Origin of the sequence: Oribacterium sp. WCC10 (assembly GCF_900113415.1) — a bacterium.
Lineage (GTDB): Bacteria > Bacillota > Clostridia > Lachnospirales > Lachnospiraceae > Oribacterium.
In genome coordinates, this window is record NZ_FOPH01000012.1 from 1 (window position 1) to 57,671 (window position 57,671).

General features: G+C 41.4%; 43 protein-coding genes and 1 rRNA gene (1 of these 44 running past the window's edge). 40 read left to right on the top strand and 4 right to left on the bottom strand.

Annotated features, from left to right (window positions below):
- From BM294_RS09540 to BM294_RS09595, 12 genes are all read left to right on the top strand, one after another.
- Window positions 1-247, top strand: a 23S ribosomal RNA gene (locus tag BM294_RS09540); the annotation flags it as partial.
- A gap of 335 nt (window positions 248-582) precedes the next feature.
- Entirely contained in the window at window positions 583-1,533 is a 951-nt protein-coding gene (locus tag BM294_RS09545) for a LysR family transcriptional regulator (protein ID WP_091207452.1), read from the top strand.
- A 264-nt stretch (window positions 1,534-1,797) separates the two neighbouring features.
- Window positions 1,798-4,095, top strand: a complete 2,298-nt coding sequence (locus tag BM294_RS09550; RefSeq protein ID WP_091207457.1) for a hydratase — start codon at window positions 1,798-1,800, stop codon at window positions 4,093-4,095.
- A gap of 174 nt (window positions 4,096-4,269) precedes the next feature.
- Window positions 4,270-5,001 (top strand): ABC transporter ATP-binding protein, encoded by a 732-nt coding sequence (locus BM294_RS09555; protein WP_091207684.1) that lies wholly within the window; start codon window positions 4,270-4,272, stop codon window positions 4,999-5,001.
- Window positions 5,002-5,007: 6 nt separating this feature from the next.
- Complete coding sequence (locus BM294_RS09560; RefSeq protein WP_091207460.1) at window positions 5,008-7,341, top strand: ABC transporter permease; 2,334 nt, start codon at window positions 5,008-5,010, stop codon at window positions 7,339-7,341.
- A complete protein-coding gene (locus BM294_RS09565) occupies window positions 7,341-8,849 on the top strand; it encodes an HlyD family efflux transporter periplasmic adaptor subunit (RefSeq protein WP_091207462.1) in 1,509 nt (502 codons plus the stop codon). Before BM294_RS09560 ends, BM294_RS09565 begins: the two co-directional genes overlap by 1 nt.
- A gap of 434 nt (window positions 8,850-9,283) precedes the next feature.
- Window positions 9,284-10,327 carry an isocitrate/isopropylmalate dehydrogenase family protein gene (locus tag BM294_RS09570; RefSeq protein WP_091207464.1) on the top strand — a complete coding sequence of 348 codons (1,044 nt, stop codon included), beginning with the start codon at window positions 9,284-9,286 and terminating at the stop codon, window positions 10,325-10,327.
- Window positions 10,328-10,555: 228 nt separating this feature from the next.
- Window positions 10,556-12,748, top strand: a complete 2,193-nt coding sequence (locus BM294_RS09575; RefSeq protein ID WP_091207467.1) for an ATP-binding protein — start codon at window positions 10,556-10,558, stop codon at window positions 12,746-12,748.
- Window positions 12,749-12,943: 195 nt separating this feature from the next.
- Window positions 12,944-13,969 carry a tripartite tricarboxylate transporter substrate binding protein gene (locus BM294_RS09580; RefSeq protein WP_091207469.1) on the top strand — a complete coding sequence of 342 codons (1,026 nt, stop codon included), beginning with the start codon at window positions 12,944-12,946 and terminating at the stop codon, window positions 13,967-13,969.
- A 71-nt stretch (window positions 13,970-14,040) separates the two neighbouring features.
- Entirely contained in the window at window positions 14,041-14,544 is a 504-nt protein-coding gene (locus tag BM294_RS09585) for a tripartite tricarboxylate transporter TctB family protein (protein WP_242944500.1), read from the top strand.
- Between the two features lie 15 nt (window positions 14,545-14,559).
- Entirely contained in the window at window positions 14,560-16,059 is a 1,500-nt protein-coding gene (locus BM294_RS09590) for a tripartite tricarboxylate transporter permease (protein WP_091207472.1), read from the top strand.
- A 105-nt stretch (window positions 16,060-16,164) separates the two neighbouring features.
- Complete coding sequence (locus tag BM294_RS09595) at window positions 16,165-16,866, top strand: response regulator transcription factor (RefSeq protein ID WP_091207475.1); 702 nt, start codon at window positions 16,165-16,167, stop codon at window positions 16,864-16,866.
- Window positions 16,867-16,881: 15 nt separating this feature from the next.
- Here BM294_RS09595 and BM294_RS09600 read toward each other — a convergent pair whose 3' ends face one another.
- Window positions 16,882-17,796 carry a LysR family transcriptional regulator gene (locus tag BM294_RS09600; RefSeq protein WP_091207477.1) on the bottom strand — a complete coding sequence of 305 codons (915 nt, stop codon included), beginning with the start codon at window positions 17,794-17,796 and terminating at the stop codon, window positions 16,882-16,884.
- 378 nt (window positions 17,797-18,174) lie between these two features.
- On the opposite strand from BM294_RS09600, the gene BM294_RS09605 reads away from it, so the two are divergent.
- From BM294_RS09605 to yfcE, 15 genes are all read left to right on the top strand, one after another.
- Window positions 18,175-19,338, top strand: a complete 1,164-nt coding sequence (locus tag BM294_RS09605) for a 2-methylaconitate cis-trans isomerase PrpF family protein (protein WP_091207480.1) — start codon at window positions 18,175-18,177, stop codon at window positions 19,336-19,338.
- Between the two features lie 190 nt (window positions 19,339-19,528).
- Entirely contained in the window at window positions 19,529-20,794 is a 1,266-nt protein-coding gene (locus BM294_RS09610) for an ArsB/NhaD family transporter (RefSeq protein ID WP_091207483.1), read from the top strand.
- 362 nt (window positions 20,795-21,156) lie between these two features.
- Window positions 21,157-23,460, top strand: coding sequence for a hydratase (locus BM294_RS09615; RefSeq protein ID WP_091207486.1), 2,304 nt, complete (start codon window positions 21,157-21,159; stop codon window positions 23,458-23,460).
- Window positions 23,461-23,912: 452 nt separating this feature from the next.
- On the top strand, window positions 23,913-24,212 hold the full coding sequence (gene citD, locus BM294_RS09620; protein WP_091207488.1) for a citrate lyase acyl carrier protein: 300 nt from the start codon (window positions 23,913-23,915) through the stop codon (window positions 24,210-24,212).
- On the top strand, window positions 24,212-25,114 hold the full coding sequence (locus BM294_RS09625; RefSeq protein ID WP_091207689.1) for an aldolase/citrate lyase family protein: 903 nt from the start codon (window positions 24,212-24,214) through the stop codon (window positions 25,112-25,114). Before citD ends, BM294_RS09625 begins: the two co-directional genes overlap by 1 nt.
- Before the next feature lie 2 nt (window positions 25,115-25,116).
- The gene (gene citF, locus BM294_RS09630; RefSeq protein ID WP_091207491.1) at window positions 25,117-26,679 is read left to right on the top strand and encodes a citrate lyase subunit alpha; all 1,563 of its coding nucleotides are present in this window, start codon (window positions 25,117-25,119) and stop codon (window positions 26,677-26,679) included.
- A 163-nt stretch (window positions 26,680-26,842) separates the two neighbouring features.
- A complete protein-coding gene (locus tag BM294_RS09635) occupies window positions 26,843-27,526 on the top strand; it encodes a nucleotidyl transferase family protein (RefSeq protein ID WP_091207495.1) in 684 nt (227 codons plus the stop codon).
- Window positions 27,527-27,622: 96 nt separating this feature from the next.
- Complete coding sequence (gene citX / locus BM294_RS09640) at window positions 27,623-28,165, top strand: citrate lyase holo-[acyl-carrier protein] synthase (RefSeq protein ID WP_091207497.1); 543 nt, start codon at window positions 27,623-27,625, stop codon at window positions 28,163-28,165.
- Between the two features lie 96 nt (window positions 28,166-28,261).
- Window positions 28,262-29,464, top strand: coding sequence for a triphosphoribosyl-dephospho-CoA synthase (locus tag BM294_RS09645; RefSeq protein ID WP_091207500.1), 1,203 nt, complete (start codon window positions 28,262-28,264; stop codon window positions 29,462-29,464).
- Window positions 29,457-31,130: a TFIIB-type zinc ribbon-containing protein gene (locus BM294_RS09650; protein WP_091207503.1), complete on the top strand. Its 1,674-nt coding sequence runs from the start codon at window positions 29,457-29,459 to the stop codon at window positions 31,128-31,130. The genes BM294_RS09645 and BM294_RS09650 overlap by 8 nt, the downstream gene beginning before the upstream one ends.
- Complete coding sequence (locus BM294_RS09655) at window positions 31,123-32,163, top strand: TPM domain-containing protein (protein WP_091207506.1); 1,041 nt, start codon at window positions 31,123-31,125, stop codon at window positions 32,161-32,163. The genes BM294_RS09650 and BM294_RS09655 overlap by 8 nt, the downstream gene beginning before the upstream one ends.
- A 192-nt stretch (window positions 32,164-32,355) precedes the next feature.
- A complete protein-coding gene (locus tag BM294_RS09660; RefSeq protein ID WP_442950779.1) occupies window positions 32,356-33,510 on the top strand; it encodes a [citrate (pro-3S)-lyase] ligase in 1,155 nt (384 codons plus the stop codon).
- Between the two features lie 224 nt (window positions 33,511-33,734).
- Window positions 33,735-34,292 (top strand): elongation factor P, encoded by a 558-nt coding sequence (efp, locus tag BM294_RS09665; protein WP_091207508.1) that lies wholly within the window; start codon window positions 33,735-33,737, stop codon window positions 34,290-34,292.
- A gap of 88 nt (window positions 34,293-34,380) precedes the next feature.
- Complete coding sequence (gene argS, locus BM294_RS09670; RefSeq protein WP_091207511.1) at window positions 34,381-36,186, top strand: arginine--tRNA ligase; 1,806 nt, start codon at window positions 34,381-34,383, stop codon at window positions 36,184-36,186.
- Window positions 36,187-36,494: 308 nt separating this feature from the next.
- A complete protein-coding gene (yfcE, locus tag BM294_RS09680) occupies window positions 36,495-37,052 on the top strand; it encodes a phosphodiesterase (protein ID WP_091207517.1) in 558 nt (185 codons plus the stop codon).
- Between the two features lie 120 nt (window positions 37,053-37,172).
- Here the strand turns inward: yfcE and fucO are convergent, their stop codons facing one another.
- Window positions 37,173-38,324: a lactaldehyde reductase gene (fucO, locus tag BM294_RS09685; RefSeq protein ID WP_091207520.1), complete on the bottom strand. Its 1,152-nt coding sequence runs from the start codon at window positions 38,322-38,324 to the stop codon at window positions 37,173-37,175.
- Between the two features lie 383 nt (window positions 38,325-38,707).
- Between fucO and BM294_RS09690 the strand changes: the two genes are divergently transcribed.
- The 13 genes from BM294_RS09690 to fsa all read left to right on the top strand — a co-directional run bounded on the left by BM294_RS09690 (window position 38,708) and on the right by fsa (window position 56,113).
- Window positions 38,708-40,039 (top strand): aspartate kinase, encoded by a 1,332-nt coding sequence (locus BM294_RS09690; RefSeq protein WP_091207523.1) that lies wholly within the window; start codon window positions 38,708-38,710, stop codon window positions 40,037-40,039.
- 231 nt (window positions 40,040-40,270) lie between these two features.
- Entirely contained in the window at window positions 40,271-40,714 is a 444-nt protein-coding gene (locus BM294_RS09695; RefSeq protein WP_091207526.1) for an ATP-binding protein, read from the top strand.
- A gap of 600 nt (window positions 40,715-41,314) precedes the next feature.
- On the top strand, window positions 41,315-43,894 hold the full coding sequence (locus BM294_RS09700) for a heavy metal translocating P-type ATPase (RefSeq protein ID WP_091207528.1): 2,580 nt from the start codon (window positions 41,315-41,317) through the stop codon (window positions 43,892-43,894).
- A 3-nt stretch (window positions 43,895-43,897) separates the two neighbouring features.
- Window positions 43,898-44,212 carry a metal-sensing transcriptional repressor gene (locus BM294_RS09705; RefSeq protein WP_091207531.1) on the top strand — a complete coding sequence of 105 codons (315 nt, stop codon included), beginning with the start codon at window positions 43,898-43,900 and terminating at the stop codon, window positions 44,210-44,212.
- Window positions 44,213-44,478: 266 nt separating this feature from the next.
- Complete coding sequence (ftsH, locus tag BM294_RS09710) at window positions 44,479-46,491, top strand: ATP-dependent zinc metalloprotease FtsH (RefSeq protein WP_091207694.1); 2,013 nt, start codon at window positions 44,479-44,481, stop codon at window positions 46,489-46,491.
- Between the two features lie 424 nt (window positions 46,492-46,915).
- Complete coding sequence (locus tag BM294_RS09715) at window positions 46,916-48,877, top strand: fructose-1,6-bisphosphatase (RefSeq protein WP_091207532.1); 1,962 nt, start codon at window positions 46,916-46,918, stop codon at window positions 48,875-48,877.
- 580 nt (window positions 48,878-49,457) lie between these two features.
- Window positions 49,458-50,258, top strand: a complete 801-nt coding sequence (locus tag BM294_RS09720) for a transketolase (RefSeq protein WP_091207535.1) — start codon at window positions 49,458-49,460, stop codon at window positions 50,256-50,258.
- Window positions 50,259-50,262: 4 nt separating this feature from the next.
- Window positions 50,263-51,195, top strand: a complete 933-nt coding sequence (locus tag BM294_RS09725) for a transketolase family protein (protein ID WP_091207538.1) — start codon at window positions 50,263-50,265, stop codon at window positions 51,193-51,195.
- Between the two features lie 275 nt (window positions 51,196-51,470).
- Complete coding sequence (locus BM294_RS09730; RefSeq protein ID WP_091207541.1) at window positions 51,471-52,595, top strand: TRAP transporter substrate-binding protein; 1,125 nt, start codon at window positions 51,471-51,473, stop codon at window positions 52,593-52,595.
- A gap of 159 nt (window positions 52,596-52,754) precedes the next feature.
- Window positions 52,755-53,249, top strand: a complete 495-nt coding sequence (locus BM294_RS09735; protein WP_091207544.1) for a TRAP transporter small permease — start codon at window positions 52,755-52,757, stop codon at window positions 53,247-53,249.
- A gap of 4 nt (window positions 53,250-53,253) precedes the next feature.
- Window positions 53,254-54,525, top strand: coding sequence for a TRAP transporter large permease (locus BM294_RS09740; protein WP_091207547.1), 1,272 nt, complete (start codon window positions 53,254-53,256; stop codon window positions 54,523-54,525).
- Between the two features lie 100 nt (window positions 54,526-54,625).
- Window positions 54,626-55,312, top strand: coding sequence for a FadR/GntR family transcriptional regulator (locus BM294_RS09745; protein WP_091207550.1), 687 nt, complete (start codon window positions 54,626-54,628; stop codon window positions 55,310-55,312).
- 144 nt (window positions 55,313-55,456) lie between these two features.
- Complete coding sequence (fsa, locus tag BM294_RS09750) at window positions 55,457-56,113, top strand: fructose-6-phosphate aldolase (protein ID WP_091207552.1); 657 nt, start codon at window positions 55,457-55,459, stop codon at window positions 56,111-56,113.
- Window positions 56,114-56,211: 98 nt separating this feature from the next.
- On the opposite strand, the gene BM294_RS09755 is transcribed toward fsa, so the two are convergent.
- A complete protein-coding gene (locus tag BM294_RS09755) occupies window positions 56,212-57,435 on the bottom strand; it encodes a 6-phosphofructokinase (protein WP_091207555.1) in 1,224 nt (407 codons plus the stop codon).
- Window positions 57,436-57,572: 137 nt separating this feature from the next.
- Window positions 57,573-57,671, bottom strand: partial view of a pectinesterase family protein gene (locus tag BM294_RS09760; protein WP_091207558.1) — the 3' end only. Its footprint extends 1,122 nt past the window's final position; 99 of the gene's 1,221 nt are visible here — the last part of the coding sequence; the start codon falls outside the window, past its right edge — the gene reads right to left on this strand; it ends in the stop codon at window positions 57,573-57,575.

Consider the following 57,671-nt stretch of genomic DNA (forward strand, 5'->3'; position numbering starts at 1 on the left):
GTCCTTAGTACGAGAGGACCGGGATGGACTGACCTCTGTTGGACCTGTTGGAGATCAACTCCAGTGCAGGGTAGGCATGTCGGGACTGGATAAACGCTGAAGGCATCTAAGCGTGAAGCCACCCTCAAGATGAGATATCCCATCGCAAGAGTAAGACCCCTTGAAGACTACGAGGTAGATAGGGCTAAGCTGTAAGTGCTGTAAAGCATTCAGGTGATAGTTACTAATAGGTCGAGGGTTTGACCAATGTGGTTTGGTTGCTGGATAACAGATGGATTACTGAGAATAAGTTATTTGCATTCGGTACGCAGTTTTCAAGTGACGATTTATAATGTTTTTAAGTCGTGTGGGTTTAACCTACACGACTTTTTTGATTAAAAATCAAACTTGAAATAGAAATTATCTATAAGGTGAATTATATTATAAGTGTATTGACTTTCATTAGGATGCATTAGTTCTTTCTGCCTATCTTTGGGTAGTGGGGAATGATACTAACAAACAGGGCGGGTTATACCGTGAGCTGATTTTAATCTTTTCAAATGGGTACAATCTAAAAAGTTCCGTTGAAGAATTGGAGACTGTATGGATTTTAGAGAATTAACATATATAACGGCGGTAGCAGATAACCGTTCTGTTACAGAAGCAGCGAGACAGTTGTATATTTCACAGCCTTCTTTAAGCTACATTATCTCTAAGGTTGAGGAAGATCTGGGAGTTAAGCTTTTTGACAGGAGAACCAATCCGATAAGTCTCACATATGCCGGTGAAAGATATGTGAAAACGGCAAAAGAGATACTTGTTATGAAGGATAACCTACGAAGAGAACTATCTGATATCGGGCATGGACAGAAAGGGAGAATAAATATTGGCATTCCTACTGAAAGAGCCGGGTATATGCTTCCGAAAGTCATAGGAGAGTTTAAAAAAAGCTATCCTAATATTAAAATCTATCTTCAGGAATCAAAGTCTGAGGAAATAATAAACAATCTTATAAATGATAAGATTGCTTTCTGTATACTTCCGGGGGGAAAGGAAAGTCTGCCGCCCGGAGTTAAAACCGAGTATATTTATTCTGAAAAACTATATCTTGTTGCAGCAAAGGGGATGGTAAGCAGAGATATGATCATAGATAATAGTATAGATGACGGAATACCTGTTGCTGATCTGAAGTTGCTGAATATTTATCCTTTTATTATGATGAAGCGTGGACAATACATAAGGCATAAGGTAGACGATATTTTCAGAAGATTCGATTATATTCCAAAGGAGGTTATGGAGGTTTCAAGCTGTATATCAGCAACACAGCTTGCGGGTGCAGGTCTTGGAATAACCATAGTCCCGGAAAGAGCTATTGAACCGCTGAAGAATGCCGGGTTCGAAGTTTTTAATTACAGCGAAGAAAGTGACAGCTGGGATGTAAACATTGTTTATAAAGAAGGCGTGTATCTGGATGAAGCGGAGAGGGCACTGATACGAACAATGCGGGAAGTATTTGCAAGATATCAGGGAATAAAGCCTGAAACCATGAAATGACATAAGTGTATCTCTCAATTGTGCTCGCACAAGAGTGGGAGACAGACATCATGACACTCCCATAATATATAATTAATCCTATTCTATAGAAAATATGTAATGTTAAATATACATTTCAATATATTGTACAGATGAATGCAGGGTCCCTATAATCAAATTATGATTATAGGGCCTTTTTTGTACAGGATTTATCAGATAGCCGATTAGACCTGCAACTACGTGTCTGAAATATACAGCTAAACATGCATTTAGATAGGAGAATATATGGTTAAACTTATTGATCACGGAGTTTTTGTAAATGAAAAGTTTGAGATTATCTGTGATGCATATGAAAATACTGAGGGTACTGCTATTGAATCCGGGGATCTTAAAATCGAGGAAGGTCGTAAGAAAACAATGGCCTACAGGATTATCTCAAAGCATAATCACAGTGAAGACATGAAAAATCTCAAGATAAAATTTGACTCCATGGTGTCTCCGGATAATAATTACGTGAATATCTTACAGACAGCAAGAGCTGCAGGATTAAAGGAGTTTAAGCTGCCCTATGTTCTTTCCAATTGTCACAATACACTTTGTGCCGTAGGCGGAACCATTCTTGAGGACGATCATGCTTTCGGTCTTTCCGGTGTCAAAAAATACGGCGGTATCTTTCTTCCACCATACCGTGGAGTACTTCATCAGTACATGCGCGAAATGATGGCCGGGGGAGAAAAAATGATACTTGGTTCAGATTCCCATACCCGTTACGGAGCGCTGGGTACAATGGGGATAGGTGAAGGTGGCGGAGAGCTGGTTAAACAGCTGGTGGGAAAAACCTATGATATTCCTTATCCCAAGATCATAGGGATAAAACTTACAGGTGCACCAAAACCTTTCGTAGGTTCTATGGATGTGGCTCTGTCGCTTATTTCCAAGACCTTTATAAATGGATTCAGCAAAAATTGTGTTCTTGAATTTATAGGTTCGGGGATCCGGAATCTTTCCATGGAATATAGAATGGGGATTGATGTAATGACCACAGAGTCAGCTGCCCTCAGTTCTATCTGGTGTACCGATGAATTTACAGAAGAATATCTGAGGGAGCATGGCAGGGCAAATGACTACATCAGCCTAAAGCCTGAGGATGGAGCATATTACGACAGGTTTATTGAGATAGATCTTGACAGCGTAGAACCTATGATAGCTCTGCCTTTCCACCCCTCCAATGCAGTGACCATACGTGAATTTAAATCGGATATGGACAGATTTGTGAAAGAGATTGAAGAACGGGGCAATGAGATAAAAGGCGGCAGAGGAGAAGCATTCTCTTTGAATGCAAATATAAAAGACGGATGTTTTTATCCGGATCAGGCACTTGTATCAGGCTGTGCAGGAGGTCTTTTTGAAAACATTGTGGCTATGGCAGATATCCTTAAAAGTGGGAATGAAAGTATCTACGGTATTTCTGGAAACGGACTGAACCTCCATGTAAATCCGGCATCTCTTCCCATCATGGAAGATCTTATGAAAACAGGCATAGGCTCAGAGCTTGCAATTCAAGGAGTGACTATGAGACCCTGCATATGCGGCCCTTGTTTCGGAGTCACGGATGCTCCTGCCAACAACCAGATTTCCATACGTCATGTAACGAGAAACTATTCGAATCGCGAAGGAAGTAAACCTGATCAGGGTCAGATGTCGGCAGTGTGTCTTATGGATGCAAGATCCATCGCAGCCACAGTAAGAAATGGGGGAAAGCTGACAGGAGCCGATGAACTTAGTGACGTGGTTTACCGAAACCTGAGGCATCATTTCGATGAAAGAATATATAGAGCCCAGGTTTATGATAATTTTGGTCACGGAGATGAAAAGCATGAGCTTGTCAGAGGTCCCGGAATCGCAGACTGGCCGGATATGGCTCCAATTAAGGAAAATTTACTGCTTAAAGTCGTGGGTTCCTACCGGGGGTCTGTCACAACAGATGATCTTATTCCATCAGGAGAGGCCAGTTCCTACAGATCAAATCCCGAGAAGCTGTCGGGGTTTACCATGATTTCCAAGGATCCGGATTATGTTCCGCAGTCCATGTCAGTACGAAAAATAAGTGCATCTGTAAATCTTGATAAAGATGCTAATGCTGTAACCTTCGGTTCTGTCATAGTATCTGATCAGATAGGAGACGGTTCAAGTCGAGAGCAGGCGGCGTCCTGCCAGAAGGTACTGGGTGGATTTGCAAACCTCAGTAATGAGTATTCAACCAAACGTTACAGAAGCAATCTTATCAATTGGGGCCTTCTGCCGCTTAGAACTGAAGAAAAACCTGAAATTCTTCGCGGAACCTATCTATATATTCCGGGGATAAAGAAAATCCTGAAAAGCGGCGAAAGTGCTGTAGAAATATTTGTTCTCGATAGGGATATAAGAATAGAGAGTGAAGAAGATCTAAAGGGCCTAAGACATGAAGAAATCATAAAGCACAGTATCAAAAGTATAAAAGCTACATTAGACAGCCTTACTAATGAAGAAAGAAACATACTCCTTTCAGGATGTCTGATAAATAATTATAAAAAAATACAGTAGTACATATTCCCCCTTTTTCCCAGGACTGAGAAAAAGGGGATTTTCATTTGGTTCATAAGGATTTAAAACCTATTGTGAAACATGATGCTAATAATTAATAATTAATAATTAATAATTATAAGTCCGATATATAATAAGAAATAAATAAGTATAAAAAAACTGAGTATGGATGAAATGGAAAACAGTACTAAGGTCGAAAATAAGAAGGTTCTTATAAAACTTGAGAAAGTAGGGAAAATATATAAAACCGGTCAGATCGTATATGAAGCTCTGCATGATATAGATCTCGAAGTAACAGAAGGTGAATTGGTTGTTATTCTAGGACCCAGCGGTTCAGGAAAAAGTACACTCCTTAATGTTATAGGCGGGCTTGATAATGCAACCAGTGGCAAGATATATTTTGGAGATGATGAAATAACCGCATTTAACGACACACGCCTTGGAAAGTTCAGAGCCAGGGATGTGGGTATCATTTTTCAGTTTTATAATCTTGTTCCTTCACTTACAGCCTATGAAAATGTGGATCTCATGAGGGATCTTGGTATCGATATAATTGATCCCACAGAGGCATTGGGACTTGTCGGATTAGCTGATAAAAGTACGAACTTTCCATCACAGATGTCAGGCGGACAGCAGCAAAGAGTGGCAATAGCCCGTGCTATTGCAAAAAAACCAAGACTTCTCCTGTGCGATGAACCTACAGGTGCACTTGATACCAATACGGGAAGAGAGGTTCTGAAACTTTTGCAGGATCAGAGCAGAATAGATAAAAGAACAGTAGTTATGGTTACACATAATGCTTTGTTTGCAGAGATTGCAGATAAGGTTATCATGGTGAAAAACGGAACCATAGATGAAATAGTTATAAATGATAATCCAAAGGATGCATTTGATCTGGAGTGGTAATGAAATATGACTAAAAACCTTGTAATAAAGCTCATTAGAGATCTGAGAGAGAATTTTGTTCAGTTTCTCGCTATTTTTCTGATGTGCTTTTTTGCAATGTTCATCATGGAAGCATTCGATGCTGTGGTAACAGGACTTGGTAATTCAGTGGATGAATACTATAAAGAGACAAATTTTATGGATATAAAGATCTCTTCAGAAGGATTTTCCAGGGAGGATCTTTCTCTCATCATGAATTTACCGGCTGTTAAAAATGCTGAACTACGGTATACAACAAACGGGAAAGTAAAGCATAAGGGTAAGGAAAAAAAGCTGGAGTTCAATTTTATCGAAGAAAACGAAGTTTCAAAAATGCTTATTTGGAAGGGAACTCCATATGAAAAAGACCAGAGCGGGATCTGGATTGACAGATATTTTGCTGAAAAACAGGGAATAGATGTCGGAGATGAACTTCAGCTTATATGTGACGGAGTTGAATTTGATGAATCGGTAAGAGGTATAGTGGAAAATCCCGATCATTCATATTTTGTCATCGACAACACATATACCATACCGAGTATCGGAGACTATGGTTATGCTTTTCTCGACTCAGGAGATTACCCGGGAGAGTATGTACAATTTGACAGCATTTATATTGATCTGAAAAATGTTTCAAACCAGTTTGAACTTACCGAAGCAGATAAAAAAGAAACAGATTCGGTAAAACTTGAAATCCAGAATCTGTTTTCGGAAATTAACATAAGCTGCGTTTCAAAGAAGGACGAAGAGGGACATGATGCCCTGCATGGGGATATGGAATCGGATGAAACACTGGAAATCGTATTCCCTTGTCTGTTTATAACCATCGCTCTCTTGGGAATAGTATCAACCATGACAAGACTGGTACTTAAGCAGCGCACCATAATCGGAACCTTCAAAGCACTGGGGTTTGCTAAAGGGGTGGTGTTTATGCACTATATCACATATTCTGTTGTGGTTTGCCTTTTAGGCTGCATACTTGGGGCAGTGGCGGGATGGTTTAGCCTTGGTCAGTATATACTCGATATCATGGCGGAATACTATTGTAACCCGTATCAAAGACTTGAAGTTTCACCGAGAATAATCATAGTGATTTTGGCTGTTGTGGGGATGTCAGCATTAACAAATTTTCTTTCCTGCAGAGGGATTCTGTCTTTAAGAGCATCGGAAATACTGGTGCCGGAACCACCAACGGTTGCAGGCGCAGGAATAATTGAAAAAGCATTTTTTTGGAATAAACTCAGTTTTGCCAGCAGATGGAACATAAGAGATATTAACAGGAACAAAATAAGGACATTGGCCGGGATTATCGGAGTTACGCTTTGTACGGCTCTGATGCTTACTGCCTTCGGAATGGATGAACTGAATAAGGGAGTAGTGGAATGGCAGTATTCAGGACTTACGCCTTCGAACTATCAAATAGGTTTTGCGCCTGAAACAGATTACGGCACAGTTTATGAATACTCAAGGCAGTATAAGGGACAGATGGTGGAAAAGCTTCAGACGGATATAACTAAAGATGATAAAAGAGGCTTATATTATGTCACGGTTATGGATGAAGGAAATCTTTACAGATTTCAGGATGATTCGGGAAAATATATCAGACTTCCGGATATGGGAGTCGCAGCCAGTGCGAGAGTCATGGAAGAGATGGATCTTAAAATAGGAGATACCGTATCTTTCAGGATCCCGGGAGTAAAAGAAAAGTTCAAAGTAAAGATATATACGGTTTATAAGGAACCCTATGAACAGGGAATAGCTATGAAACGACGTTTCTATGAAAGTATAAACGGTGAATTCAAGCCAAATCAGTTGTTTACCAATATGACTGTTCCTGCAAGGTATGCTACGGAAAGAGAAGAAATAATAAGTGTCTTTTCCAAAGATGAGTATATAAGATCCTATAGACTGAAAAGTCAGGCCACGAATCTTGAGGTATATTACGTAATGACTATCGCAGTACTTCTCGGAATAGTTGTAATGTACAATCTGGGAGTTTTATCCTTTGCGGAAAAGATGAGAGAGGTTGCTACATTAAAGGTACTGGGATTTTCCACAGGAAGTATACGCTGGATACTGAATCAGCAAAGTTTAATCATCGATGGTGCAGGTACCGTTACAGGTCTTATACTTGGAAAGAAACTGCTGGTTTTTGCCATGAGCAATCTGGATTACTCGGCGGACTATATCTACAGGATAAGTTACATGCCTTATCTTCTCTCAGTGCTTATCTCATTTGTTTTATCAATAGTTGTAAATTCCATCATTTCGGCGAAAGTAAAAACCATTAATATGGTTGATGCATTAAAAGGAGTCAGATAATGATTAAGTATATAAAGAGAGGAATAATATGTCTTTTGTGCATTGGGATCATTGCCGGGGCTGTATGGTATTTTATGCAGCCGGAATCTATGATCGTTATAGTGGCTGAGAGAAAATCCATAAATCCGGTTATATACGGAACGGGAAAGATCAGCGGGGGCAGAAAGATAACCATATATGCAGATGTGACCGGACTGGTGGAGTCAAAAGAGGTTCAGGTAGGTGACAGGGTTAAGGCAGGAGATAAACTGGTTCAGTATGTTAAGGATGATCAGAAATTACAGGTTGATCTTGCAAGGACAGATGCTGAATACAGTAAGAAGATTCTTAATGCTGACATCAATCAAAAGGCAAAATATGAAAGTATGATGAATGCAGCAACCCTGCAAATAAATAATTGTGCACAGACCTACACCACTCTTGAAGAACAGCTCAGAGCCATGACCAATGAAAGTTATGGTGATGATCGTTTTATTGCAGATGTTAAAAAACAATATGACAGTGATATCCTAAAGCTTCAGGACCAGATGTTTCAAAAGCAGCAGGGAGTTGCCCAGACGGAGGTTGAACTGAAAAAAATAGAATTACTTACAGGGGATGAAGAGGAAGCCAGTAAAGAGAAGGTGGATAAAAAGACAGATAAGGCTATAGATTACTATGAAAGTATAAGTGAGTTAAACAGAAAGATAACTGATATAGAGGTAGATAAGCTGACGCTTCCGGAAGAGGGAATGGAACCTGAGAAACATGAAAAGTATCTTGAGCTGCAGGCAAATATGGAAACGGTGCTGAAGCTTTGGTCTGAAGCAAGAGCTCAAAAAGAATTCGCACAGTCAATGCTTGTAACTAACGGAGATATATACAACAGGGAACAGCAGCTTGCTTTGTCCAACAGAACTCTTGAAAATGCAGAAAAGGAACTGAATAAAGCAGAGACCGGAACAAATTCAACGACTGATGGGATAGTTACGGCCTGTTTTATAGATAAAGGAGCTTCGGTTGAAAAGGGTGCACCTATCATGGAAATAGAAACAGACGATGAGTATCTGATAAAGATGAAGGTTTCCAAATATGATATCCATTCAATAGGGTTGGGACAGAAAGCAGAAGTAAGAATAGGCGATAAAAAGTATACAGGTGAGGTTATAAGAATAGGACAGTCGGCAGAGAATGATTCAAGCGGTAAGGCCAAAGCAGTTGCAGAAATCAAGCTGGACACAAGAGATGAGCTTATAGTGGGGCTTGACGCAGATGTAACCCTTGAACTTGAAGAAGTTACCGATACAATAGGTATTCCAAATGAATGTATATACAATGATGATGACGGATCATATCTTTATATGATAAGAGATGGTGTTGTGACTAAAGTCTATGTAATCACAGGAGCAAAAGATAACACTATGACAGAAGTGGAGGGAATAAAAGAAGGAGATCATGTAATCATGGATCCTGCTGCGTCAGAATATGTAGGCGAAGAAGTGGAGGAAATAGTATATACGGGACAATAAATCTCTCATTTTGATTTCGTCAGCAAGTGTACAGCTTAATGTATTATGAGTCCTTTATGTCCATAATCTTGTATTTAAGCTTAAAAGTGCATTTCATTTGGAATGCGCTTTTTTAATGTTCTAAAGATAAAAGAGAATTGGATTCAGACATTTTAACATTTGCAGGGCTTCTCTCTTGAATTGGATTATATTGTTTCTCTGCGGGACTTTCACGTTTGTTATATAAGATATTCCAAAAAATAATAAGGACACAGTTGACAAGTCTTTAATATCGGTTTATGATATGAACCATAAGAGATAAGGACATACAAAACAAGTCCAAAACATCGTGATACTAAGTTAGCTGATATTGATGACAAACGAAACACAAGTAAATATTGACTGACATCTAACACAAATGAACAAACAATGAGCAAAGAAGCGGGAGGTAAGCCATGAGAGCAGCAGAGAACAAAGCGGTTAAGACAGTAACATTCTTTAGAGGCGACGGAATCGGACCTGAAATTTCAGATTCAGTATTTGCCATTTTCCAGGCTGCACATGTTCCCGTTAAGTTTGAGATATTTGATGTTGGGGAAGCAGAGTACAACAGAAACGGAAAGCTTATTCCTGATGATGCGTTTACATCTTTTGAAAAGACAAAGGTTCTTCTTAAGAGCCCTATCACAACACCTGTAGGTAAGGGATTCCGTTCTCTCAATGTAACAATGAGAAAGAAGTATGATCTTTATGCAAACTTCCGTCCGGCGAAGTCAAATTCAGCGGTTCCGACACCATTCCCGAATACAGACATTGTCACATTCCGTGAGAATACCGAAGACCTGTATGCGGGAGTTGAGGAGAAGATTTCAGACAATGAGATGCACAGCATCAAGATCATCACAAGAGACAAGTCAGAGAGAATCTGCCGCTCAGCTTTCGATTTTGCAGTACAGAACGGACGTAAGAAGGTTACATGTATTCACAAGGCCAACATCATGAAGCTTACAGACGGACTTTTCCTGGATGTTTTCTATGAGGTAGCAAAGGATTATCCAGGTATCGAAGCAAAGGACATGATCGTAGATGCATGCTGCATGAATCTGGTTCTTGATCCTTCAAAGTTCGATGTTATGGTAACAGAGAACCTGTATGGAGATATCATCACAGATCTTACATCTGGACTTATCGGCGGAGTTGGGCTCATGCCATCTGCCAACATCGGAACAGACATGGCCATGTTTGAGGCAGTACACGGTTCAGCACCTGATATCGCAGGAAAGAACATTGCAAATCCAACAGCATTTATCTGGTCGGCATGTATGATGCTTGATCATATCGGACTTAACAGCTATGCTGATGTAATCCGTGAAGCAATCAAGAATGTTATGGACGAAGGTGTACACACAACAAAGGATATCGGTGGTTCAGCTTCAACCACAGAATATACAGATGCAGTGATCAATGAGATTAAGAAGATCATGTCTCAGGCTGCATAATATGACAGCGGATGAGATTGTTTCAGTATCAGACTTTTGATGATCGTATGATATCTATATAAAGCGCGGGTACAGAACTCGGCATTGAACCTAAACATAAAAAGCAGAGATAGAGACACAGGGTTATTCGGTAAAACCGATTGGCTCTGTGTCTTTTGTTGTGTAAGTATACAAAACATGGATATAATGTCTAATGGATTCTTTAAATAACAGCGGGGCAGATAATGTATGAGCATCTTTAATAAAAACAACCAGAAATATACTGATATGGCACAGAGATTTGGTCTGTTCATGCTTGGTATAATTATACTATTTATTGTCTTTATAGATTTCAACAGTTATAAGACATACAGCGATGTACTGATAAGGCAGGAGGAGACACAGCTCCTGTCCATTGCACGGATCGTAGGTGATAACTTAAACAACTACCTTGAACAGGAACGTGACAAGATTGATGTTACTTTTGCAAAGGAAAACGGTGGAATTTCGGATATACACAGTAAGAACAAATATCTCATTGATGACAGCTTTCCTTTATATCGAGGTTATGTTTTGCTGGATGATAATGCAGAAATCGTAGATATCATCATGTCCGGTACACAGGGAACCGAAAACCGGGAGAAATTGTATGAGGGCATAAAGCTTGTAAACCTGCTCAAGAATTACAGAGCTGAAATAGTAGGTAAGTTTTTTTCGAAGGAGGATTCTGAATATACTCTTTACATCAAAAAGACCATTCGTGTGGAGAATAAACTATATACCGCAATATATGCGCTTGATATGAGTGAAATATACAATCGTATCATTAAACCTGTTCAGATAAACGGTGCCGGATACATCTACATCAGGGATGCGGAAAATGTAATCATCATGCATCCCTATCATGATGAAATAGGAACTTCCGGTTTTCAGAGTGTTCATGAGAATACAACCGGTAAGTCCGATGCATTCGACGATCTTTTCAGATGGTCAAACTATCAGAAACAGGTTGCCGAGGGTTACGATGTCATTCAATCCTATAGCATCAAAAGAAATGCTTTGGTACCGGAAACCATGATAGGTGCATTTACAAAACTGTATATTCAAAATGAGGAGTGGACTGTTACTGCATTTTTGCCTATGAGCGTACTATCGGGGCCGCTTACCCAGTTCATTTCCATATTTCTTCTGATTACGCTGATCATATTCCTGCTTGCTGTAATCGGAACAGCGGTTTGCATGAACATCGTGAGACAAAGTAATGAAATAAAGTATCTGAGAGAGATAAATGATGGTATGGAGATGATACAGAAGCAGAGCGATGAGATCAGAAACTATCAGAGAATACAGTCGCTAGGTATGATGGCAAGTCATATCGCACATGAGTTCAATAATTTTCTCACTCCGGTTATGGTATATGTAGATCTTCTGAAAACAGATAATGACATTTCTGAAGAAAATCATGAACTTCTGAATGAAATGTCCGGTTCTCTTGATCAGGCAAAGCAGTTGTCAACGGATCTTCTGAGCTTTGCAAGACAGGATACAGGAGCAAAGCTTACAAACATTAATTTGCGTGAGGAAACCGAGTCTGCATTAAAGATGGTAAAACGTCTGACACCGCACAGGATTAAATTTGAGAGTGAGATCTCATGTAAAGACATCAACCTGTACGCACGAAAGGGGAACATTGAGCATATTCTTCTAAATCTCAGCAAAAATGCATATGATGCCATGGAGAATTCTGAAAAAAGAATTCTCAGAGTGGAACTTAAGACAGAGGGTGAGGAAGCTGTGCTTATGGTATCCGATACAGGCTGCGGTATACCAACAGAAACCATAGAACAGATTTTCGAACCTTTCTATACAACCAAGGGAAGTCGTCAGGGAACAGGACTTGGTCTTTCTGTGGTGAAAAATATAGTTACGTCAATGGGCGGAAGACTTGTAGTCAGGAGCAGTGATGAAGGGACAACATTCAGCATGTATTTCCCTGTTGCAGAAGATAGCGGAGAGAATAAGACAAGTAAGATAGCAAGCATTAAGCGTATAGCTGTTATATACAATAAAAACATAGATATCAGGAGAATTGAGGAGATCTTCAAGGGCAGCGGTGTGAGAACGGAGTTTTTTGATCATCCTGCAGCGGTAATATCAATTGTGGAAAAGAGGAAGGACTATTTTGGAATGATCATTTCATCCTATCATCTTCCGCTCATGAACGGAGTTGAGACTCTGAAGATAGTCAGACGTCTGGATCCGGAGATAAGACTGATACTTACAACAGATGAAAAAATCACTGAGTTTGAGTGGTATCTGAATAACGGGTATTTTGACAGGCATATAACTGTAGAGGATTTGTATAAGGAGCTTGGAACTTTGATAACCATGAACAGGGGCGGGATATTGCCTAGAGAAAGTGACGCAAAGTTTGTTGAATGAGAAAAATGACAAAACTGTCACTGTTGAATGTGCCCAAATTATTGCCTTGACTTTGAACGTATATGTATAATGTCGCCATAGGTTAGAGAAACGAAATAACTGCCTGATCCATCAAAAAGTCAGGCATATGGCGTCGATCCGCAGAGAATCGGATATAAGCGGAAAGATGTTCACAGGAAAGGAGAGGTTCTTATTATGAAAAAAGCATTTATGGGTTCTATCGCTATTCTTACGGCGATGTCGATGGCAGTTCTCGCAGGATGCGGCGGCAGCTCATCATCAGGCGCATCTTCTACGAAGACAGAAGCAGCCGGTGGTTCAGGTGAAGCTGCAGCTGAGGACTGGAAGTGGGAGCGCAACATCGAGATCGTTTGTCCATGGGGAACAGGCGGTGGAGCTGATACAACTCTCAGAGCATTTGCTACCGCTCTTGAAAATGAGATCGGCGTCAAGGTAGTCGTAAACAACAAGTCCGGAGCAGGCGGAGTTACAGGTGTTCAGTTCGCATCTTCACAGCCGGCAGACGGATACACATATCTTCTCTGCACACAGTCACCTATGCTTGCTCAGATCACAGGAGCAACAGATTTCGATGTATATGGTTCAGTTAAGCCACTTTGCCAGCTTGTACATGATGTAAACGTATTCGTAGCAGGTAAGGATGAGCCATACAACAATATGGAAGAGCTCAAGGAGTACCTTAAGGCAAATCCCGGTTCTGTAAAGTGTGGTGTTATGACTATCACTGGTCTTGATGCAGCTTGCGTACAGGGGGCATTTGAAGGTGGAGTTGAGGCTGTTGCTTATACAGAGGGTTCACAGCTCAACGCTGATATCGTAGGCGGACACATCAACCTTGGATGTGAGGGTCCTGCTGAAGTATCTGCAATGGTAGAGTCAGGCGATATGAAGGTTATCGGTGCATGTACAGATCAGCACCTTACACTTGCAGGTTGGGAAGATGTTCAGACAACAGCTGACATCAACAACGAGACAACTTATGGTCCTGCACGTGGTATCTTCTACATCCCGGGAACACCTGATGCTGCTATAAAGGCATTTGAGGCAGCTGCTGAGAAGGCCGTTGCATCTGATTCTTTCCAGGAGTTCTGCAAGCAGCAGGGTCTTGATCAGAGACAGGGTTGGCTCAACACAGCTGATTATCAGGCTGAGTGGGATTCAGACTATGAGAATCTTACAGCACTTTTCGGAACAAAGTAATTCGTTTTAAGTAATGTAATTGTCGGGGGAACAGTTATTTGTTTCCCCGTATTTTTAAAGGGGGAAATGTTTTGGATATCATATTTTCAGCATTTTTAATCATTGCGGGAATTGGTCTTTTTTCCATGATCGGTGCTGATCCATCAGCTGCAGCTTCCGAAACTGAGCTTGGTGCCGCATTTTGGCCTCAGATCGTTCTGACCATCATGATCGTATTATCTGTAGTTAATATAGTTACCGCACTAAAAAAGATGAAGGCAGAGGGTAAGACCATAACTTCGGAGATTGATGTTGCCGGATTCTTTAAGAGTAAGCTTTTCATTGGAATGATAGCAGTAGCTGTACTTGCGCTGGTACTGCCTACTATAGGGTTCGTGCCTTCATGTATTCTGTTCCTTATAGGCTATGGAGTCCTTCTCAAGGCTCCTGATATTCCCAAGCTTGCCATAGCTGCTGTTCTTATCACCATAGTTATATATATTCTTTTCCAGGGTGCTCTTGATATCATGCTTCCCAGAGGAACAGGTGTCTTCCGTGAGCTTGCTCTTGTATTTGAAAGAATATTACCGTTCTAAGGAGGAGATAAGAGTATGTTTGATTTACTTGTAACAGGATTTTCTATAGTATTTGCGCCTGCTACCTTCCTCTTTATCGTAGGTGGTACAATTATCGGCGTTATCTTCGGCGCCATGCCGGGAGTTTCGGCATCAATGGCGGTTGCCCTTGCACTTCCTTTCGCTTATGCGATGAAACCTATCGTTGCCATTGCATTCCTTGTATCTGTTTACTGTGCATCAATAACAGGAGGCGGTATCACTGCAATTCTTTTCAAGATTCCGGGAACTCCTTCATCTGCGCCTACAACATTTGACGGTTATCCTATGGCTCAGAGAGGAGAGGCAGGTAAGGCACTTGGATATTCACTTGTTGCATCTGCTTTCGGCGGACTTGTTGCAGCATTTGCTATGGCGCTCATTTCGCCTCAGCTTGCGGCTGTTGCTCTAAAGTTTGGTCCTTCAGAGCTTTTTGCCGTATCTTTCCTCGGACTTTCGGTTCTTTCATGTCTTGACAGTGATAATATAGTAAAGACACTTATCTCAGGCTGTATCGGACTTTTCCTTGCATGTATCGGTATGGATCCGATGCTTGGTATAGCACGTTTCACATTCGGAAGTTCAACACTTCTTTCAGGCATCGAGATGATCCCTGTCATGATCGGTCTTTTTGCAGTAACTGAGGTTCTGAAGCAGACAAACAAGCAGAAGAAAATCGATATTGAAAAGGATTCAACAGCAAAGGGCGGAGATACATCTGCAAAGCTTCCTTCTATTAAGGAACTCTGGGAGACTAAGTGGACTATGATCCGTGCTTCAGTTCTCGGAACAGTTGTAGGTATCCTTCCCGGCGCAGGTGCTACTATCGCTTCTTTCCTTGCATACGCAATCGAAAAGAAAGTTTCAAAGCATCCTGAACTTCTTGGTACAGGTATCCCTGACGGTATCGTTGCTTCCGAGGCAGCTAACAACGGTGCTACCGGTGGTGCCATGGTTCCTCTTCTTTCACTTGGTATCCCCGGTGGTAATGCAGCGGCTATCATGATGACAGCTCTCGTTATCCAGGGTGTACAGGTTGGACCGCTCCTTATCAAGCAGCAGCCGGAGTACCTTGCGTCTGTATTTGCATCAATGTTTGTCACAAATATCGTTATGGTTATCGTATCCATGGGTATTGCAAGAGTCTTTGCAAAGATTCTTTCAGTTCCGTATTCTATCCTTGGACCGGTTATCGTTATTCTTGCAACAATCGGTGCTTACGCTACAAATAACAACACAGGTGATGTTGTTCTTATGGTGGTTGCAGGTATCATCGGATATCTGTTCTCAAAGCTTAAGTACAACTCGGCAGCACTTGTTCTTGGTCTCGTACTTGGACAGATGTGTGAGTCAAACTTCCGTAGAGCTTATACACTTATGAATGGTAGCATCATAGGTATTTTCTCAAAACCAATCACATTCGTTATCGTATCAGCATGTGTGATCATGCTTGTATATCCGTTTGTTAAGCCGTTAATCTCAAAGAAAAAGGCTTAATGACATAAGTGACAGGAACTCTTGCTATGTGCAGGAGTTCTTTTTTATGTTAAAATTCAAATTATATAAGTGAACATTATTCTTTGGCGGTTAGGTGAATGGGATATGGCGAACGAAAATATTCTGGTTGTGGATGATGAGGCGGCTATACGCCTTGCTATGCGGGTGGCTCTAAAAAGAGAAGGAATGCGAGTGACTGAGGCGCCTGACGGGAAGGAAGCTATTGAACTTTTGGGTGATCAGAAGTTTAGTCTTGTGATCCTTGATGTCATGATGGAAAATGTTGGCGGTTATGAAGTTCTTCGTCATATGAGGTCGAATGATGATATGACACCTGTTTTAATGCTTTCCGGTAAGTCTGATGAGGCGGATCAGATGATGGGACTTGATTTCGGTGCTGACAGTTATCTGACGAAGCCTTTCCATACCGCACTTCTTATCCAGAATGTAAAGGCCCTGATAAGGCGTACACAGGTTTATGCTCATGTTGATACTACAAAGCTGAAATGCGGTCACTTCAGTGTGGATACAGTGAAGATGGAGTGTCTGAAAGACGGTGAACCACTTGATTTCACGGGACGAGAGACTAGTCTTTTCAGATTTTTAATGGAGCATCCCGGAGAAGTATTTACCAAGGAACAGCTATACAGGCAGATCTGGGATGATAGTGGAGCGGTTGTGGATGAAAATACAGTTACAGTCTATGTGAAGCGTATAAGGAGTAAGATTGAAAAAGATCCCAAAAATCCTGTATATCTGAAAACAGTACGTGGCGTTGGTTACAGATTTGACCAAACAGAGATGTGATGCATCTGAAGACTGTTATGTAAAATCTCTGACAATCTTTATATATTCTGTCGCGTGGTATGGAAGATAACTGTTCTTTCGGAAGGCCGCTACAAAGTTGATCGGTGTGCTTGGGTCTCCAACGGAAAAATATTTTAAAGGTTTATCAAGTTTCATATGTTTGAGATGTGTCTCAGTGATGAAACAGACGCCGTAATTTCTTGAAGCAAGTTCTGCCTCGGCGCGAATGTTACTTGTTTCAAGAATGATATTCGGATTGACATGGTGCTGTCTGAAGAGTCTGTCTACTATGGTTCTGGTACGCTGATTCGGATTTTGCATGATCACGCCCTGATTATGAGTTTCAAGGTGCTTTAAATCAAGATGAGGATAACGGCACCCTTCCATCGGATAAGCCAGTTCACACAGAGGATTATCAGGAGACATAACAAGTACCATCTCTTCGTGGCTTATGATCTCGGTTTCAATATATGGGTTTTCATCAGGTTGATTGTAGAAAGCGAGGTCCACATCTCCGCTGAGTATCAGTTCATTCAGTTTGCTGGAGCTGGATTCGTGTATTTTGATTTTAACATTAGGATAAAGGCTGTGAAAAATCGGGAGAGTACAAGGCAGCATATAGGTTCCTCTCATGGCAGGGAAGCCAACATTAAGTAAACCTGAATCGTGTTTCAGAATATCACCTACTTCCTGATCAAGTTCTCTTTTTATATTCAGTATCTCTTTAGATCTCGCTATATATCGTTTTCCAACATAAGTCGGTACATACCTGTTCCCGATTCTATTAAACAGAGGCTGACCCACATAGGATTCGGTGTTCTGTAAAAATCTTGACAATGAAGGCTGAGACAGAAAAAGTGCCTCAGCAGCTTTCGAAATATTCCCGTACTTCTCAATCGCTATTAGATATGTCAGGTCCTTGAAATCCATTACGTCCTCCTGAAAATGGTTTTGATTCTTTCACGAAAAGCTGTCGTCTGATCAACTACAAATAAATATATCATTTCAAAGTGGAGAGCAGGCAAGAACTTCGGTTGCTGAAGGGCTTTTACCTGCTTTCATTCGTTGATCATCTGTAGATGGATTATATCTTGAAATGGACTATACGTCCAATGCATAGTTTTTATCGAATAAATGCATTGGATATATAAAAATGCAAATGATATTGTATATACATAGATAAACAGATGCGCGCTGTTCATTGAAAACTAAATGAAACGTTTCTCTTATCCCCCGATGAGATACATTTTCGAAACACTATTTTTTACGCTGTGGCTTTCTGGTAAGTGGCAGCAGAATGGAGTTTATATGGAACAGGTGCATGAGCGTGCAATGAAACTGCCGGTTACTATCATTAGAGGCGGAACCAGCAAGGGTGTGTATATCCTGGAAGAAGATCTTCCCAAGGATAAGAATGAGTGGGATGCTATTCTCCTTAGACTGATGGGCAGTCCGGACAAAAAGCAGATTGATGGACTTGGCGGTTCACAGTCAGTTACAAGTAAGGTGGCTATCATTAAGAAATCTGACAGAGCAGATGCAGATGTTGATTATACATTTGCACAGGTTTCTGTAGACAAGCCTATCGTAAGCTACAAAGGAAACTGCGGAAATATTTCATCCGGCGTAGGACCTTTTGCCATTGAAAAGGGACTTGTTGAAGCGAAGGATGGAATGACAAGTGTTCGAGTTTACAATACAAATACAGATAAGATAATTGAAGAAGAAGTCAAGACTGAAGATGGAGAGGTGGTTTACGATGGCGATTTTGCAATCGCAGGCGTTCCCGGAACAGCTTCACCGATTAAGCTTAAGTTTGTAGATCCTTCAGGAACATTGGGAAAGGGGCTTCTTCCTACAGGTAATGCTGTCGATGTTCTGGATGTTCCTGACTTTGGCAAGGTTGAGGTATCTATAGTTGATGCAGCCAATCCGCTTGTGTTTGTAAAGGCGCAGAGTCTTGGATTAAACGGCGGTGAGACACCTGATGATATAAACGGTGATGCTGAAAAGCTTGATCTTCTTGAAAAGGTAAGAGGTCTTGCTGCAGTAAAGCTCGGTCTCATTGATGACTACACAAAGTCAGCGTGGGAAACACCTGGTATACCTAAGATGACATTTGTTTCTGAAGCTAATGACTATACAACAGCAGATGGTAAGGAAATAAAGAAAGAAAACATTGATCTTCTTTCAAGAATGATGTCAATGCAGAAAGCTCATCCAAGCTACGCAATGACCGGTGCCATGTGTACGGCAGCTGCAGCAGTTATAGAAGGAAGCGTCGTTAATCAGGTGCTTTCTGAAGGAACAGATACGCAGTATATCCGTATAGGACATGCAAGCGGTATCCTTGAGTGCGGAGTTGATTATGCTGAAGATACTGAAAATCCAAAGGTTCCTAAGATAGACGATACTTTCGGATTCAGAACAGCCAACATGATCATGGAAGGTAAGGCAGTCATCAGAACCTGATGGTAAAAGAAAAGACAAAAACAGTCTTTTCGTTGTTGAGTATAGAATAATGGAGGAACGTAAAGCATAAAACGCTAAACGGTCCTATAAGAATGACATTAGTGTCATGTAAAGTCTTTGTTTTATAAAGCGGATATATGAATATCCATGAACAGGATAAAAGCCTTTGCTTATTTTGGGAGATTAAAAAATGAATTTTGCATTGATTTCGCTTGTAGTACTGGCTGTGGTAGTAGCAGTCGGATTTATCAAAAAGGTTAATATCGGATTCTTTTCCATCGGAGCAGCATTTCTTCTTGGTATGGCAGGAGACCTTTCTGCCAAGGATATCACCAAGGGATTTTCAAGTTCCATGTTTGTAACTCTCGTCGGTGTAACATTCCTCTTTGGTATGGCTTCACAGAACGGTACATTGGATCTTTTCTCTAAGAAGGTAGTTGCTCTTGTAGGTAAGAGAACATACCTTATCCCGATTCTGATGTTTGCTCTTTCAGCATTTATCTCAGCAATCGGACCTGGTCACATCGCAGCAGGTATCCTTATGACAACATTTGCCGTATATCTTGCATTTGAGCTTGATATCAATCCTATGGCAACTGCACTCTATGCTAAACTCGGCGCCAATGCAGGATGCGCGTCACCTTTGTCCATGACGGGTATACTTGCAAAAAATCTGAGTGAGCCACTCGGATATTCAGGATTTGGTTTACACCTTTTCCTTACAACACTTCTTTCCGGCTTTGTATTTACAGCAATCATGTATGTTTATTATAAGGGATATAAGGTTAAGGCAGACAATCCTCTCAAGCTTTCTGACATCCCTGCATTCAACCGTAACCAGAAGATCACAATGGCTGCCATCGCAGTTATGGTTATCTGCTGTATCGGTTTCAAGCTTGACACAGGACTTTTCGCTTTCGTTGCAGCAGCAGTTCTTATACTTCTCGGATGTGCTGATGAAAAGAAAGCTATCAAGGGAATTCCATGGGGAACACTGATGCTCATCTGTGGTGTTGGCCTTCTTGTAAATGTTATCGACAAGCTTGGCGGTATCACACTCATCTCTGATTTCTTAAGTTCACTTATGACAAAGTCAACAGCTTGTCCTATCATGGCAGCTACTTCAGGTATCCTTTCATGGGTGAGCTCAACAACAGGTGTTGTAATGCCTACACTTTATCCTATTACTGACAATATCGTTAAGACATTTGGTGACGGAGTAAGTTACGTAGAGATTATTTCAGCACTCACAGCTACATCATTTGCGGCAGCTATCAGCCCTCTTTCAACAGGTGGTGCTATCATCATGTCTTCTTATTCTGCAGCTAAGGAGACAACAACTGAAGAGATGAACAAGATGTTCAGAACCCTGTTCCTCTTATCAGTTATGAACGTTGTTATCAACGTGCTTATGTCTGCATTAGGTATTTTTAATCTTGGCGGACTTTTCTACTAATTCATCCGGTATGTCAGGAATATAATTTTCAGTGCCGTTTCTACTTGAAAGGAAGTGATAGGGTAGGAACGGCATGTTTTTTCAAAAAAGCATAGGAATATTGTATACAGTGCATCGACTATAATAGGATAAGCCTATACAATATATATCCTTATAAATATTTTACTATTATTAATACCTGAATTAATATATTTGCATAGATCATAGATAAGAGAAAAACAATAAAGAGAAGAAAGTGTGGTAAAATAAATATGTATTTTCCACAAACAACTTAAGAATTGTTGTGCAGTTTGCTAATATCTATGGGATCTTAAGTCGGGTTGATTTTAGCCCATTAGGGCATCATTTAAGGAGGTTTTATTATGGTTAAGCTTCATGAAGGCGGAGTATACCTGGTTAACGGAACAGAGCTTGTTCCTGAGGCAGAAGCGGCTAAGGTAGAGCAGCTTACAGGGAAGGCAGCTGATAAGGCAGAGGCAAAGAAGGGTACCATTGCTTATGGTATCATGGAGTCTCATAACACAAATGATAACATGGACGATCTAAAGATCAAGTTCGATGCCATGGTATCACATGATATCACTTATGTAGGTATCATTCAGACTGCAAGAGCTTCAGGAATGGAAAAGTTCCCTCTTCCTTATGTACTTACATGCTGCCACAATTCACTTTGCGCAGTTGGCGGAACCATCAATGATGATGATCACTATTTTGGACTTTCTGCAGCAAAGAAGTATGGCGGAATCTATGTACCACCTCATGTTGCGGTTTGCCACCAGTTCATGCGTGAGAAGTTCGCAGGCGGCGGAAAGATGATCCTTGGTTCAGATTCACATACCCGTTACGGTGCCCTTGGAACCATGGCTATCGGAGAAGGCGGCGGAGAGCTTTCAAAACAGCTTCTTGAGCAGACATATGATGTTGCATACCCTGGTGTAGTTTGTATCTACCTTACAGGAAAGCCGGCCCCATTTGTAGGACCTCATGATATTGCACTTGCTATCGAGAGAGCAGTATTCAAGAATGGATATGTAAAGAATAAGGTAATGGAGTTTGTCGGACCGGGAGTATCATCTATGACAACCGATTTCAGAAACGGTGTAGATGTTATGACAACAGAGACAACATGTCTTTCATCTGTATGGAGAACAGACGACGATACCAAGGCATTCCTTACAATGCATGGCAGAGGAGATGATTTCAAGCAGCTTGATCCTGCATCTGTTGCATACTATGACGGTTGTGTAGAAGTAGATCTTTCTTCTATCCGTCCTATGATTGCACTTCCATTCCATCCATCAAATGCATATGAGATTTCAGAACTTTATGCAAATCTTGAGGATATCCTCCGTGAGACAGAGAAGGAAGCTGAGAAGGTAGCTGAGGGAAGAGCACATTTCACTCTTCTTGATAAGATCACAGCTGATCATAAGCTTCAGGTACAGCAGGGTATCATCGCAGGATGTGCCGGCGGTAACTATACAAACGTTGTAGAGGCTGCTCATGCTCTTAAGGATAAGAATATCGGTGACGGTGAGTTCTATCTCAGCGTATATCCTTCATCACAGCCTGTATATACAGATCTTGACCGTAAGGGACTTCTTGCAGATCTTATGGATGCCGGTGCTATCATCCGTTCAGCTTTCTGCGGACCTTGCTTCGGTGCCGGTGATACACCTGCAAACAATGCGCTTTCAATCCGTCATACAACCAGAAACTTCCCTAACCGTGAAGGCTCAAAGCCGGGTAATGGCCAGATGTCAGCAGTATGCCTTATGGATGCACGTTCTATCGCTGCTACAGCAGCCAATAAGGGTATTCTTACATCAGCTGAAGAACTTGATTGCTGGGGCGATATTCCTGAGTACAACTATGATGACAAGGCATACAGAAACAGATTATATCAGGGCTGGAGTGAGGCTAAGCCTGAGACAGAGCTTCGTTTCGGACCAAACATCAAGGACTGGCCTGAACAGGAGCCTATGACAGATAACATCCTCCTTAAGGTTTCATCAAAGATCCTCGATGCCGTAACAACAACGGATGAGCTTATTCCTTCAGGTGAGACTTCTTCATTCAGATCAAATCCTCTCGGACTTGCTGAGTTTACACTTTCAAGAAGAGATCCTCAGTATGTTGGTCGTGCAAAGGCTGTAAGAGACCTTGAGACTGAGCGTAAGAATGGAAATGTTCCTTCTGAGATAGCTGATGTATTTAAGGTTATCAACACAATTCCGGGTCAGGAGAATGTTAATGCGTCAGATGTTGAGATTGGTTCTACAATCTACTCCAACAAGCCGGGTGACGGCTCTGCCCGTGAACAGGCTGCTTCATGTCAGAGAGTACTTGGCGGACTTGCAAACATCACTCAGGAGTATGCTACCAAGAGATACAGATCCAATTGTATGAACTGGGGTATGGTTCCATTCCATCTCAAGGGCGAGCCTGACAAGTTCGAGGTAGATGATTACATCTATGTTCCGGGTATCAAGAAGGCTCTTCAGGATAATGAGCTTTCAGATATCAAGGCTTATGTTATCAAGGATGGTAAGGCAACAGAAATCGAACTCTATGTTCTTCCTATGACTCCGAATGAGCGTCAGATCGTTCAGGACGGTTGCCTCATTAACTTTAACAAGTTTGGTCATGCAAAGGATTTTGCATAAATCAGAGCATATTTATATCATTTTTAAGTCCGGGATATCCCCGGACTTTTTGTTTATGAAAAATTAATAATTAAGAAGAAAAATGAGTCGAATAAAAAAATGTACCAAAAATCCTTAAATTGTAAAAATATAATTTTGAATATAATATTTGCCGGAAAATTAAAGCGCTTACAGATACAAAAGTATAGGATGAACCTATGGACATCATAATGGTATAACTATTTTACTATAAAGAAGGATTAGACTATTATGTATTTACCACAATTAAAAAGTTTAAATTCATAATTTGCTAGGATATAATTGCTAGTAGTTAAGGCGCTTAAGGGCGCTATGGTATGTGAATGGTGATTTGCAAGCAGAGTGCATAGTGTGCTCTGCCGGCAGTCATTTAAAACTTTAGTAACATGTTTACGCAGGATCAAGGGAAAGGTCCTGTATCCAAGGAGGAAGCTATGGAAATTAAGAAACCTGCTGTAGCGGGCACTATGGAATCCAGTGACTGCCAGGTTACTGTTGAGCCTGGTGACGGAAAGATTGATTTCACACTGGACTCTGCAGTTGCTCATCAGTTCGGAAATCAGATCAAAAAGGTAACATACGAGACACTCAATAATCTTGGTGTTGATAACGTTAAGATCTCTATCGTTGATAAGGGAGCGCTTGACTGCACAATTAAGGCTCGTATCGAGGGCGCAGTATTCCGTTCAGTAGACCAGTACAAAGATTTACCATGGGGAGGTGCAATCAGATGATCGAGAATCCTAATAAGAAGAGATTAAGAAGATCCATGATGTTCCTGAATGCACAGAAGCCTTCACTCATCAAGGATCCGTATATTTATAAGATTGACTCTCTCATGCTTGATCTTGAGGATGCCGTAGCAGTAACTGCCAAGGATACAGCAAGATTTTCACTTTATCATGCTCTTAAGACCATCGACTACAGAGGATCAGAGCGAGTAGTTCGTATCAATGGTCTCGATACAGATCTTTGGGAAGAGGATATCCGTGTCTGTGTAGCAGGTGGTGCTGATGTTATTCGTATCCCTAAGACAGAGGATGCTTCTATGGTTCGTGCCGTAGAGGAGAAGATTGTTGCAGCTGAGGAAGAGTTTAACAGAGAGCCCGGTTCAACACTTATCATGTCAGCTCTCGAGTCCTGCAAGGGCGTTATGAACGCATACGAGGTATGTACATCATCAGACCGTATGATCGGTGTAGCTCTTTCAGGTGGAGATTATACAAAGGATCTTCAGACAAGAATCACAGGAACAGGCGTTGAGCTTATGGGTGCCCGTCAGCAGATGATCATTGCAGCCCGTGCAGCAGGTGTTCAGTGTTTCGATACTGTCTGGACAAATCTTGATGATATGGAAGGCTTCCGTAAGGAAGTACAGATGATACATGATATGGGATTTGACGGAAAATCATGTATCAACCCTCGTCAGATCGATATCGTTCATGAGATCTATACCCCTACTCAGAAGGAGATCATCTTCTCAGAGAAGGTTATCAAGGAAATCGATGACAAGAAGGCCAAGGGCATCGGTGTATTCACTGTTGATGGAAAGATGATTGATATTGCTTTCTATGACGGTGCTAAGAGAAACATCATGCTTGCAAAGGCTGCCGGAGTATATAAGGGGGATCTGTAATTATGATTAATGCAGTTGGTAGAGACATACCTGAGGAGATCTTAAAGGCTACAGGTAAAGAAGTTTTCCAGGGAACTCATCACTTCGACGGTTTTGAGTATCAGACAGCTTCACATAAAGTAAAGTGCGTTATTAATTCAAACGGCTCTAAGCTTGTTGACAGCATTCATGACGTACTCGTCAAGTGCGGAATCAAGGATGGTATGACACTTTCATTCCACCATCATTTCCGTAATGGTGATAAGGTTCTTAACATGGTTATGGAAGAAGTTCATAACATGGGCATCAAGAACATCACTATCTGTGCTTCATCACTCGGAAGCCAGAATGACCCTATCGTTTATATGCTTGATGATGGAACAATCACAAATATCCAGTCATCAGGTGTTCGTGGTGAGATCGGTAAGGCAATCTCAACAGGCAGACTTCAGGGTCTTGCAATCATGCGTTCACACGGTGCACGTTCAAGAGCTATCGAGAGTGGTGAGACACATATCGATATCGCTTTCATCGGTGCTCCTACAGCAGATGAGTACGGTAACCTTAACGCTAACGGCGGTAAGGCAGACTGCGGTGTTCTTTCATACTCAGCAACTGATGCTATGTATGCAGATCGCGTAGTTGCAGTTACAGATACACTTGTACCGTTCCCTAACCTTCCTGCACAGATCACACAGACTTATGTTGATTATGTAGTTAAGGTTGACGAAATCGGTGATCCTACAAAGATCGCTACAGGTGCTGCAAAGCCTACAACAGACCAGAGAAAGCTTCTCATGGCCAAGTACTGCACAGATTTCGTTGTTGCAACTCCTTACTTCAAGGAAGGTTTCTCATATCAGACCGGTGTTGGTGGAGCTTCTATCGCTTCAACAAAGTTCCTTGCTGAGATCATGAGAGAGAAGAATATCCACATGTCTTTCGGTGTAGGTGGTATCGCTAAGCCAATGTGCGATCTTCTTGAGGAGGGTCTCATCAAGACTCTTGTTGATACACAGGATTTCGATCAGGACGCTATCAAGTCTGTTGCTACAAATCCTAACCACCACTACATCACAGCAAGTGAGTATGCAGATCCTTTCAACAAGGGCGCATATGTTAACAAGCTTGACTTCGTTATCCTTGCTGCTCTTGAGGTTGATACACACTTCAACTGTAACGTAGTTGTAGGTTCTGACGGTGTTATCACAGGTGCTCAGGGTGGACATCCGGATACTGCTGCAGGTGCTAAGTGTACTATCGTTATCGCGCCTATCATGCAGGGAAGAATTCCTACAATCTGTACTGATTGTACAACTGTTACAACTCCTGGTGAGGATGTTGACGTTGTTGTTACAGATTACGGTATCGCTATCAATCCTAAGAGAACTGATCTCATCGAGGCTACAAAGGATAAGGGACTTCCTATCAAGACTATCGAAGAGCTCAGAGATATCGCTTACAGCATCACAGGCGAGCCTGAGAAGGTTCAGTTCGGTGATCGTGTAGTTGGTATCATCGAGGGTCGTGACGGTACTATCATGGACGTTGTTCGTGAGATCAAGCCTTTCGAGTTTAAGGGCTGATAGATTAGCTGTTTTAATTAAACCAAATGAAATGTCTGATGCCCGGCATCGGGATATTTTGAGGCTTAAACATTAACCATAAAGATGCATGGCGTTGTGATTGACTTAAAGACAGGTCACAACGCCATTTCTTTTTATGTGAAAAGGACATAATATATATAATATGACGGATAATTATTATATTGCAGAGGGCAGACCTTTTTCGGGAAGAGAGTGTGACAGGTTAAAAGCATTTCTGAAGGAACGTGGGCTCGATTATGATGATAAGATTACCTATACTGCCTGCATCATGGATGAAAATACGGGAGAGATAGCAGCTACAGGTTCTATAAGCGGAATCATTCTAAAGTGTGTGGCGGTGTCGGAGCATTATCATGGTCAGGGACTGCTCAGTGATCTGATGTCGAAGCTTTATGAAGAAATGTATAATAAAGGTACGGTACATTTTGTCGGGTTCACCAAGCCTAAAAATCTTGATATATTCAAGCATATGGGGTTGTATCCCATAGTAGAGACTGAACACATCGTTTATCTTGAGAACAAAAAGGATGAATTCAGTAAGTATCTTAAGAGACTTAGGGAAAAGAGTGATAAATTGATATCAGAGTTTGAGGATGCTTCAGAGAACGAAAACGTAAGATGCTCTGCTCTTGAAAATGTATTTATGGAAGAACTGTCTAAAGCTGCATTTGCCGGAGATCCTGAGACATTGACATTTCCGGGATACCTGATACCGGCTCAACAGATACCTACATATTTTATACAAGACAAGGAAAATGCGTTAGCATATCGTGAAGAACTGGTGGATAAGCTGAAAGCCATGGTCAGGGATGCTTTAGGGCTGTGAGTCCCTTAATATCATTCGTTTTATTATGATGATGTATGGATCATAGATAATAGTATGCAAGAATGCTCATGAGGCATTTAAGGGGGAGGAGATAGGATGGGAGTTTTAGCGGATTTTGAACATGAAGTTACAGTGCCGGAGATGCTGCTCGCAAGAGATCACAGAGTGGAGATGCAGAGACAGCTTATAGAGGAATATCATAATCCTGTGATCTGTTTTATGCTTAATATACCCGGTCCACACAAAACAGGCGATGACTTTGCACGTGCTTTCGGTTACGGAGTTGAAAAAATCAGATATAAGCTAACTGAACAGGAAATGACGGTTGTGAAGGAGATTAAAGAAGAGGCCGTTACAGGATATGTGTATTATCTATCGGTAGAAAGTGATGCATTGGCCATAAAAAAAGCTATGTGCGATATCGAGGAAGAGAATCGCATAGGACGTATTTTTGATATAGATGTACTTCGGACAGATGGCAGCAAAGTCAGTCGTGAGGAGTTCGGGATGGGACCGAGAAAATGTCTCATGTGCGAGGAAGAAGCTCATATTTGTGCAAGAAACAGAACCCACACGGTTGATTCAATGGTATCTGAGATACATAAAATAATAGAAAAAACAGGGATTCAGGAAGTTTGAAAATACTTAATCACAGGAGCTTATGGAACTTCAAAATGCAGTGTAAAAATGCATTAAACGCACCAGGGCCATACTTAAGATATAAAGGGACAATAGATGCGAACTGAGAACAGACATCAATTACATAACAGGGAAGAACTTCTGGAAAAAGTGGGGTGGGATGTTCGTAATTCACTTTTGGGAGAAGTATATGCCACACCTAAACCGGGGCTAGTGGACAGACGTGATACCGGTGCTCACAGTGACATGAACTATGAGACGTTTCTTGCAAGTACAGAGGCTATAACGCCATATCTTGTAAAGATGTTTGAAGCCGGATTTGACATGAGGGATGAAGCTGGTCATGTGGATAATGCAGGAATCCGGAAGGATAATCTTACAAGCGAAGAAAGAGTATTTCTTCAAATTAGAAAAATAGGCATAGATGCAGAAAATGCCATGAATGCGGCGACCGGGAATGTAAATACCCATAGAGGCATGATATTTACAATGGGTATACTTCTTGCGGCTTCTGGAATTTTGGCCGGAAAAAAATTGCATGTGGTTTTCGACAAAGATCATGAAGAGCATCATGATGGTTGTGGAGAGGCTTCGATTAAATGTGGACAAACTCATGACGAGGAAAATATATACGGTGAATGTAAGTTTTCCTCCTCTGATGTGGATGGTGATGATATTGAAAAAGAGACATTATCAAAAGATGCACATAAGCTCTTTACTATAGATGAAATCCTCAGTTTGGGACAGAGTATGACCGGTAGAATACTTGAAAAAGACTTTGCAGAGATGGAAAAGAGAGAGCCAAGATCGCATGGGGAAAAGCTCTATCGTAAGTATGGGGAAAAGGGTATCAGAGGTCAGGCCATGGATGGATTTCCCATCATACGAGACATTGGTATTCCGGCTATGCGGAAGTATCTGAAGCTTAAGGATGATGCAGCGGCAAGAAGTGAGATAGGTGAGAAAGCAACTTTAAGAGAAGATTTGCTTGACGGAGAAGGCAGGATGAGGGACGAGCACTTTGAAAATGCCGTGAACATCAGCACTCTCATAGAAATCATGTCGAAGCTTTCCGATACCAATGTTCTGACAAGAAGCTCATATGAGGATATGGAGTGGCTTAAATCGGAAAGTAAAAGAATAGTGGAGTTGGGCGCAATTTTCAGTTCGGAAGGGGTTTCTTCAATAGAAGAACTTAATGTAAAATGTATTGAGAAAAATATAAGTCCGGGTGGGGCTGCGGATATTTTGGCGGTAACCATACTACTATTGAAGCTGGAGGAGTATAGATATGTATGAGTGTCCAAATTGTGGAGGAGATCTGCGATTCGATATACCTTCTCAAAAACTGAGGTGTGAGCATTGTGATACGACATTTGATCCATATTCTGTTGTTTATGAAGAGGATGCAAAGGAGACAAAAGATGCCCTTCAGGTGACTATCTTTACCTGTAAAAGCTGTGGTGCGGAGATATCAAGTACAAATCTAAATGCTTCGGGATTTTGTAGTTACTGCGGTCAGCCGGCGGTATTTTCTTCAAGGATCAGTAATGAAAGAAAACCGGAGAAGATCATTCCGTTTAAGATAGATAAGGCAGCATGCAGGGAAAACTTCATCAAACGAATGAAGGGGGCACTTTATGCGCCTAAGGAACTCAGTGATCCGGACTCTCTTTCCGGATTTGTAGGCATTTATATGCCGTATTGGCTATATGATTTTTCAATCGGTCCACAGGTGATAGTGCCGGTTTCTAAAAGTAAGGAAAAAGGTAACTATATCTATACGGATAAGTTCAACATGACTATAGAGTTATCAGGAAAATTTGAGGGAATGGCATTTGACGCATCAAGCTCTTTTGATGATCATATAGCTGATGTTATAGCACCTTATGATGCCAGGGAAATGATGGATTTTACGCCTTCATTTCTATGTGGATTCTATGCGGATGTGCCGGATGTGGGCTCCGAAACATATAAAGATGATGCGGAAGTTTCAGTACTGAAGCATACCTTCAAAGTGATCGATGCGGAATGCAAGAAAAAGGGATTTGACAGAGACAGTCTGGGCAGTAATGTTTCAAGAGCGGAGGATGCTGTCAAACTTAAGTATTCCGGTGAGAAGGAAGCGATGCTTCCCGTATGGTTTCTTACATATCGAAAAGGAGATAGAGTATGTTATTCTGTCATGAACGGTGTGACTGGAAAACTTGCGGCGGATATACCTGTTGATTTCAAGAAGTTTTATCTGACATCACTTTTGATAGCGATTCCGGTATTTATATTGCTTAACTTAAGTTTCACTGTTCAGGCCAAGTCGACACTTGTATTCTCAATGATAATGGCCGTGGTTACGGCTTTTATCTATAAAAAGGAAATAGACATTATAAAAGCCAAGGAAGATCCGTTCAGTGATCAGGGATATGTTGCTGCGAGATGCAATGGTGCATTTAAGGACGGGAAAAAAGTAGAGTCCAATGCCTACAAGGAGATAGGCAGTACGCTTTCAAAGAAGTCATCCGGAATGGGTGGATTTTCTATCATAGGTTTTCTTGTTTTGGCATACTGGGGAATTCAGATGGTTCTCGGAGTGGTTTATATTCTTGTGGAATTCTGGCCGCTAATACTTCTTGGAGTTATCATTGTCGGAATCTGGATGCTGTGGGATACAATAAAAGGCAACAATAAAAAGAAGAAAGCGGCAGAGGGAAAGACAAAGAGCATACCTGAGAGGATACAAAAAGATTTCAGATTCACTGAAATTTCGGGTGTTATCCTTGGACTCATCATAGCGATCGTGGTTCTTATATGGAATCCTATAGATGATATCAATTATTATATCGCAAGTACAATTGTGTTCCTGGGCATAGTTTATACCATAACAGGAATCATTAAAAAATATAATATTTTGTCGACACACCCGATACCGGAGTTCTTTGACAGGGAAGGAGCCAACATCCATGCTTAAAAAGAAGAATAACATAAAGATGCTGCTCACCGGATTAAGCTTCGGGTATATCATGAAGAAATATAAAAGACACAGGTATGAGATCCACAGGAACAGGGCTTCTGTATTTCTGAGAGCTGTCATAGGAATGCTGATTGCGGTTTTTATATTTGCGTCGGAAGGATATGCTTCTCAAACATTGGATGATGTCAGCATAGATACAAATGATTACAATGCTGAATCGAATGGAGATTATATAGAAGAGTATACAGATGAAGAGGAAACCGAGACGGAGTGGCTTGAAGAAGCTGAGATTGAGGGAAGAGAGTTCTATAGAAATCCTGATACGGGATATGTGGTTTATATACGTGATGAAGCAAATCTTCTTACTGATGATGAAGAGGAATCACTTGCCGTCAGTATGCAGCCTCTTACGGAAATAGGAAATGCTGCTTTTGTTTCAAGCATTGCAATACATGCAGATTCTACTGATTACTTTACAGAAGCAAAATATCAGGAATTGTATGGATGGGAAAGCGGCACCATGTTCATGATAGATATGGACTTCAGGGAGATATATATACACAGCGATGGTGAGATGTTTAAGGTTATAAATCGTGCCCGTGCTTTGACCATTACTGACAATGCTTACAGGCTTGCAGGAAAGGGAGATTACTACGGCTGTGCAAATCTGGTGTTTGATCAGATGATCCGGGTTATAAACGGTGAGCGTATAGCTCAGCCTATGAAGTACACAAGTAATGCCGTTCTCGCGATTATCATCGCTCTTCTTATGAATTTTGGATTGCTGGTGTTTTCCAGAAGGTCATACGCAAAAGAAATGAAGACCGAAGAGGTGCTTATGCACGCCATGAACAGCTTCGTGGTGGGAGCAAGTGTTGAGGCGTTCATTAGACAAACAAAGCAATATGTGTCACATTCTTCCGGCAGCAGTGGCGGAAGTCATCACAGTAGTGGTGGGTCTCATAGCAGCGGAGGATTCCATAGCAGCGGAGGCGGCCACCATGGCGGAGGCGGTGGACATAGATTTTGAGTGGAGGAGTTTTGCATCAGCAAAACTCCGACCGAAATGGCAGTTTTTCAGAAGGAAAAACTGTTTTGCGAAGCAAAATCAGGTGAAGGCCAACGAAAGGCCGAACCTGACCCGAAGATAGAGTAAAGGAAATAATAATTTATGGCAGAAGCTAATTATGCAATATCATCAGTGGGACCACGTGACAGATATATGATGGAACAGGTGGAACAACTGCTTGAAAGAGAAGGGATACACCTTGATAAGAATCTGGATTATACGGCAGCTATGCTTGATGACGATTACAATGTTATAGCCACAGGCAGCTGTTTCGGAAATACACTGAGATGCATGGCGGTAAGCTCTGATCATCAGGGTGAGGCATTGATGAATGACATAGTGTCGCATCTTATCGAGTATCAGTACAGCAGAGGAAACTATCATCTTTTTCTCTACACCAAGTGTAATACTGCATTATTTTTCTCAAGTCTTGGCTTTCGTGAGATAGCCAGAATGGAAGAATCAAATATAGTGTTCATGGAGAACAAAAGAACCGGTTTCGGAGATTATCTTGAAAGACTTCGCAAGGAATCTATTGAACAGCTCGAAAAAATGGATGATGAAAAAGCCGGTATATATCTTGAACATTTAAAAATGTATTCTGATTCGAAGTATGCTGTAGATAAGAGTTTTGTAAATGATGATTCCAAAACGGATGGAAAGACAGAAGATGCAGCCTTAAAGAGCGAATGCATCAGAGTCGGTGCAATAGTAATGAATGCGAATCCTTTTACTTTAGGACATCAGTATCTTGTTGAGACAGCACTGAAGGGATGCGATATACTTCATATCTTTATGGTATCTGAGGACGCCAGTCTTGTCCCTTTCAGCGTCAGAAAGAAACTTATCAAGGAGGGTACCGAGAAGCTTGACAGAATCATTTACCATGAATCAGGTTCATATATCATAAGTTCTGCAACATTTCCAGCATATTTCCAAAAGGGAGATAATGCGGTAATAAAGAGTCAGGCCGGTATAGATCTCCATGTATTTGAAGGAATAGCAGCCAAGCTTCATATAAATGAAAGATTTGTTGGAAGCGAACCAACATCTCTCGTTACAGGAATTTACAATGATATTATGGCTGAGGCATTACCGAAGGCAGGAATTGAGTGTCACATCATAGAGAGAAAAGAAGCTGACGGAAAGGCAATATCTGCTTCGACGGTAAGACAGGCTTTACACGACGGTGATATGGATACAGTGAAAAAACTTGTCCCGGAAACAACGTATAGTTTTTTCATAAGCGATGAGGCGAAACCGGTTATCGACAGGATAAAACAGGAATGTGACGTAGTGCATTACTGATCAAAATAAGTCTTGCAATACAGATACTTTTATATTAAAATATGTCAGTATTTTGTGAGCTTGTATACTGAAAATGCTTAGTACAGAGCCACGAAGCAATATTATTTAATTAAATTAGTATAAACAGAATGGAATATTCAGGGGTTTCATTGCTTTCTTCAATGGATATTGAGGAAACCATAAAGGGAATCCTGAGGGATTCCTGCATTTTTTAGGAGGATTTTATGGTATCAGCAGGTGATTTCAGAAACGGTGTCACACTCGAGATTGATGGTCAGGTTGTTCAGATCATTGAGTTCCAGCACGTTAAGCCAGGTAAGGGAGCAGCTTTCGTAAGAACAAAGCTTAAGAATGTAATCAACGGTGGTGTTACAGAGCGTACATTCCGTCCTACAGAGAAGTTCCCACCAGCACACATCGACAGACAGGATATGCAGTATCTTTACGATGATGGTGAGATGTATAACTTCATGAATCCTGAGACATTTGAGCAGATCGCTCTTTCACACGATGAGATCGCTGATTCTATGAAGTTTGTTAAGGAGAACGAGACAGTTCGTGTTGATTCTTACCAGGGTAAGGTATTCGCAGTAGAGCCACCTCTTAAGGTTACTCTTGAGGTTACTCACACTGAGCCGGGCGTTAAGGGCAACACAGCTACAGGTGCTACAAAGCCTGCAACACTTGAGACAGGTGTAGAGATTCAGGTTCCTCTTTTCGTTAATATCGGAGACAAGGTTATCGTTTCTACACAGACAGGTCAGTACGAGTCTCGTGGCTAATTAAAGAATTTTGCGGAGAAATCTCCGTTATGAGAAAGGTTTCCCGAAAGGAAGCCTTTTTTTTATAAAGATGAAAAGGAGTTTTACATTGACTACAATACTTAATATTATAGGAGATGCGGTAAGAACAGGTTTTGTTCTCGCAGGATATGATTCAGAACTTGGAAAAGTTACAGTATCCAATCGTCCTGATCTTTGTGAATATCAGTGCAACGGTGCAATGGCCGGTGCAAAGCAGTATCATAAGAAGCCTATAGATATCGCAAATGAAGTAGTAGAGAAGCTTAAGGACATGAAGAGAGATGATGTTCTTATGTTTTCAGAAGTGAATGCGGTTATGCCGGGATTTATAAACATTAATCTCTCACAGGATCTTGTAAAGAAGTATCTCAATGAGATGACATTCCATGAGGATCTGGGACTTGATGCACATGAAGGCAAGAAAATCATCGTTGATTATGGTGGAGCTAATGTTGCAAAGCCTCTTCATGTCGGACATCTTCGCTCGGCTGTTATCGGTGAAACAATCAAGCGTATGGCTAAACAGCAGGGAAATGAGGTTATCGGTGATGTACACCTCGGTGACTGGGGTCTTCAGATGGGACTCATCATTGCTGAGCTTGAAGACAGAGGCCAGCTTGATGCAGAGCTCAATATCTCACAGCTTGAGGAGATTTATCCGTTCGCATCAAAGAAGGCAAAAGATAAAAATGAAGACGGAACTCTTGTGAATCCTGAGTTTGCAGAGCGTGCCCATACAGCTACAGTTAAGCTTCAGGAAGGTGATCCTAAGTACCGTGAGGTATGGAAGAAGATTATGGCTGTTTCTGTTGCCGACCTTAAGAAGAACTATGGAAATCTGGATGTACACTTCGATCTTTGGAAGGGCGAAAGTGATGCACAGCCTTATATTCCGGGACTTATACAGGATCTTCAGGATAAGGGACTTGCATATGAGTCACAGGGGGCTCTGGTAGTTGATGTCAATGAGCCTACAGATCCTAAGGAAATTCCTCCATGTATGGTTCGTAAGTCAGATGGTGGTGCGCTTTATGCAACATCCGATCTGGGAACCATCATTGAACGTGAGAAGCTGTATCAGCCGGACGGATACATTTACATCGCTGACAGCCGTCAGTCACTTCACTATACCCAGTTCTTCAGAGTTGCCAGAAAGGCAGGCTTTGTAAGACCTGAGGAAGATCTTAAGTTCATCGGTTTCGGTACTATGAATGGTAAGGACGGAAAGCCGTTCAAGACTCGTGAGGGTGGTGTTCTTCGTCTTGAGAATCTCATCAGAGAGACCAATGAGAAGGTTCTTGAGCGTATCAAGGAGTCAAGAGGCGATGAAATCAGTCAGGAAGAAGCAGAGAATATCGCAACACTTGTCGGCCTTGCAGCCCTCAAGTATGGGGATCTCAGCAATCAGGCTACCAAGGATTATATTTTCGATCTTGATAAGTTTACTTCCTTTGAAGGTAATACAGGACCATATATTCTGTATACTATCGTTCGTATAAGCTCAATCATCAGAAAGTTCATGCAGGAGCAGGGAGCTTCAGCTGATATGAGCGTTGAGGACTTTATCAAGAGTCGTGCGGTTGATTTCACAATCCTTCCTATAGAGGATAAGAGCGGACGTGCGCTTGAGACACTTCTGACAAGATATCATGATGAGATAAATGGCGCATGGAGAGATCTTGCACCTCACCGTATATGTTCATATATCTATGAAGTATCCAATGCCTTCAACAGCTTCTACCATGATGTTAAGTTCCTTAGTGAGCCTGACGAGGCAAAGAAGCAGGGCTACATGGGACTTTTGATGCTTACATGGAAGGTACTTAACACCTGTATAGATACATTGGGCTTCAGCGCACCTGAGAGAATGTGAGTGGAGGAGTTTTGCATCAGCAAAACTCCGACCGAAATGGCAGTTTTTCAGAAGGAAAAACTGTTTTGCGAAGCAAAATCAGGTGAAGGCCAACGAAAGGCCGAACCTGACCGGCGGAGCGCCAGCGGGAACGGCCAAGTAAACAAGTTTTGCATCAGCAAAACTCCGACCGACATGGCAGTTTTTCAGAAGGATAAACTGTTTTGCAAAGCAAAATCAGGTGAAGGCCGACCAAAGGCCGAACCTGACCTGCGGAGCGCCGTCGGGTACGGCCGGGTATAATAGTTTGTGGAAAGGAAAATATAGTTATGAAATACTTCATAGCAAGTGACATACATGGTTCTGCATATTGGTGCAGAAAGACATTGGAAGCATTTGAAGAGAGTGGTGCGAAGAGAATGGTACTTCTCGGTGACATACTCTATCATGGACCACGTAATGATCTTCCGAAAGACTATGCTCCGAAGGAAGTCATAGCTATGTTGAATCCTCTTAAGGACAGAATATGGGCGGTTCGTGGTAACTGTGAAGCGGAAGTTGACCAGATGGTTCTTGAATTTCCTGTACTTGCCGATTATGCAATTCTTGTATTGAATGGACATACAATTTTTGCGACTCACGGGCATGTTTTCAATGAAGAGAAGCTTCCGCCGATAATGGAGGGGGATGTACTTCTTCATGGACACACTCATCTTCTCAAGGCTGAAAAGCTTGAAAAAGACGGTAAGAACTTTTACCACCTGAATCCGGGAAGTACGTCTATACCAAAGGGTGGTAATCCAAACACATATGCTATACTTGATGGCGATGTGTTTAGTGTTTATGACTTTGATGGAAATATTGTTAAGTCTATTGAACTCGGCTGACTTTAATATGATTTGAATCAATTTTTTAGACAGAGTTTTGGAAAAAAACAGACGTCAGGGTTAAATGAAAAAGGATGCACAGTGCGTGATACACTGGCATCCTTTTTGATATCTGAATAATTATTTCACCATCAGCATACGGAACATATCCATAACCTGTTCCTTTGTAGCTTCTCTCGGGTTGCCCGGATAGCATGCATCATTAAGCGCATCTTCGGCAATCTGAGGAAGATCCTCTTCTGTAATCTTGTCGAGAGTCTTGGGGATACCTACATCCTCTGAAAGCTTCTTTACAGCGTCGATAGCTGCCTTCTGGTATTCTTCTTTGGACATTTCATCGACTCCCTTTACGCCCATAGCACGAGCGATCTCTTTAAGGCGCTCACCGGTGAAATCCTTATTGAATTCCATCGAGATAGGCAGAAGCATTGCGCATGCTACGCCGTGAGGTGTGTCGTAGTGTGCTGAAAGTGTATGAGCCATAGCATGGTCGATTCCTAGACCTACATTAGAGAAACCCATGCCTGCAATATACTGGCCGAGAGCCATGCCTTCACGTCCTTCCGGCTCATTATTTACAGCCTGTCTAAGGTGCTTTGATATGAGCTTGATAGCCTCAAGATGGAACATATCCGAAAGTTCCCATGCACCTCTTGTTGTATATCCTTCGATAGCATGTGTAAGAGCATCCATACCGGTAGCTGCTGTAAGTCCCTTAGGCATCGATGACATCATATCAGGATCAACAACTGCATACTTAGGTATATCATGAACATCTACACATACGAACTTACGAACTTTCTCAACATCTGTGATGACATAGTTGATTGTAACTTCAGCTGCAGTTCCTGCTGTTGTAGGAACTGCGATGGTAGGTACTGCATTATTTTTGGTAGGTGAAACGCCTTCAAGTGATCTTACATCTTCAAATTCAGGATTGTTAATGATAATGCCTACAGCCTTTGCTGTGTCCATAGATGAACCACCACCGATGGTAATGATTGAATCGCATCCTGCAGCCTTATAAGCCTTTACTCCATCCTTAACGTTCTGAATAGTAGGATTCGGCTTGATCTCTGAATAAAGTATATATTCGATTCCCTCTTTATCAAGAAGGTCAGTAACCTTTCCTGTTACTCCAAACTTTACAAGATCAGGATCTGAACATACGAAAACCTTCTTGAAGCCTTCATTCTTAGCTATTCCCGGAATCTCGTTAATAGCTCCCTTTCCATGATACGATACTGTGTTAAGTACAAATCTGTTAGCCATAATTACATCTCCTTTTTAAAATAATAACAGCCTTACTTTTTTGATTTTCCGAAAGGCTGACTCGTTCAATATTTGTTAAGTAATTAACATTCGACGCTGTATTTATGATAGCAAAACAGAAAATATTTATCAATTAAACACTAAAATACAGCAATAAATTATAGTTTTTTGTGTAATATATTTAAAATTGCTCTTTGGAGTTTAATGCAGAATTACGGATAAAGATTTAGTGCATCATACCACAGGTCAACTTGAGCACTTGTACACTTTTACACTTTGCAACAATAAAACAGCTTTCATCAGGCATAATCTTAGAGTAAAATGAAACTCAGTGCTTTTTTCTATTATCGAAGAAAAGTGTTTTATAGGAAGCGGGTATACTTATGAGAACAGTTGTTGCAAAATTCGGTGGAACATCTTTGGCAGATGCCGGTCAGTTTAAAAAAATAAAAGATATAATATCTAAAGATCCAGACAGAAAATTTATTGTTGCATCAGCTCCGGGAAAACGTTTTCCCGAAGATGTAAAGGTGACTGATATGCTTTTGAAGTGCTATCATCATGCAAAAAATGATGAAGATTATGAACAGGATATATGTGAAATACAAAAACGCTTTCAGGAAATCATAGATGAACTGCACATTGATTTCACATTGGATGAAGAAATAGATACTATCAGAAAACATTTGTCTGAAAATCCCGACAGTCAGTATATGGCAAGTCGGGGAGAGTATTTGAACTCGCAGTTACTTGCAGCCTTTCTTGGTTTTACATTTGTTGACCCGGCCTGGTGTGTCTGTTTTAATGAAGACGGAACTTTGGACAGCAACATGACAAGGCGTGCAATGGGAGCTGCGCTTAGACCACTGAAGAAGGCTGTAGTTGCAGGATTTTACGGAGCTGATTCTGACGGCAGAATTCATACATTTTCAAGAGGCGGTTCTGATGTTACCGGAAGTCTTGTGGCAAGCGCCATACAGGCTGACCTGTACGAAAACTGGACCGATGTTTCAGGTCTTCTTGCTGCTGATCCACGTATTGTTGATTCTCCAAAATCCGTGGAGTATCTAAGTTACCGCGAGCTTAGAACACTTTCCTATATGGGTGCATCAGTGCTTCATACAGATGCTGTTTTACCTGCATCTGATCTCGGTATCCCCATTAATATCAGAAACACAAACAGTCCTGATGATCATGGCACAATTATCGTTCGTAAACTGCCCGAAGGAAAGGTGAAGCATCCTGTAGTAGGAGTTGCCGGTCGTCTCGGTATGTCGGTTATTCAGGTAGAAAAGGTTATGGTCAGTGACGGTTCAGGTTTCAGTGCTATAATGCTGGATATTCTCAGAGAACGTAAACTGCCTTTTGAACAGTGTCTCACAGGAATCGATACAATTACTCTTGTCATCAGAAGTGACCTTTTGAATCCTTGCAAGGATGAACTTCTGACAGAGATTAAATCAAAGCTCAGTCCTGATTATCTTGGCATAAAAGAAAATCTAAGCATGATTGCTGTTGTGGGCGAAAGAGGAACAGAGTCCAGCGATGCCAATGTCAAAGTACTTCATGCTATTGATAATGCCGGCATTGAGATCAGCACCATAAATCAAGGCGCCGGTAAACTCAATCTTCTTATAGGCGTTCCTGAAGAAAGATACAAGGATGCCATCATAGCAATCTACGAATCCATAGACAGTTCACTTAATGAAGTCTGATGCTGTTTCGAGACAGGTTGATGGTGAAATAAAATACGTATAAATTGATTATTATTTTTTCATGAGGAAACTATGATTTGAGTCAGGCATTATCTTTAGTGATTCATGAATCAATAATGGAAAATTGATAAAGCAAAATAAATTTCAAGGTCCGAAGAGTTTTTTACCTCTTCGGACCTTTTTTTGGTATCATATTACTATAGCGTTATTAATGTTAACGGGAGCAGTGGTATGAATGTGAATGAAATAGATAAGAGAGAGTTCTGTGTTGATGCGGAAATATCAGAGCTGGATTCAGTGCTTGATTTTGTAAATGAATATCTTGAAGAACTCGGATGTTCCATGGGACTAACCATGAAGATAGATGTTGCAGTTGAGGAGATTTTCGTTAACATTGCCCACTATGCCTACAAAAAGATAAATCCCGATTTGAAGGGGAATGCTTGGATATCTATATCGAAGAATGAGACTGGTGACAGGGTTCAGATAGGATTCAGAGATAAGGGTATAGCGTACAATCCACTGGAAAAGGAAGACCCTGATACTACTCTTGATGCGGAAGATCGTGAGATAGGAGGTCTTGGGATATTCATGGTGAAGAAATCCATGGATGATATTTTGTATGAAAGAACAGGGGATGAGAATTTTCTCATGCTGATAAAGAAGATAATATAAAGACTGGCGCGGCGAGTAAAGTAGTTGTTTATATATTCTGTTTGTGTACAACGGATGTGGATTATAGTCGTTTTTTGGGGAAGGGTTCATTTGACCCTTCCTTTTTGGCTGGTTCCTCAGACTGATGCATTATTTGTTTTGGTAAAAGTCTGATGATAGTTCAGATTCTTAGTTAATAGTTAACCTGACATACTTTAAAAATGTTTATATGGCTGGATATCTGAAGTGTGACTGGAACATGGAGTATTTAGTTATGAGAGTAACTGCAAAACGGGTATAAGAATAATTATGTAAGTATGCAGTATATTTTTCATTTTGCAAAATATAATTGATTTCATCATAAACCTCTTGACCAATATACCCCGGGGTGGTATAAAGAATAAAAAATAGGGTATAGGGGTATGTTGGTGAAGCGCTGACGGAAAGGGTTCCTGACGGTTTTTCAGTGTGAATCATCCAATTACCCGGAATACCCTTATATTGGGGGATACATTGTTTAAGTATTTCCTGTCTCAAAGATTTAGCCTGATGAAGACGCTATGATGATCATATTTAGTGATGACGTTTATGCCGCTTCATTTGGAACATCAAGGAGGTTATATGGAACAGTATATAGTGACAGGCATGAGCTGCGCCGCATGTCAGTCAAGAGTGGAGAAGGCGGCGAAGACAGTTCCCGGAGTAAAAGAGGCCAATGTTTCACTTCTTACAAACACTCTCATGGTTGAAGGTGATTGCAATGCAAGTGAGGTTATAAAGGCAGTTGAAGCTGCGGGATATGGTGCTTCAGTAAAAGGTGGTACAACGAAAGACGAAAAAAGCTTAGAAATTAGCGATAGTATGAACGCACAGGAGGAGGCGCTAAAGGATCATGAGTCTCCAAAGCTGAAAAAGCGTCTCTATCAGTCCGTGGGATTACTGCTTGTCCTTATGTATCTCTCCATGGGGCATAATATGGCAGGATTTCCTGTGCCGGTTTTCCTTGAAAATCCTGTATCGAATGCCATGACGCAGATGCTTATAGCTATTGTTGTTATGTATATAAACAGGAAATTTTTTACCGGAGGATTCAGAACGCTGCTTGACGGATCGCCAAATATGGATGCTCTTATAGCACTCGGGTCATCCGCATCATTTGCATATTCGCTGGTGTCTCTTTACATAATGACAGATAAACTCGGACTTTCGGATATGAAGGCAGTTCATCATTTGAGTCACAATCTCTACTTCGAGACTGCTGCTATGATACCTACACTTATCACTGTCGGTAAGCTTCTTGAAGCGATATCCAAAGGACATACCACAGATGCTCTTAAAAGTCTTATGAAGCTTAGCCCAAAGACGGCAGTAATTTATAAAGACGGGAAGGAAACAGAGGTTCCTGTTTCAGATGTGAAGGTTGGAGACATTTTCGCAGTAAGACCCGGGGAAGCCATTCCGGTGGACGGTTTCATCGAGGAAGGTGATACGGCTGTTAATGAATCTGCCCTTACAGGAGAGTCCATTCCGGTAGATAAAACAGTGGGAGATATGGTCTCGGCTGCTACAATCAATCAATCCGGATTCATCAAGGCAAGGGCAACGAGAGTAGGAGAGGATACCACATTATCCCAGATTATACATATGGTGACGGATGCGGCGGCAACCAAGGCACCTATTGCAAGAATAGCAGATAAGGTGGCAGCTGTTTTTGTGCCGGCGGTCATTTTTGTGGCAGTTATGACATTATTTATATGGATATTTGCCGGAAAAGGCATTGAGTTCTCGATTCCGAGAGCGGTTGCCGTACTGGTGATATCATGTCCGTGTGCTTTGGGACTCGCAACTCCTGTTGCAATTATGGTCGGAAACGGTGTAGGTGCTAAGAACGGAATTCTGTATAAAACAGCAGCGGCGCAGGAACAGGCAGGACGAATCGAGATAGTTGCTCTTGATAAAACAGGAACCATCACAGCAGGTGAGCCGAAGGTTACTGACATGGTACCGGCAGATGGAGTCAAGGAAGAAGAGCTGCTGTCTCTGGCCGCCAGCATTGAAGTAAAATCGGAACATCCATTGGCAAAGGCCATCATGAAGTATGCTGAAGAAAAGAAAGTAGAGCCTAAAGAGGTTACCGCCTTCCAGGCATTAACGGGAAACGGTGTAAAGGGTGTACTGTCCGGCTACGAGGTACTTGCGGGATCCGGCCGTTTCATGGATGATAATGTACCGGTTCCGGACTCGATGCTGGAAAACGCTTCTGCGTTGGCACATCAGGGGAAAACACCTCTGTTTTTTGCTGAGGCGGGAAGGCTGAAAGGAATCATTGCTGTGGCAGATACTATCAAGGCAGATTCTTCACAGGCTATAAAAGAGCTGAAGGGCATGGGAATCGAGGTTTACATGATAACCGGCGATAATGAAAAGACCGCAGCAGCTATCGCTGAAGAAGCGGGCATTGACCACGTTATCGCAGGAGTGCTTCCCGACGGAAAGGAAGCGGTAATCCGTGAACTTCAGAAGAAGGGGAAGGTCGCCATGGTTGGAGATGGAATCAATGATGCTCCGGCTCTCACGAGAGCGGATCTCGGTATTGCCATCGGTGCCGGAACGGATGTAGCCATTGACGCGGCAGATGTTGTCATTATGAAGTCAAGGCTTACAGATGTTGCAGCTGCCATCAGACTTGGTAGAGCAACCATCGGTAATATACATGAGAATCTTTTCTGGGCATTTTTCTATAATGTTATCTGTATACCTCTTGCCGCAGGCTTTTATTCGGCTCTGTTTGGATGGGGATTTGAGATGAATCCTATGGTAGGGGCTGCTGCCATGAGCATTTCCAGCTTCACTGTATGTATGAATGCTCTCAGACTGAATCTGATTGATGTCCATGACTCTAAGAGAGACAGAAAAATAAAGGTAAATACTTCTACTGTTGAATCAGCCGTAGAGGATAATATAACTAATACAAAGGAGAACAAAAAAATGACAAAGACAGTTAATATCAAGGGTATGATGTGTGGACACTGCGAGGCTTCAGTCAAGAAGGCTCTTGAGGCTATCGACGGAATCGAGCTTGCTACAGTATCACATGATGCAGGAACAGCTGTTATCGAGCTTACAAAGGAAGTGGCCGATGACGAAATCAGGAAGGCTGTAGAAGATCGCGATTTTGAATTTGTATCAATTGAGGGCTAAACCATGCCTGAATGTTGTCATATAGATGAGAACGGGCGTCATAAACATAAACCAAGAACTCCTGAACAGGTTAAGGCGCTTGTGAACAGGTTAAACCGGATAGAGGGTCAGATCTGCGGCATAAAAAAGATGATAGAAGATAACAGATATTGTCCTGATGTGCTTATGCAGGTAAGTTCGGTACAGGCATCACTCAATTCCTTCAATAAGGAACTTCTTCAGACGCATATCAAATCCTGTGTTGTGGATGATATAAAAGCCGGTAATGAGGAAGCCGTTGATGAACTATGTGAACTATTGAAAAAGACCATGAAGTGATTTACAGCAGTCGTTAGCACTCAAAGCTTACGACTGCTATATTTTTATATTTTGTTTAGCTTTTTTCACATCTAATACACATTTAAACAGTATATTTGCTATCATAAAAAGCAGAACATCAGACTAAGTATTATATCTTATGATTGAAATACAGAAAGCTGGGAGTTCTCGATAAACAAAATGGAGATCCTTATGGATACATCGGGGATGCGTAGTAGAAAGGGCATGGTATGGTAAATATCTTCAATGTTTTCACCAGGAAGAAAATGTCATCGCAGCTGAATCTTGCGAATGAGAATTATTCCGGTAATAACCAGAACAATCCAAATGACAATGGATTCAATAATTTCAACGATTTTTTCAATCGTTTCAATCAGAATAATCAGGGAAACAACGGAAACAGCTATAAGCCGAGAAACAGAAGACCTTTGATCTTTTATTATTTCGTTGCGCTGGTGATCATCCTTCTTTTGAACACTTTTGTATTTCCTTCACTTCTGACACGTTCGGTCAGAGAGACTTCATATACGGAATTTATCAATGCGGTTAATAATAATGCAATCACCAAAGTAAGTCTGGGTGATGATGCAATAGTATATGTTGCCAATGTTAACGGTCAGTCATTAACCTGCAGAACAGGACGTTTAAAGAACCAGTATACAGAAGCTTCGGTACTTGACAAACTGTACAGCCAGAATGTCAACTTCGAGGAGGAGATACCTGTAGAAACAAGCCCGTTGCTTTCTTTTGTACTTAGCTGGATATTCCCTATCCTTATTTTCTGGGCACTTGGCAACTGGCTTTCAAAGAGAATGGCTTCTACCATGGGCTCCATGGGCGGTGGCGGAATGTTTGGAGGATTTGGAAAGTCCAATGCCAGAGAATATGAAGCAAACGGTGATAATAAGGTGACTTTCAAGGACGTGGCAGGTGAGGATGAAGCCAAGGAGCTTCTCAGTGAGATGGTTGACTACCTGAAAGAACCTGATAAATATACAGAAATCGGTGCACATATCCCTAAGGGAGCACTTCTTGTAGGCCCTCCGGGAACAGGTAAGACACTTCTTGCCAAGGCTGTTGCCGGTGAAGCAAATGTTCCCTTCTTCTCGATTTCCGGTTCTGAATTCGTTGAGATGTTTGTTGGTATGGGTGCTGCCAAGGTTAGAGATCTGTTTGATCAGGCAAAGAAGAAAGCGCCATGTATCATTTTTATCGATGAGATCGATGCAATCGGTAAAAAGAGAGGCGGAGGTAATCTGGGCGGTAATGATGAGCGTGAGCAGACTCTTAATCAGCTTCTTACTGAGATGGATGGGTTTGATTCATCAAAGGCTATCATCATTCTTGCTGCGACAAACCAGCCGGATTCGCTGGACCCAGCACTTTTAAGACCGGGAAGATTTGACCGCCGTGTTCCTGTTGAACTTCCTGACTTTCAGGGCAGAGTTGATATACTTAAGGTTCATGCAAAGAACATCAAGATGGCTGAAAATGTAAATCTTGAAGCTATAGCCAAGGCGGCAGCAGGTGCCAGCGGTGCAGAACTTGCCAACATTATCAATGAGTCGGCATTGAGAGCCGTAAGAGCAGGAAGAGAAAGAGTTATACAATCTGATCTTGAAGAGTCAATCGAAGTTGTTATAGCAGGTTATCAGAAGAAGAACAAGGTTATGACAGATAAGGAAAAACTTATCGTTTCTTACCATGAGGTTGGTCATGCACTTGTTGCTGCACTTCAGAAGAACAGTGCGCCTGTTCAGAAGATAACCATCATTCCGAGAACTTCAGGAGCACTTGGTTATACCATGCAGGTAGAGGAAGAGGGAAATCATTACCTTTACTCTAAGGAAGAGCTTGAGAACAAGATAGCGACTCTGACAGGCGGCCGTTGTGCAGAGGAGATAATATTCCATACATGTACAACAGGTGCAAGTAATGATATCGAGCAGGCAACAAAGTATGCCCGTGCCATGATCACACGTTACGGTATGGCTGATGATATCGGCATGGTTGCGATGGAGCAGCTTCACAACCAGTATCTGGGAGGCGATGCTTCCCTTACATGCTCACCGGAGACTCAGACAAAGATCGATCAGATGACAGTTGATCTTGTTAAGAAACAGCATGATAAGGCATACCAGCTTCTTCAGGACAATATTAACAAGCTTCATGAGATAACAAAGTTCCTCTATGAGAAGGAAACCATCACAGGTGCAGAGTTCATGGAGATTCTTAACAGAAAGGAAATTGATCCTTCTGTTGTAGCACCAAATACATAAAAAATGAGACAGTTCCAAGGAAACACTGATTATATCAGTGTTTCCTTGGAACTTTCGGCGTCGGGGTACGGATTTTCAAAGGAAGTAGGTACTTTACATCGAAAATCCGGTCGGAGAAACGCTTTAATCAGCGTTTCCATAAAGATTAATGAAAAGAGACGGAGTCAGTGGCATGAGATTTTGCTGCTGACTCCGTTTTTCTATCGCCTATTCCTATGCCAACCGCATGAGCGTTAAATATAACCTATAAGTTTTGTTAAAATTGTATCATTTTTTGGTTTTTTTATTGATACAATGGTGAATATGTATAGAAATATGATTACACCACCTATATAATTAGTACATGTTTGTTGGGCCTTGAAAATTCAGGAAACAATGAAGGCTGTCATTTTAATGACATTGTGAAGTTTTGGAGTATTAGAAAATGCGTGATCTTGATTATTTGAAGTTATTGGCAAAGCAGTTTCCCACTGCTACGGATGCAGGTGCCGAAATCATCAACCTGCGAGCGATTTGTGCATTACCAAAGGGAACAGAGTACTTTTTCTCAGATCTTCATGGAGAGAGTGATGCGTTTATTTATCTTATGCGTTCTGCATCAGGTATCGTAAGAGACAAGATTGACGAAACCTTCGGCAATCTGCTTCCGGAGGAAGAACAGTTGGAACTTGCGAATCTCATTTATTATCCGAGAGATATTCTTTCATCATCTGCTCACAAGAAGATCGATTCGCCGGAGTGGCAGCGCATAACCATACATCGTCTTATTAATATCTGCCGCGTGGTATCATCCAAGTTTACACGTTCAAAAGTTCGTAAAAAGATGCCAAAGAACTATGCCTATGCTATCGACGAGCTCCTTCATATTGACAGTCATGATGAAGACAAGAAGGGATATCTCCGTGAAATCATGAATGCCATCATAGACATAGATATGGGAGATGATTTTATTATCGCTCTTTGCGAGCTTATCCAGAATCTTGTCATCGATAATCTTCATATCATAGGGGATGTTTTCGATAGAGGACCTCATGCTGACCGCATCATGGAGGAACTTATGAGTTTTCATGATGTAGATATCCAGTGGGGTAATCATGACGCTGACTGGATGGGTGCTGTTTGCGGAAATCCTGCCTGCATTGCCAATGTTCTTCGTATAGCAACCTCATACAATTCATTTGATGTGCTTGAGGACGGCTATGGCATCAATCTTAGGCCACTTTCAATGTATGCCGAGGAAGTATACGGTGATGATCCATGCGAATGTTTCCAGCCGCATCTCCTGGATTCCAATGTCTCCGACTCGGTTTCTCCGGCACTTGCCGCAAAGATGTGTAAGGCAATCTCCATTATCATGCTGAAGGAGGAAGGACTTCTCATAAAGAGACATCCCGAATATCATCTTGAGCACAGACTTCTCCTTGAAAAGGTGGATTACGAGAAGGGAACTGTGGAAATCGATGGAAAGATATATCCACTTAAGGATAAGAATTTCCCGACCATTGATCCAAAGCATCCATATAAGCTGACAGAAAGAGAAGAACTTCTCATGAAGACTCTTAAGTACAGTTTTACTCATTCACAGCTTCTTCAGAAGCATATACGTTTCTTCTTTACAAACGGATCGATGTATAAGGTGGTAAACAACAACATTCTTTATCACGGATGTATTCCGATGGAGAAGGACGGCAGCTTCAGAAAACTCAAGACACCTGACGGAACTTTTTCCGGAAAAGCGCTTCTTGATTATTTTAATGATAAAGCCATAGATGCATATTTCCTTAACGGAGAAAATGATCCTCAGGGTAAACTCTATGCAACAGACTTCTTCTGGTATATGTGGTGCGGACCGAATTCGCCTCTTTTTGGAAAGGATAAAATAACCACTTTTGAGCACTGCTTCATAGAGGATCCTGCGACACACAAGGAGAGATTTAATGCATACTACGATCTTGTGAAGGAAGAGAAGTATGTGGATAAAATCTTTGAAGAGTTCAATGTAGATGCTTCTTTGGGTCATATAGTTAACGGACATGTACCTGTAAAGACCAAGATGGGCGAGTCACCTATCAAGGCCAATGGTAAGCTTTTTATCATCGATGGAGGTATATCCAAGGCATACCACTCACGAACAGGAATTGCCGGGTATACTCTTATCTTCAACTCACGTCATCTTGCCCTTGCAGAACATAAGGGATTCAAGAAGGGTTCCGAGAATACTCCTGAGATTCAGATAGTTGAGCAGATGAAGACTAGAGTAAGAGTAGGCGAGACGGATAACGGAAGAGATCTTAAGAAACAGATATCCGATCTGGAAGAGCTTCTTGCAGCATATCGTAATGGTGACATCCTTGAGCAGGGTGAAATCATTCCCAGAAAGCGATAAACAGGATATAGATGAAAAGATAAACAAAAGACCTTTTGCGACATTGATTTGTTGCAAAAGGTCTTATTTTGATGAAAGGTTTATGGAGAAAAAACGGTATGTTTTTTAACAGGTATGGGTGATAGCATAGGGATGACCTGAAAGTGCTTAAGATAAAGAGAATTATTGTATGACAAACCGTACGTCGAATGATACATATAAGGTATAATATGTGCAATATAATATGTTAAATAGCACTTTGAATAGTGAATAATGCACAAATATTGTTTTACAAACGTCCTACAAGGTGTTACGATATTTCCTGGGGAATGTTGAGCAAAGCTTTTTTTTGTACCTGACAGAGGTTTATTGAAAGATTTACAGAAGGTGTGGAGAAAGAACGAGATGTTGTCGAAAAATCGGTAGAAAAATAGATGTTTTTGTGAAGTATGTACAAAATTTTCTGTTAAAAAATAGACATATCCCACAATTGCTTTTTATTATTAGTACAAAAGCAGATTTTGGTTGACATAATTTCTGCATATATTAAAGTTGATTCATGCTGTTTTTTTAAGCTTCACATTAAGAGGAGGAGTTTTTTATGGATTACGAAAAGAAGGCGAAGGAAATCCGAGCTGAGATATTGAAGATGCTTTATGCGGCAAATTCAGGACATCCGGGTGGATCTCTTTCATGTGTAGAGATGCTTATGGCGCTTTACTATGACACAATGAAGGGACTTGACCCAAAGGATCCTAAGAAGGCAGATCGTGACAGGTTTGTTCTGAGCAAGGGACATGCGTGCCCGACACTTTATGCGATACTTGCTGATCTTGGATATTTTCCTAAGTCAGATCTTGCTAATCTCCGTAAGATTCACAGCCACCTTCAGGGACATCCTGATTGTAAGAAGACACCGGGCGTAGACGTTAACACAGGTTCACTTGGTCAGGGCGCATCTATCTCAATCGGTCTTGCACTTGGTGCAAAGGTACAGAAGCAGACATGGAATACATACGCAGTACTTGGTGATGGTGAGTGTCAGGAAGGTCTTGTATGGGAGGCGGCTATGTCAGCAGCTCACTACAAGCTTGACAATCTTACATGGATGCTCGATTACAACCACCTCCAGATTGACGGTTCCAATGAGGAAGTTATGAGCCTCGGCGATATCAATGCCAAGTTCAAGGCATTCGGCTGGGAAGTTTATGATGTTGACGGACATGATATAAAGGCTATCGACGAAGCACTTCAGGCTCCTCACAACGGAAAGCCGAAGTTTATCTGCTGCCATACAATCAAGGGTAAGGGCGTTTCATTCATGGAGAACCAGTTTGGATGGCATGGCAACCCGATAAACAAAGAGCAGTTTGAGAAAGCATTTGCAGAGCAGGAGGTTTGATAATATGGGAAAGTCATTAAGAGTTGCATTTGGTGAGACACTTGCAAAGTTAGGTGAGGAAAATGACAAGATTGTTGCACTTGATGCTGATCTTGCAAATGCTACACAGTCCAAATATTTCAAGGCGAAGTTTCCGGAGAGATTTTTTGATATGGGTATCGCCGAGGCCAACATGGTAGATACGGCAGCAGGTCTTGCTCATGACGGACTTATTCCTTTTGTATCAACCTTCGCACTCTTTGGCGCAGGACGTGCCTATGAGGAGATTCGTAACTCTGTTGCTTATGAGAATCTCAATGTCAAGTTTGCATTCTCACATTCAGGTCTTTCAGTAGGTGAGGATGGTGGTTCTCATCAGTCAGTAGAGGATATTGCTCTTATGAGAGTCATGCCTAACATGAAGGTTATCGTTCCTGCTGACCCTCAGGAGACAGAAAAGGCAGTTCGTGCAGCTGCAGAGCTTGACGGTCCTGTATATGTTCGTGTAGGAAGACCTGTTGTTGATGATATTCCTGAACTTGATGACAAGCCTTTTGAATTCGGTAAGGCCACAGTTATCAAGGATGGAACTGATGCTGCGATCATTGCCTGCGGACTTATGGTTTCCAAAGCCCTTGAAGCAGCAAAGAAGCTTGATGCAGAGGGTATCAGCACAGCTGTCATCAATATGCATACTATCAAGCCCATCGATAAGGAGACTATCCTTAAGTACAACGATAAGGTTAAAGCTATTGTTACTATGGAGGAGCATAGTGTTATAGGCGGACTCGGTTCAGCAGTGGCAGAAGTACTTGCGGGTAAGGCAGGAGCCAGGTTCTCTATCATTGGAATCGAGGATCGTTTCGGTCAGTCTGGTAAGCCGGATTTACTCTTTGAAGAGTATGGCCTTACAGTAGAGCATGCTGTTGCTGATATCAAAACAATGCTTGGTAAATAATTTATATTTTTAGTCAGATTAAATCAGGATTCTAAAGAGTCTTGTGATATAAAAAACACCTCTTTTGGAGTAAAGGAACGCGGTGTGTCCGGAAAGGGCATGCCGCGTTTTGTTATACAATGTGATTGTTATGATGCACAATATATTATTTGAAAAAGCATATAAATTAGTTGTAATGCTCAGCGAAGTGGGTTAAAATCATTATAACAGTAAAGATTGTATGACATTTTCACAAAGATTGTACGACAATTGTGAAAAGCGCCAAAGGAGGGAAAATGAAAAAAAGAATTGTGTCATTGGCACTGGCGATGACCATGGCTGCAACGTCACTTGCAGGTTGTGGTTCGTCAGGTGCAAAGGCAACTGAAACAAAGGAGACAACTGCTGCGGCAAAGGAAGCTGCAACTGAAGCTCCAAAGGAGGAAACTAAGGCGGCAGCTGAAAGTGGGTCGGGAGAGCTTGCCGGATTAGATCCTGTGACATTAACTATCTATTCACCGGGAAATGAAAATTCAGTGCCAACAAAGACTATTGCAGAGTATGCAAGACTTGTGAAGGAAGCATCAAACGGACAGATAACACTCGATGTACACAGTTCCGGAGAACTCGGAAATGATGCGGAGGCTCTGGCATCCACAAGACTTGGTACTATAGATATTATTTTTGCCGGAACATCCGGATTTACAGAGTTTTACGACAAAGCAAAGGTTCTTGATATGCCTTTCCTTTTTAAGGATGCGGATCAGGCATATGAGGTGACAAACGGAGAGATAGGAGACAAGATATTCTCCGGACTTCCTGATGTGGGTCTTATATATCTTGCTGAAGGCGATAATGGTATGAGACAGGTTTCAACAACGGAAGCCGGTGGGCCTATTCATTCAGCTGATGACGTTTCAGGTGTGAAACTTCGAGTTCCTACAAGTCAGGTATATCTTGATGTATGGCAGACACTGGGAGCAAATCCTGTTGCACTGGCTCTTAACGAGCTTGCTATAGCTCTTTCAAACGGAACTGCTGAAGGACAGGATAATGCAACATATCATCTTGTTGCTAACGCTACTTATGATGATATAAAGTACTTTAGTTTTATCAACTATATGTGGATGGGATGCACCATGGCAGCCAACAAGGATTCATGGGATGCGTTGCCTGAACAGTATCAGAAGATTCTCAGTGAACAGGCAAAGGCAGCCGCTAAGTATTCTTTCGATACTATCAAAGAGGATAACGTAACAGCAAGAAAGACTCTTGAGGATGCAGGAGTTCAGTTTGATGATGATCCTGATATTCAGTCATTCAAAGATAAGCTGGATATTCCAAACTTCTATAAGAAGTATGAGAATGAAACCTGGTATGATCAGGAGCTCCTTGATTCCATTCTTGCATTAAATAAGTGATTTCATGGATATGCCGATTGATTTATTTTGAATTGAGTATGTAGATTAACATACAGGCTGAAGCCTATACATTTACATTTAATACAATGAATGAAAAGTGGCAGGTGCCGTAAAGGTATCCTGCCCCTTTTCAAGAGAAAACATTAAAAGGAGGCTATCGTGAAATTATATCGGAAAATCCTCAATATTCTTAAGCTAATATCCACGGTGATAATGCTTATCTGTATTCTCGGAATAGTCACGATCATGCTTTCTGAGCTTATCGTAAGAAATCTTATCAATACATCATTCCGATGGTCAACAGAACTTTGCGGATTCCTGTTCATGTGGATGTCATTTATGGGACTTATAACCCTTATAGATGAAAACAGAATGATAAATCTGGACATGATATACGTCAGGGTATCGGATAAACTTAGAAATGTGTTTTGGATAGTCATACGGATCTCTATGATTTTTCTGGGTATCATCATGGTTGTATCCTATAAGGATATGTATCCTATCCTTGCAACAAGCAGGTTTTCAACAATGCAGAAACTCACAAAGGCATGGCATTATCTGCCGTGTGCCATAGCGGGTGTTTACTTTGTTCTCGTTTCTTTATATGAGATTTTGAACAGGGTTATAAATAAGGATCATAAGGGAGGAGACTGATGAGATGATAGTATTTCTTTTGACATTTCTAGTACTCCTTCTAATCGGAGCTCCGATAAGTATAGCTATAGGTGCCGGAGCCACAGCAGGATGCATTGCACTAGGATATCCGCTTCAGATAGTCGGACAAAAGATGGTAACGGGCATTGATTCCTACCTGCTTATAGCAGTGCCGTTGTTTATCTTTGCAGGCAATCTCATGAATGAAGGAAAGATAACCACAAAGATATTTGATTTTGCAAAAGCACTGGTAGGATGGATTCCCGGAGGACTTGGACATGCAAATATTGTTGCAAGTATTATTTTTGCAGGAATGTCCGGTTCTGCGGCAGCTGATGCAGGCGGACTTGGCGTAATAGAGATGAAGGCTATGCGTGATAATGGCTATGACGATGAATTCTCAGCGGCTGTTACTTCGGCATCATCTGTAATCGGACCAATATTTCCCCCAAGTATTCCTCTTATCATATATGGATCGGTTGCATCTGTATCTGTGGCAAAACTTTTTATGGGTGGAGTTATACCGGGGCTACTCATGGGATTTGCTCTCATGGTGCTGGTTTTTATATTCGCTGTTAAAAGAGGATATGAAAAATCTGTATTCAGTTTTAAGGTTCTGACAGAAAGTTTCAAGGGTTCAATTCTATCACTTGTAACACCGATAATTATACTGGCAGGATTCACAACCGGATGGATCACACCTACAGAAGCATCCTGCATAGCGGTATTATATTCACTTCTGATATCTGCTGTTGTCTACAAGACATTGGGAATTAAGGATTTCATCCGTTGCGCAAAGGACTCAGCGGTAGGTGCAGCCAATACACTGTTTATCATTGGAACATCGACACTATTTACCTATGTCATGGTTAAAGAGGGTATATCAAGAGATATTGCGGATTTCATACTGGGTATAAGTACTAATCAGATAGTTATTCTTTTGATTATCAATATCATACTTCTTATACTCGGAATGTTTATGGAACCCGGAGCCATACTTACACTTATGCTTCCGGTACTTGTTCCTATAGCTCAGGGAATAGGACTTGATCTGGTTCATTTTGGTGTTGTGATGGTACTTAACCTTATGATCGGGCAGGTCACACCGCCTTTCGGCGTATGTCTGTTTATCATAAGTGACCTTGCTCATCTTAAACTTGAAGTTTTGTATAAAGGTATATTGCCTTTTATTATTCCACTGATTGTTACACTTATGATGTGTACATATATACCGGGAATAGTTACATGGCTTCCAAATATGCTTTTGGGAGCATAATGATGCTTTGATATGTGATGTCTGAAGAGAAATGTATTATATTCAGCTCTTTATTAGCAGAATTACGATGAGTTGATGCTCAAAAGTCAATGGAGAAACTATGAAAAAGTTATCGGCAACACAGAAAACAATAAACGAATTAAAGAAGTATCTTGAGTCTGATGAGGCAGTAATAGGAGATAAGCTGGCAACAGAAAAGGAAGTATGTGAAAAACTGTCTGTCGGAAGAGGTACCGTGAGAGAAGCGTTCAGAGATCTGGAAGCTGAAGGGTATATCTCGATTGAGCCGGGAAAAGGAGCATTTATCATCAGAAAGACACAGAATGATACAGATGCTCTGGTCAACTGGTTCACTAAGAATCGAGGAACCATACAGGATTACGTTGAGTTCAGAAACATAATAGAACCCGCTGCTGCGCGTATGGCAGCAGCAAGGGCTTCGGATGGAGATATTTTGGAACTGAAAGAAGTTCATGAAACATTTATCACTACAGCCGCAGTCATGGATGATGAGAGACTGGCATATCTGGATGAAGAATTTCATTCAAAAATCATGAAAATGACCGGCAATGAAGTTATGCAGCTGATTAATCATAACGTCAATAAGCGTATCATGAATTTCAGATTTCAGACATTTAAGATCAGACATAATGTGGATAACGCCATTGAGGCACATGGAAAAATTCTAAGGGCAATAACGGACAGAGATCCGGATGTTGCAGAGATGTACATGAAAAGGCACATTGAATTGATTGATGAAGACATGGAAAGAATTATTGTAATGTAAAAAGGCGGTATAATTAGTTTGATCTAAAATCGATATAAGGCTTGCAATTTAAGCTTTTATATAAAAACTTTTTTTATATGGAAACAGTCCATCGCTATGCGATAATTTTTAGGACTGTTGTTCCGTAGTAGTAAGGAGGAAAAGATGAGGTTTTTTATTGACACGGCAAATGTGGACGAGATTCGCGAAGCAAATGAGATGGGCATCATTTCAGGTGTTACAACAAATCCATCACTTATTGCCAAAGAGGGAAGGGATTACATTGAGACTCTTAAGGAGATCACAGGTATAGTTGACGGTCCTATTTCCGGTGAGGTTAAGGCGAGCACAACTACTGCTGAAGGCATGATCGCAGAAGGAAGAGAGATTGCAAAGCTTCATAAGAACATGGTAGTAAAGATTCCTATGACTAAAGAAGGTCTTAAGGCTGTTAAGGTACTTTCAAGCGAGGGCATTCATACAAATGTGACCCTTATTTTTTCAGCGGGTCAGGCTCTTCTTGCAGCAAGAGCGGGAGCTACTTACGTTTCACCGTTCCTTGGACGTCTTGATGATATCTCTACAGATGGTATAGCGCTTATTCAGGATATCGAAGATATATTCCAGATGTACCCTGACATCGAAACTGAGGTTATCTGTGCATCGGTTCGTCATCCTATGCATATACTTGAGTGTGCAAAGACAGGTGCAGATATAGCAACAGTTCCGTTTAAGGTTCTCATGCAGATGGTCAAGCATCCTCTTACTGATATCGGTATCGATAAGTTCGTCAAGGACTACGAGGCGGTATTCGGTAAATAAGGTTTAGTGTGAAAAAGTCCTTGAGAGTTTAGAGCTCTCAAGGACTTTTTATTTTGTTGCTTTGATATTCCGGTATATATTGAGTGTCGGTAAACAGCTTAGAAAACAATGTACTTCGGAATTCCGTTTTCGTATTTACATGATATCTCACCCTGAATGAGAGGTGTAAGGTAGTCTATCATTTCCTGAGTTACTCCGTTGCCTTCCGATGTAATCCACTCTTCAGGGACTTTTTTCTCACGATCAGCAATCTGAGATATGTCGGCTGATCCGTACACTACCTTATAGGTATCTCCGGGCACGCGTGTAAGCGTAGACATTACTCCGTTTTCACCTTCTACAGCAAGTTTTACAGCATTTCTTCCGAGTTCCATAGACTCAGTGATATCAGTCTCTGAGAGAAGGTGACCGGCACAACGCTGGAGCAGATTTAACTCGATATAACGTACTTTGCATCCGATGTTGGAACGGATTGAATTCTCGAGAACACGACCTGCACCTGTTGCTATAGTGTGTCCAAAAGCATCCCTGGACTGATCACGATCTGTGTAGTCACATATCATCTTTCCACTTTTATCGCGGATACCTTCACTGATAGCTACTATAAGATTGTTGCAGATTGAAAGCTGTCCACGTACGTCTGAAAGGAACTCATTGATGTCGAAAGGATGCTCCTCCAGATATACAAGATAAGGAACATTGCTGTTTGCACCTTCGGCAAGTGCCGCTGCTGCTGTAAGCCAGCCGGCATTGCGTCCCATCATCTCAACGACGATAACATAAGGTGTGTCGTAAACTTCGAGTTCTCTTTCAAGTTCAGAAACTGTGGTTGCGATATACTTGGCTGCTGAACCGAATCCGGGACAGTGATCTATACCAAAAAGATCATTGTCAATGGTTTTGGGGGCACCGACAACAACGATATCTTTGATATCGTGGGATTTGATATAAAGTGAAAGCTTCCAGACAGTATCCATGGAATCGTTGCCGCCGATATAGATGAAGTAACCTATATTATGTTTCTGAAATATCTCGATAATCTTTTGGAATTCAGACGAGTCCTTTTCGGGATCCTGAAGCTTATAGCGACATGAACCCAAAGCGGCTGCCGGTGTGACACTGAGCGCATCGAGAATATCATGAATTCCATTTATTGCACTAAGCTCCGTGAAATTTTCCTGCAGCACGCCCTGAATGCCATATCTGGCCCCGAAAATCTTATCTATCAGAGGTGAATCCAATGCTTTCTCTATGATTCCGGTAAGTGTTGCATTGATGGCAGCAGTTGGTCCGCCTGATTGTGCTACAAGTAAATTCTTCATTTTGCCTCCTAAAAACAAATCTCAAAGTTCCGTTTCAGATACTCCGTCATCTGAGCGGAAAGCGTAAAATCTTAACTTTGCGCCTAGATATTTCTACATCAAAATGAAGATAATGTCTATATAAAGTTATCATGTGTCTATGAAATAACCTTTTCTTTTGAAAACATACAGGCTTCGGTGTCTGTGAGTTCTTTAACAAACCTCGCTCTGGATTGATGTAGATCTTCTTCTGTAGC

What these genes read in the sequence shown, in the direction of transcription:
- citF (WP_091207491.1), top strand. Translation starts at nt 25,117, where the DNA reads ATGATTAATGCAGTTGGTAGAGACATACCTGAGGAGATCTTAAAGGCT.
- BM294_RS09730 (WP_091207541.1), top strand. Translation starts at nt 51,471, where the DNA reads ATGAAAAAAAGAATTGTGTCATTGGCACTGGCGATGACCATGGCTGCA.
- BM294_RS09695 (WP_091207526.1), top strand. Translation starts at nt 40,271, where the DNA reads ATGAATGTGAATGAAATAGATAAGAGAGAGTTCTGTGTTGATGCGGAA.
- BM294_RS09715 (WP_091207532.1), top strand. Translation starts at nt 46,916, where the DNA reads ATGCGTGATCTTGATTATTTGAAGTTATTGGCAAAGCAGTTTCCCACT.
- BM294_RS09545 (WP_091207452.1), top strand. Translation starts at nt 583, where the DNA reads ATGGATTTTAGAGAATTAACATATATAACGGCGGTAGCAGATAACCGT.
- BM294_RS09550 (WP_091207457.1), top strand. Translation starts at nt 1,798, where the DNA reads ATGGTTAAACTTATTGATCACGGAGTTTTTGTAAATGAAAAGTTTGAG.
- fsa (WP_091207552.1), top strand. Translation starts at nt 55,457, where the DNA reads ATGAGGTTTTTTATTGACACGGCAAATGTGGACGAGATTCGCGAAGCA.
- BM294_RS09745 (WP_091207550.1), top strand. Translation starts at nt 54,626, where the DNA reads ATGAAAAAGTTATCGGCAACACAGAAAACAATAAACGAATTAAAGAAG.
- citX (WP_091207497.1), top strand. Translation starts at nt 27,623, where the DNA reads ATGGGAGTTTTAGCGGATTTTGAACATGAAGTTACAGTGCCGGAGATG.
- ftsH (WP_091207694.1), top strand. Translation starts at nt 44,479, where the DNA reads ATGTCATCGCAGCTGAATCTTGCGAATGAGAATTATTCCGGTAATAAC.
- BM294_RS09610 (WP_091207483.1), top strand. Translation starts at nt 19,529, where the DNA reads ATGAATTTTGCATTGATTTCGCTTGTAGTACTGGCTGTGGTAGTAGCA.
- BM294_RS09590 (WP_091207472.1), top strand. Translation starts at nt 14,560, where the DNA reads ATGTTTGATTTACTTGTAACAGGATTTTCTATAGTATTTGCGCCTGCT.
- BM294_RS09645 (WP_091207500.1), top strand. Translation starts at nt 28,262, where the DNA reads ATGCGAACTGAGAACAGACATCAATTACATAACAGGGAAGAACTTCTG.
- BM294_RS09605 (WP_091207480.1), top strand. Translation starts at nt 18,175, where the DNA reads ATGGAACAGGTGCATGAGCGTGCAATGAAACTGCCGGTTACTATCATT.
- BM294_RS09570 (WP_091207464.1), top strand. Translation starts at nt 9,284, where the DNA reads ATGAGAGCAGCAGAGAACAAAGCGGTTAAGACAGTAACATTCTTTAGA.
- BM294_RS09720 (WP_091207535.1), top strand. Translation starts at nt 49,458, where the DNA reads ATGGATTACGAAAAGAAGGCGAAGGAAATCCGAGCTGAGATATTGAAG.
- BM294_RS09655 (WP_091207506.1), top strand. Translation starts at nt 31,123, where the DNA reads ATGCTTAAAAAGAAGAATAACATAAAGATGCTGCTCACCGGATTAAGC.
- efp (WP_091207508.1), top strand. Translation starts at nt 33,735, where the DNA reads ATGGTATCAGCAGGTGATTTCAGAAACGGTGTCACACTCGAGATTGAT.
- fucO (WP_091207520.1), bottom strand. Translation starts at nt 38,324, where the DNA reads ATGGCTAACAGATTTGTACTTAACACAGTATCGTATCATGGAAAGGGA.
- yfcE (WP_091207517.1), top strand. Translation starts at nt 36,495, where the DNA reads ATGAAATACTTCATAGCAAGTGACATACATGGTTCTGCATATTGGTGC.
- BM294_RS09660 (WP_442950779.1), top strand. Translation starts at nt 32,356, where the DNA reads ATGATGGAACAGGTGGAACAACTGCTTGAAAGAGAAGGGATACACCTT.
- BM294_RS09635 (WP_091207495.1), top strand. Translation starts at nt 26,843, where the DNA reads ATGACGGATAATTATTATATTGCAGAGGGCAGACCTTTTTCGGGAAGA.
- BM294_RS09595 (WP_091207475.1), top strand. Translation starts at nt 16,165, where the DNA reads ATGGCGAACGAAAATATTCTGGTTGTGGATGATGAGGCGGCTATACGC.
- BM294_RS09580 (WP_091207469.1), top strand. Translation starts at nt 12,944, where the DNA reads ATGAAAAAAGCATTTATGGGTTCTATCGCTATTCTTACGGCGATGTCG.
- BM294_RS09600 (WP_091207477.1), bottom strand. Translation starts at nt 17,796, where the DNA reads ATGGATTTCAAGGACCTGACATATCTAATAGCGATTGAGAAGTACGGG.
- BM294_RS09700 (WP_091207528.1), top strand. Translation starts at nt 41,315, where the DNA reads ATGGAACAGTATATAGTGACAGGCATGAGCTGCGCCGCATGTCAGTCA.
- BM294_RS09690 (WP_091207523.1), top strand. Translation starts at nt 38,708, where the DNA reads ATGAGAACAGTTGTTGCAAAATTCGGTGGAACATCTTTGGCAGATGCC.
- BM294_RS09725 (WP_091207538.1), top strand. Translation starts at nt 50,263, where the DNA reads ATGGGAAAGTCATTAAGAGTTGCATTTGGTGAGACACTTGCAAAGTTA.
- BM294_RS09565 (WP_091207462.1), top strand. Translation starts at nt 7,341, where the DNA reads ATGATTAAGTATATAAAGAGAGGAATAATATGTCTTTTGTGCATTGGG.
- BM294_RS09575 (WP_091207467.1), top strand. Translation starts at nt 10,556, where the DNA reads ATGAGCATCTTTAATAAAAACAACCAGAAATATACTGATATGGCACAG.
- BM294_RS09615 (WP_091207486.1), top strand. Translation starts at nt 21,157, where the DNA reads ATGGTTAAGCTTCATGAAGGCGGAGTATACCTGGTTAACGGAACAGAG.
- BM294_RS09705 (WP_091207531.1), top strand. Translation starts at nt 43,898, where the DNA reads ATGCCTGAATGTTGTCATATAGATGAGAACGGGCGTCATAAACATAAA.
- BM294_RS09560 (WP_091207460.1), top strand. Translation starts at nt 5,008, where the DNA reads ATGACTAAAAACCTTGTAATAAAGCTCATTAGAGATCTGAGAGAGAAT.
- BM294_RS09555 (WP_091207684.1), top strand. Translation starts at nt 4,270, where the DNA reads ATGGAAAACAGTACTAAGGTCGAAAATAAGAAGGTTCTTATAAAACTT.
- BM294_RS09650 (WP_091207503.1), top strand. Translation starts at nt 29,457, where the DNA reads ATGTATGAGTGTCCAAATTGTGGAGGAGATCTGCGATTCGATATACCT.
- BM294_RS09755 (WP_091207555.1), bottom strand. Translation starts at nt 57,435, where the DNA reads ATGAAGAATTTACTTGTAGCACAATCAGGCGGACCAACTGCTGCCATC.
- citD (WP_091207488.1), top strand. Translation starts at nt 23,913, where the DNA reads ATGGAAATTAAGAAACCTGCTGTAGCGGGCACTATGGAATCCAGTGAC.
- BM294_RS09740 (WP_091207547.1), top strand. Translation starts at nt 53,254, where the DNA reads ATGATAGTATTTCTTTTGACATTTCTAGTACTCCTTCTAATCGGAGCT.